Origin of the sequence: Streptomyces sp. NPDC052040 (genome assembly GCF_044548405.1) — a bacterium.
Lineage (GTDB): Bacteria > Actinomycetota > Actinomycetes > Streptomycetales > Streptomycetaceae > Streptomyces.
In genome coordinates this window covers 1-57,671 of the sequence record NZ_JBIUBV010000018.1, presented here as the reverse complement: position 1 = coordinate 57,671, position 57,671 = coordinate 1, and the positions used below count along the sequence as shown (strand labels likewise).

The 57,671-nt window shown below is 65.9% G+C and carries 43 protein-coding genes and 1 pseudogene; 16 read left to right on the top strand and 28 right to left on the bottom strand.

The window, feature by feature from the left end; translation table 11 throughout:
• Nucleotides 1-1,392: 1,392 nt before the first annotated feature.
• The 6 genes from ACIHAA_RS27525 to ACIHAA_RS27500 form a co-directional block, all read right to left on the bottom strand.
• Entirely contained in the window at nucleotides 1,393-1,554 is a 162-nt protein-coding gene (locus ACIHAA_RS27525) for a DUF6760 family protein (RefSeq protein WP_399821739.1), read from the bottom strand.
• Nucleotides 1,551-2,027, bottom strand: coding sequence for a hypothetical protein (locus ACIHAA_RS27520; protein ID WP_399821737.1), 477 nt, complete (start codon nucleotides 2,025-2,027; stop codon nucleotides 1,551-1,553). The genes ACIHAA_RS27525 and ACIHAA_RS27520 overlap by 4 nt, the downstream gene beginning before the upstream one ends.
• A complete protein-coding gene (locus tag ACIHAA_RS27515) occupies nucleotides 2,024-2,464 on the bottom strand; it encodes a phage tail protein (protein WP_399821735.1) in 441 nt (146 codons plus the stop codon). The genes ACIHAA_RS27520 and ACIHAA_RS27515 overlap by 4 nt, the downstream gene beginning before the upstream one ends.
• Before the next feature lie 68 nt (nucleotides 2,465-2,532).
• The gene (locus ACIHAA_RS27510; RefSeq protein WP_399821733.1) at nucleotides 2,533-4,158 is read right to left on the bottom strand and encodes a phage tail sheath family protein; all 1,626 of its coding nucleotides are present in this window, start codon (nucleotides 4,156-4,158) and stop codon (nucleotides 2,533-2,535) included.
• Between the two features lie 712 nt (nucleotides 4,159-4,870).
• The gene (mgtA, locus tag ACIHAA_RS27505) at nucleotides 4,871-7,591 is read right to left on the bottom strand and encodes a magnesium-translocating P-type ATPase (protein ID WP_399821731.1); all 2,721 of its coding nucleotides are present in this window, start codon (nucleotides 7,589-7,591) and stop codon (nucleotides 4,871-4,873) included.
• Nucleotides 7,592-7,959: 368 nt separating this feature from the next.
• On the bottom strand, nucleotides 7,960-8,487 hold the full coding sequence (locus ACIHAA_RS27500) for a universal stress protein (protein ID WP_399821729.1): 528 nt from the start codon (nucleotides 8,485-8,487) through the stop codon (nucleotides 7,960-7,962).
• Nucleotides 8,488-8,918: 431 nt separating this feature from the next.
• Between ACIHAA_RS27500 and ACIHAA_RS27495 the strand changes: the two genes are divergently transcribed.
• From ACIHAA_RS27495 to ACIHAA_RS27485, 3 genes are read left to right on the top strand one after another with little or no spacing between them, the layout of a single operon-like run.
• Nucleotides 8,919-9,677: a LuxR C-terminal-related transcriptional regulator gene (locus ACIHAA_RS27495; protein ID WP_399821727.1), complete on the top strand. Its 759-nt coding sequence runs from the start codon at nucleotides 8,919-8,921 to the stop codon at nucleotides 9,675-9,677.
• Nucleotides 9,677-10,420: a peptidoglycan-binding protein gene (locus ACIHAA_RS27490; protein WP_399821724.1), complete on the top strand. Its 744-nt coding sequence runs from the start codon at nucleotides 9,677-9,679 to the stop codon at nucleotides 10,418-10,420. Before ACIHAA_RS27495 ends, ACIHAA_RS27490 begins: the two co-directional genes overlap by 1 nt.
• A gap of 45 nt (nucleotides 10,421-10,465) precedes the next feature.
• Nucleotides 10,466-12,475 carry an ATP-binding protein gene (locus tag ACIHAA_RS27485; protein ID WP_399821722.1) on the top strand — a complete coding sequence of 670 codons (2,010 nt, stop codon included), beginning with the start codon at nucleotides 10,466-10,468 and terminating at the stop codon, nucleotides 12,473-12,475.
• Between the two features lie 163 nt (nucleotides 12,476-12,638).
• Here the strand turns inward: ACIHAA_RS27485 and aroQ are convergent, their stop codons facing one another.
• Nucleotides 12,639-13,214: a gamma subclass chorismate mutase AroQ gene (gene aroQ, locus ACIHAA_RS27480; protein ID WP_399821720.1), complete on the bottom strand. Its 576-nt coding sequence runs from the start codon at nucleotides 13,212-13,214 to the stop codon at nucleotides 12,639-12,641.
• A 706-nt stretch (nucleotides 13,215-13,920) separates the two neighbouring features.
• Between aroQ and ACIHAA_RS27475 the strand changes: the two genes are divergently transcribed.
• A complete protein-coding gene (locus ACIHAA_RS27475; RefSeq protein ID WP_399821718.1) occupies nucleotides 13,921-19,356 on the top strand; it encodes an enterotoxin A family protein in 5,436 nt (1,811 codons plus the stop codon).
• Nucleotides 19,357-19,721: 365 nt separating this feature from the next.
• On the opposite strand, the gene ACIHAA_RS27470 is transcribed toward ACIHAA_RS27475, so the two are convergent.
• Nucleotides 19,722-20,249, bottom strand: a complete 528-nt coding sequence (locus tag ACIHAA_RS27470) for a hypothetical protein (protein WP_399821716.1) — start codon at nucleotides 20,247-20,249, stop codon at nucleotides 19,722-19,724.
• A gap of 335 nt (nucleotides 20,250-20,584) precedes the next feature.
• Entirely contained in the window at nucleotides 20,585-21,598 is a 1,014-nt protein-coding gene (locus tag ACIHAA_RS27465) for an aldo/keto reductase family protein (RefSeq protein ID WP_399821714.1), read from the bottom strand.
• Nucleotides 21,599-22,302: 704 nt separating this feature from the next.
• Between ACIHAA_RS27465 and ACIHAA_RS27460 the strand changes: the two genes are divergently transcribed.
• From ACIHAA_RS27460 to ACIHAA_RS27450, 3 genes are all read left to right on the top strand, one after another.
• Nucleotides 22,303-22,722 carry a hypothetical protein gene (locus tag ACIHAA_RS27460; RefSeq protein ID WP_399821712.1) on the top strand — a complete coding sequence of 140 codons (420 nt, stop codon included), beginning with the start codon at nucleotides 22,303-22,305 and terminating at the stop codon, nucleotides 22,720-22,722.
• Nucleotides 22,697-23,395, top strand: a complete 699-nt coding sequence (locus tag ACIHAA_RS27455) for a response regulator (protein WP_399821710.1) — start codon at nucleotides 22,697-22,699, stop codon at nucleotides 23,393-23,395. Before ACIHAA_RS27460 ends, ACIHAA_RS27455 begins: the two co-directional genes overlap by 26 nt.
• A gap of 106 nt (nucleotides 23,396-23,501) precedes the next feature.
• On the top strand, nucleotides 23,502-24,197 hold the full coding sequence (locus ACIHAA_RS27450; RefSeq protein WP_399821708.1) for a response regulator: 696 nt from the start codon (nucleotides 23,502-23,504) through the stop codon (nucleotides 24,195-24,197).
• A 205-nt stretch (nucleotides 24,198-24,402) separates the two neighbouring features.
• Here the strand turns inward: ACIHAA_RS27450 and ACIHAA_RS27445 are convergent, their stop codons facing one another.
• From ACIHAA_RS27445 to ACIHAA_RS27425, 5 genes are all read right to left on the bottom strand, one after another.
• Nucleotides 24,403-25,107 (bottom strand): hypothetical protein, encoded by a 705-nt coding sequence (locus ACIHAA_RS27445; RefSeq protein WP_399821706.1) that lies wholly within the window; start codon nucleotides 25,105-25,107, stop codon nucleotides 24,403-24,405.
• A 387-nt stretch (nucleotides 25,108-25,494) separates the two neighbouring features.
• Complete coding sequence (locus ACIHAA_RS27440) at nucleotides 25,495-25,680, bottom strand: hypothetical protein (RefSeq protein ID WP_399821704.1); 186 nt, start codon at nucleotides 25,678-25,680, stop codon at nucleotides 25,495-25,497.
• 260 nt (nucleotides 25,681-25,940) lie between these two features.
• A complete protein-coding gene (locus ACIHAA_RS27435; RefSeq protein ID WP_399821702.1) occupies nucleotides 25,941-26,918 on the bottom strand; it encodes an ABC transporter substrate-binding protein in 978 nt (325 codons plus the stop codon).
• Between the two features lie 96 nt (nucleotides 26,919-27,014).
• Nucleotides 27,015-27,839: an ABC transporter permease gene (locus tag ACIHAA_RS27430; protein WP_399821700.1), complete on the bottom strand. Its 825-nt coding sequence runs from the start codon at nucleotides 27,837-27,839 to the stop codon at nucleotides 27,015-27,017.
• Nucleotides 27,836-28,669: an ABC transporter ATP-binding protein gene (locus ACIHAA_RS27425; RefSeq protein WP_399821697.1), complete on the bottom strand. Its 834-nt coding sequence runs from the start codon at nucleotides 28,667-28,669 to the stop codon at nucleotides 27,836-27,838. The genes ACIHAA_RS27430 and ACIHAA_RS27425 overlap by 4 nt, the downstream gene beginning before the upstream one ends.
• Nucleotides 28,670-28,871: 202 nt before the next feature.
• Between ACIHAA_RS27425 and ACIHAA_RS27420 the strand changes: the two genes are divergently transcribed.
• From ACIHAA_RS27420 to ACIHAA_RS27410, 3 genes and pseudogenes are all read left to right on the top strand, one after another.
• Nucleotides 28,872-30,137, top strand: a complete 1,266-nt coding sequence (locus ACIHAA_RS27420) for an FAD-dependent oxidoreductase (RefSeq protein ID WP_399821695.1) — start codon at nucleotides 28,872-28,874, stop codon at nucleotides 30,135-30,137.
• A 261-nt stretch (nucleotides 30,138-30,398) separates the two neighbouring features.
• Entirely contained in the window at nucleotides 30,399-31,109 is a 711-nt protein-coding gene (locus ACIHAA_RS27415) for a response regulator transcription factor (protein ID WP_399821693.1), read from the top strand.
• Between the two features lie 105 nt (nucleotides 31,110-31,214).
• Nucleotides 31,215-31,370, top strand: a pseudogene (locus ACIHAA_RS27410) (IS5/IS1182 family transposase); the annotation flags it as partial.
• Here the strand turns inward: ACIHAA_RS27410 and ACIHAA_RS27405 are convergent.
• The 4 genes from ACIHAA_RS27405 to ACIHAA_RS27390 all read right to left on the bottom strand — a co-directional run bounded on the left by ACIHAA_RS27405 (nucleotide 31,314) and on the right by ACIHAA_RS27390 (nucleotide 36,945).
• On the bottom strand, nucleotides 31,314-31,985 hold the full coding sequence (locus ACIHAA_RS27405) for a response regulator (RefSeq protein WP_399821691.1): 672 nt from the start codon (nucleotides 31,983-31,985) through the stop codon (nucleotides 31,314-31,316). The pseudogene ACIHAA_RS27410 and the gene ACIHAA_RS27405 sit on opposite strands and share 57 nt — an antisense overlap.
• A 176-nt stretch (nucleotides 31,986-32,161) precedes the next feature.
• A complete protein-coding gene (locus ACIHAA_RS27400) occupies nucleotides 32,162-34,066 on the bottom strand; it encodes a nitrate- and nitrite sensing domain-containing protein (RefSeq protein WP_399821688.1) in 1,905 nt (634 codons plus the stop codon).
• Between the two features lie 680 nt (nucleotides 34,067-34,746).
• The gene (locus tag ACIHAA_RS27395; protein WP_399821686.1) at nucleotides 34,747-35,562 is read right to left on the bottom strand and encodes a hypothetical protein; all 816 of its coding nucleotides are present in this window, start codon (nucleotides 35,560-35,562) and stop codon (nucleotides 34,747-34,749) included.
• 711 nt (nucleotides 35,563-36,273) lie between these two features.
• Complete coding sequence (locus tag ACIHAA_RS27390; protein ID WP_399821684.1) at nucleotides 36,274-36,945, bottom strand: response regulator; 672 nt, start codon at nucleotides 36,943-36,945, stop codon at nucleotides 36,274-36,276.
• Nucleotides 36,946-37,374: 429 nt separating this feature from the next.
• Here ACIHAA_RS27390 and ACIHAA_RS27385 point away from each other — a divergent pair, with 429 nt between their 5' ends.
• Together ACIHAA_RS27385 and ACIHAA_RS27380 are read left to right on the top strand one after the other, a co-directional pair.
• Nucleotides 37,375-38,040 carry a response regulator gene (locus ACIHAA_RS27385; protein ID WP_399821682.1) on the top strand — a complete coding sequence of 222 codons (666 nt, stop codon included), beginning with the start codon at nucleotides 37,375-37,377 and terminating at the stop codon, nucleotides 38,038-38,040.
• 380 nt (nucleotides 38,041-38,420) lie between these two features.
• Nucleotides 38,421-39,641 carry a sensor histidine kinase gene (locus tag ACIHAA_RS27380; protein WP_399821841.1) on the top strand — a complete coding sequence of 407 codons (1,221 nt, stop codon included), beginning with the start codon at nucleotides 38,421-38,423 and terminating at the stop codon, nucleotides 39,639-39,641.
• Nucleotides 39,642-39,692: 51 nt separating this feature from the next.
• Here the strand turns inward: ACIHAA_RS27380 and ACIHAA_RS27375 are convergent, their stop codons facing one another.
• Entirely contained in the window at nucleotides 39,693-40,346 is a 654-nt protein-coding gene (locus ACIHAA_RS27375) for a response regulator (RefSeq protein ID WP_399821680.1), read from the bottom strand.
• 519 nt (nucleotides 40,347-40,865) lie between these two features.
• Nucleotides 40,866-41,969, bottom strand: a complete 1,104-nt coding sequence (locus ACIHAA_RS27370) for a sensor histidine kinase (RefSeq protein ID WP_399821678.1) — start codon at nucleotides 41,967-41,969, stop codon at nucleotides 40,866-40,868.
• Nucleotides 41,970-42,244: 275 nt separating this feature from the next.
• On the opposite strand from ACIHAA_RS27370, the gene ACIHAA_RS27365 reads away from it, so the two are divergent.
• The 3 genes from ACIHAA_RS27365 to ACIHAA_RS27355 all read left to right on the top strand — a co-directional run bounded on the left by ACIHAA_RS27365 (nucleotide 42,245) and on the right by ACIHAA_RS27355 (nucleotide 43,840).
• Nucleotides 42,245-42,700, top strand: a complete 456-nt coding sequence (locus tag ACIHAA_RS27365; protein ID WP_399821676.1) for an ATP-binding protein — start codon at nucleotides 42,245-42,247, stop codon at nucleotides 42,698-42,700.
• A gap of 281 nt (nucleotides 42,701-42,981) precedes the next feature.
• On the top strand, nucleotides 42,982-43,128 hold the full coding sequence (locus ACIHAA_RS27360; RefSeq protein ID WP_399821674.1) for a hypothetical protein: 147 nt from the start codon (nucleotides 42,982-42,984) through the stop codon (nucleotides 43,126-43,128).
• 43 nt (nucleotides 43,129-43,171) lie between these two features.
• A complete protein-coding gene (locus ACIHAA_RS27355) occupies nucleotides 43,172-43,840 on the top strand; it encodes a trimeric intracellular cation channel family protein (RefSeq protein WP_399821672.1) in 669 nt (222 codons plus the stop codon).
• 408 nt (nucleotides 43,841-44,248) lie between these two features.
• On the opposite strand, the gene ACIHAA_RS27350 is transcribed toward ACIHAA_RS27355, so the two are convergent.
• The 7 genes from ACIHAA_RS27350 to ACIHAA_RS27320 all read right to left on the bottom strand — a co-directional run bounded on the left by ACIHAA_RS27350 (nucleotide 44,249) and on the right by ACIHAA_RS27320 (nucleotide 55,747).
• On the bottom strand, nucleotides 44,249-48,148 hold the full coding sequence (locus tag ACIHAA_RS27350; RefSeq protein ID WP_399821671.1) for an alpha/beta hydrolase: 3,900 nt from the start codon (nucleotides 48,146-48,148) through the stop codon (nucleotides 44,249-44,251).
• Nucleotides 48,149-48,613: 465 nt separating this feature from the next.
• Entirely contained in the window at nucleotides 48,614-49,375 is a 762-nt protein-coding gene (locus ACIHAA_RS27345; RefSeq protein ID WP_399821669.1) for a G1 family glutamic endopeptidase, read from the bottom strand.
• 490 nt (nucleotides 49,376-49,865) lie between these two features.
• Complete coding sequence (locus ACIHAA_RS27340) at nucleotides 49,866-50,534, bottom strand: peptidylprolyl isomerase (protein WP_399821667.1); 669 nt, start codon at nucleotides 50,532-50,534, stop codon at nucleotides 49,866-49,868.
• A 460-nt stretch (nucleotides 50,535-50,994) separates the two neighbouring features.
• Complete coding sequence (locus tag ACIHAA_RS27335; RefSeq protein ID WP_399821664.1) at nucleotides 50,995-52,371, bottom strand: FtsW/RodA/SpoVE family cell cycle protein; 1,377 nt, start codon at nucleotides 52,369-52,371, stop codon at nucleotides 50,995-50,997.
• A gap of 605 nt (nucleotides 52,372-52,976) precedes the next feature.
• Nucleotides 52,977-53,387 (bottom strand): lytic transglycosylase domain-containing protein, encoded by a 411-nt coding sequence (locus tag ACIHAA_RS27330; RefSeq protein ID WP_399821662.1) that lies wholly within the window; start codon nucleotides 53,385-53,387, stop codon nucleotides 52,977-52,979.
• Nucleotides 53,388-53,769: 382 nt separating this feature from the next.
• The gene (locus tag ACIHAA_RS27325; RefSeq protein WP_399821660.1) at nucleotides 53,770-55,293 is read right to left on the bottom strand and encodes an LCP family protein; all 1,524 of its coding nucleotides are present in this window, start codon (nucleotides 55,291-55,293) and stop codon (nucleotides 53,770-53,772) included.
• Nucleotides 55,286-55,747, bottom strand: a complete 462-nt coding sequence (locus ACIHAA_RS27320; protein WP_399821658.1) for a DUF6542 domain-containing protein — start codon at nucleotides 55,745-55,747, stop codon at nucleotides 55,286-55,288. Before ACIHAA_RS27320 ends, ACIHAA_RS27325 begins: the two co-directional genes overlap by 8 nt.
• Before the next feature lie 485 nt (nucleotides 55,748-56,232).
• Between ACIHAA_RS27320 and ACIHAA_RS27315 the strand changes: the two genes are divergently transcribed.
• Complete coding sequence (locus tag ACIHAA_RS27315) at nucleotides 56,233-56,844, top strand: phosphatase PAP2 family protein (protein ID WP_399821656.1); 612 nt, start codon at nucleotides 56,233-56,235, stop codon at nucleotides 56,842-56,844.
• 672 nt (nucleotides 56,845-57,516) lie between these two features.
• On the opposite strand, the gene ACIHAA_RS27310 is transcribed toward ACIHAA_RS27315, so the two are convergent.
• A partial coding sequence (locus tag ACIHAA_RS27310; RefSeq protein WP_399821839.1) for a transposase occupies nucleotides 57,517-57,671 on the bottom strand: 155 nt, incomplete at its 5' end.

Sequence of the window (57,671 nt, the reverse complement as noted above, 5' to 3'; positions counted from 1 at the left end):
GAGCCGTCCGAGCGGCCCGGTCCTCGGGCACAGCTGCCGGGGCCGCCGGTGTCCCTGCCTCGGGCGCGACTCCCGTGTCCGTGCCACCAGGCACTGTCGCCTTCCCGGTGTGCCGCGAAAGGGGCGTGTCTGAAGCGCTCGGTGTGGTGCCGGACGGCCGAGCGGGCACGGCTGAGGATCTCGGCCGCTCGCCAACCCGCTTGCTTTCGGGAGACATTGAGTCGGTCGGCAGGGGCGCGGTCTCCCCAAGGAAGGTGGGTGCGGTGTGGCCCTCGCGCCGAGTTGTCGCCGCCGTGCGGGCCGGGGCCGTGGCACAGCCAGCAGCCGCAGCTGCCGTCACGTCGGGGTGGCGGGTGGTCTTCTGCGCCGGGTCCGTTGCGGTGGGGTGGTCAGCGGCTGTGGCTGCTGTGGTGTCGGTGTGGCGGGTGGTCTTCTGCGCCAGGCCCGCTGTCGTGGGGTGGTCAGCGGCCGCAGCTGCCGTCACGTCGGGGTGGCGGGCGGTCTTCTGCGCCGGTACTGCACGCCCGGACCCCGCCGTCGGGCGCAGAGCAGGCTCGCTGTCGGGCTTCCCTGCGTTATTCACCGCGTTCTTGTCCTGGTGCCCAGGGCGCCGCGGCGCGTCCTGGGCCACGCCCTGCGGGGCAGGCCCAGAAGCGCCTTGCGGGTCAACCGGTCGTGAGCCCGGACCGCGTTCCTCGTCCGGAACCGCCTTTTCCCCGGCTGTCCTCACGGGAGTGCGGGAGTTGTGCCGCCGGGAGCGGCGAGGTCGGGAGGGGCCTCCGGCACGGCCCGCGGGGCGGCGACGATGAGAGTTCCCGGCGGCTTCCGGCAGGTCCTCGACGGACGGCGCGGGCGCCCCCGGAACGATCGCCGAGTCCTCTTCGGCCCCGGCAGCTTCGTCGGGCTCCCTCTCCCCGTGAGACCGCCAGTACAGCTCTGCCACCGGGCGTCGGGCGGGCAGACCCGTCGTGTCCCACAGCCCTTCCCGCACCCGGAACACCAGGGGCGCCTCCTGGTCGATCAGAGTGGTGAGTTCACCGCTGAGCCGGTGGTCATGAAATGCGGTCAGCCGCCCCGTCGTCCGCTGCCCGTCGGTGACCGGTGTCAACCCGTCCGCCGACATGGGTCGGAACCTCCATGGCAGCACCATCGGAACCCGTACCGTCATAACGGCTGCCGTCTCCACGACGGCCCCCGCAACGGCGTCGGCATGTGTACCGGCATGGTGCGCCGCAGCACCGGCAACGTCCGCCCGGGACACCGCCGGCACATCGGAAACCACGGCCGTCCGGGGGGCCGCCGGTGCCGTCGCAGCGGTATGCGCGGCTTCTGTACCGGACCGGACCGCCGCGAGGCGGCGGACGGTGCGGCTGATCCGGTCCAGCATGGTTGTCACGTCCCGTCTGCAAGACGCCGGTTGATGGCGGTGATCTGACTGATCCACGCACGCCGCTCGATGTGGTCCATGTCGAGCAACTGGTCGTGCGGCCAGTGGAAGTGGTAGGCGATGTACGCGAGCTCGGAGCGCAGGTCCTCGGCCGCGTACGTTCTCATCCCCCCAGGCGGCTCCCCATGTCCACATCGAACTCGTGGGTGCAGCCGGGGCACACGGTCGTGGCCAGCGAGGAGCCATCCGTGTTGATCTTCTCGTAGAACTTCTGAAGGAACGCCAGGTCGGCAGCGAACAGCTGCTCTACGACTCCTGCGTCAACATCGGTCAGTGTGCCCAAGCGGGTGATCAGGCGGCCGAGCAGCACCACGGACAGGTATGCGGGATTCTCCCGTACCCTCATGTCGCTGAGCGGCAGGAGCTCATCACGCGCCGTGGCAAGGCGCATCACACCATCCCGGTGCACCACTCCCCGGTGGTCCACGAAGCCGCGTGGCAAAGTGAAGGGGAATTCGGTGCGCAGAGGGGCAGGCTCATTGCGCGAGCCTGCACCCTCCGCGGCCGGGGCGGGTGCGTTGCCCGATGACGACGCCCGCGCTGCGGGACGGTCTCCCTCGGTTACGCGCCCGCGCCTCACTTGATCTCGTAGCCGTCGCACTCGATGACGAAGGTCTCGTCCTTGCCGCCGGAGCCGGCGGCGCTGAGCTGGCCGGTGTTGTAGCTGGACACCCAGCAACCGGTGAGGACATGTTCCTTCTTCACCGAGAAGTCGCTGGTGTGCTCGGCGATGGTGACGTTCTTCTTCTCCGCATCTGTCTTGTCCGGGAGGCACTGCCTGTGCCAGTCGGCAATCACCTTGTCGGCCGAGCCCTGGCGGACGATGGTGACGGACGGCAGCTGAACCACGCCGGGAACGGAGATGTGCACCTGCTTCCCGTCGGCGGTGTTGACCACCTCCTTGGTGACCTCCACCCTGCTCTCGAGGCCGGATACCTCCTTGATCATGGTGAGCTGGATTCCGTCGATCTGCACGGTGAAGTCCTTCGCGAGGACGAGGCTTCCGATAGAGGTCATTTCGCCGGCCATGGTGGCTCCTGTCTGTGTGTGAATGAGATGGCTGAGAAGGGCGGAAATCTTGCTGGTCACTGGCCCCCTTCGCCCGATGCGGAATCCTGGGAGATCCGGAAGACGACGAACTCGGCCGGCTTGACCGGCGCCACACCGATCTCGCAGACGACCTGGCCGGAGTCGATGACCTCCGGCGGGTTGGTCTCGGCGTCGCACTTGACGTAGAAGGCCTCCTCCGGCGTGGCGCCGAAGAGGGCACCGTTGCGCCACTCGTTGGTGAGGAAGGCCGACACGTTGCGGCGGATCGTCGACCACAGCCGCTCCTCGTTGGGCTCGAAGACCGCCCACTGCGACCCCAGGTAGATCGACTCCTCCAGGTAGTTGAAGAGGCGTCGGACATTCAGGTAGCGCCACGCCGTGTCACTGGAGAGGGTGCGGGCACCCCAGATCCGGATGCCGCGGCCGGGGAAGCTGCGGATGCAGTTGATGCCTGCGGGGTTCAGCTGCTCCTGCTCTCCCTTGGTGACTTGGATGCCCAGATCGAGGGCGCCGCGCAGGACCTCGTTGGCCGGTGCCTTGTGCACGCCGCGAGCGTCGTCGTTGCGCGCCCACAGGCCGGCGATGTGACCGGAGGGCGGCATCAGGAAGCCCTTGCCGCTGACCGGATCGGCGACCTGGATCCACGGGTAGTACAGAGTCGCGTACTTGGAGTCGAAGCCCGCCTCGTTCTGCCGCCAGTCGTAGACCTCGGAGGGGTTCATGTCCGGCAGGGGGTCGAGGATGGCCATGCGGTTGGCCATGTTCTCGCAGTGGCTGATCATGGCCAGCTGAATCGCCTTGACCTGCTCGCGGCTGACGTTGCCGCTCTGGTAGGCGGCCATCAGGTCAGGGGCGGCGATCATGGTGACGTCGTCGATGGTCTCCAGGCCCGACAGGCCCGAGCGGTCGTTGACCCTGCCGACGTAGCGGCCCACGACATCCTTGACGGCCGTGGCGCCCCCGGCGGCGTCAGCGGTGGGAGCAGCCGTCAGTGCCAGGGTGGAGGACTCCGGCAGCGCGAGCGCGGCGCCGGTTGTGGCCTCCTCCACGAGTACGAGCTTCGAGTGCTTCTTGACCTGCGTGACGACGTACGAGGCGGAGGACTTCTCGGTGGAGACGTCGAAGGTCTCGGTCGGGGTGCCGTTCACCTTCACGGTGAAAGTGAAGTGGTCTTCCGCGCCCGCCTCCGCGGCCCCGTCCTTGCCGGCCCTGGCCTTGTCGGCCGGACCCGTGGCGGGGCGCTTGGCCTTGGGGTCGACCGCCTTGCGCTGCACGTCGACCGCGATTTCGTGACCGGAGGCAGCGGGGAGGGCGGCGATCCTGAAGTCACCGAGCACCTGCGCCGGGGCGGCGGAGCCCACGTCCTGCGTGCCGGTGCCGGTGCCGGCGTCCGCGGACTTACCGCCGACCCGTACGACGTAGCAGGTGCCGCCGCCGTTGGCGAAATAGCCGTACACGGAGTGCGCGAGGTAGGAGCCCTGGACGAAGTCACCGAACGTCTTCGTGAACTGGCTCCAGTTGGTGATGCGGACCGGCTCGTTGAGCGGCCCCTCGTCGGCGAACCCGACGAAGGCGGCGACCGCCGTGGCGACACCCTCCACCGGCCGGGAGCCGCTTGCGGCCTCTTCGACGAACACTCCGGGAGACAAATAGGTGGCCATCCAGCACTCTTTCTCGTGAGTTGTCCCGAGGGGGAATCCAATTTGCAGATCGCACCGTCCGACCGCAGCAGGAAATCAGGCGGCGGAGACAACCATTCGTCGTGGCTGGAGACACTACTTCTCTTGCCGCACGACTGGCTCATTGCCGGTTCCGGCCGTGGATTCTGCTTGGATCATGGTCAATATGACGACGCCGTGTCAAACGAATCGGTGCGCTGCGGCGGTTCACCGGAAATCTGTCAACGGAGGATTCGGCCGGGATCAACGTTTGGTCTACAGAGGGCGTGTCAAGTCGACTGCTCTGTCATACGTTTGAGGGTGACCAAGGGTGAATTGTCGCAGGAGAATGCGGAGTGTGGATGGAAAGAGCGCGCCCCGCCGTGCGTTCCCCCGGCGACCAGCCTGGCTTCTGTGGTGTGCTGCCCAGGTCCGGGCGGAGCTGTAGCGCCCGTTGTGGCTGAGTGGGGCTCGTGCGGCGATCTGGACCGGTCCCACGGGACGGAAAGGAGACACGACTGTGCCCCCCTGCGCAGCCATCTGCACAGGGGGGCGACGCCGCATCGTCCGTCACAGCATCGAATCCTCCACCACACGTGTCCGCGGCCGTCGGGTCGGGGACAGGCGTGGGAGACCCCCGACAGAGCGGGACCGAAGGGGAGGGCGGACCGGCTCCCCGAATCCGGGAGCCGGTCCGCCAAGGAGGGACGACGGGCTACAGCCAGGAGTTGAAGCGGCGGATGTAGCGGGTCTTGATCAGTTGGGTCAGGGCGCAGTAGGCGAGCAGGGTTCCGATGAGCCAGGGGAAGTACGTCATGGGCAGCGGTTGCAGCCCGATGCCGGCAGCGAAGGGGGAGAACGGCAGGTAGATGCCGAACGCCATGATGACGGCGGTCATCACCATCACGGGCAGCGAGGCGCGGGACTGGATGAAGGGGATCCTGCGGGTGCGGATCATGTGGACGATCAGGGTCTGGGAGAGGAGTCCCTCGATGAACCAGCCGGACTGGAACAGGCTCTGCTCTGCGGGGGAGTCGGCGTGGAAGACGTGCCACATCAGCAGGAAGGTGGTGATGTCGAAGATGGAGCTGATGGGTCCGATGCAGATCATGAAGCGCCCGATGCCGCGGGCGTCCCAGTTGCGGGGCTTGCGCAGGTACTCGGGGTCCATGCGGTCCCACGGGGTGGCCAGTTGGGAGATGTCGTAGGCGAGATTCTGTACCAGCAGGTGAATGGCGAGCATCGGCTGGAAGGGGATGAAGGCGCTGGCGACAAGTACGGAGAAGACGTTGCCGAAGTTGGAGCTGGCAGTCATCTTGATGTACTTGATGGTATTGCCGAACGTCTGACGGCCCTGGAGGACACCCTGTTCCAGGACGGTGAGGTCCTTCTCCAGCAGGATGATGTCGGCGGATTCCTTGGCGATGTCGACCGCGGTGTCCACCGAGATGCCGACGTCGGCGTCCCGCAGGGCTGCGGCGTCGTTGATGCCGTCGCCGAGGAAGCCCACGGTGTGGCCCTCCGCCTGTAGCGCGCGCACGATCCTGGCTTTCTGCACGGGGTTGGCCTTGGCGAACACCGTGACGCGGCCGACCAGTTCGCGCAGCTCGGCATCGTCGCAGATGTCGATGTCGGCGCCGGTGATCACGTCACCGACCTCCAGGCCGACATCGGCACAGACCCGGGCGGCGACCAGTTCGTTGTCTCCGGTGACGACCTTGACGGTGACGCCTTTGTCCGCCAGTGCCCGCAAGGCCCTGGCGGCGTCGGCCTTCGGCGGGTCGAGGAAGGCCAGGAACCCGACCAGGGTCAACTCGGCCTCGTCCGCCGTGGTGTAGGTGGTGCGCGGTTCACTGATCGTGCGGGTGGCCACGGCCAGGACGCGCAGCCCCTCACGGTTGCTGCTCTCGGCGATGCGGGTGACGTGCCGGCGCAGCCGGTCGGTGAGTTCGATCCGCTCGCCGCGGTCGGTCAGGTGGGTGCAAAGGTCCAGGACTTCTTCGAATGCGCCCTTGGTGATCAGCACATGTTCGGAGGCGGCCTTGTCCTCTCCCGGGGTGTTGCGGGCCAGGACCACGGACATACGGCGCCGGGCGAAGTCGAAGGGGATCTCGTCGACCATGGTGAAGCGGGCGTCGACGACAACCTCCTCGGCCTCGCCGACCCGGTCGATGACCGCCTGGTCCAGCAGGTTGCGCAGCCCGGTCTGGAAGTGGCTGTTGAGGTAGGCGTACTGCAGGACCTCGTCGTCCTCCTTGCCGTGCACGTCGACATAGCGGTCGAGGACGATGCGGTCCTCGGTCAGGGTGCCGGTCTTGTCGGTGCACAGCACGTCCATCGCACCCAGGTTCTGGATCGCGTTGAGCCGCTTGACCACGACCTTGCGCTTGGCCATCGCCACGGCGCCGCGGGCGAGGTTGGCGGAGACGACCATCGGCAGCATCTCCGGGGTGAGACCCACTGCCACCGCCACAGCGAACAGGAAGGCTTCGTTCCAGTCGCCCTTGGTGAGGCCGTTGACGGCGAACACCACCGGTACCATCACCAGCATGAACCGGATCAGCAGGAAGCTGACCTTGCGCACGCCGTGGTCGAAGTTGGTCTGCGGACGTTCGCCCACCAGCGATCCGGCCATGGACCCGAAGTAGGTCTGCGCGCCGGTCGCCACAACAACCCCGGTGGCCGTGCCCGAGGTGACCGAGGTGCCCATCAGACACAGGTTGTCCGCCTCGACCGGGTCTGCGGTTCCGTCCTGTTCCCGACCGCCCGGACGAAGGTCCCCCTTGGCCACCGGAAGCGACTCACCCGACAGCGCGGCCTGATTGAGCATCAGGTTCTTTGACGTCAGCAGGTACAGATCGGCCGGGACCAGGTCACCGGCGGCCAGCTTCACCACATCACCCGGTACCACCTGGTCCGTCGGCAGCTCGACGGTGGTCGGCAGCGCGCCGTGCCCGACCCGCCGCTGCACCGCCGTGGTCGTGGTCACCAACTGCTTGAGCGCGGCCGCCGCCTTGTTGGAGCGGTACTCCTGCCAGAACCGCAGCAGACCACTGAGCCCCACCATGACCGACAGAATGACGACACCCGGATCCTCCGGGTCCTGCCAGTACATGACACTGGCCAGGCACACCAGAACCAGGATGAACGGATTCCAGTACGCCTTGGCCAACTGCACGGTCCAACGTGGCGCCCGCTCCTGGGCGATCACATTCCGGCCGTGGCGACGCGAGCGATCGGCGGCCTCCACATGGTCCAGCCCGTCAGGCCTGGCGTTCAAGTCCCGCAGCACGGTGGCCGCCGGGCGGCCACTGATCGTGGCGAGCCGCTCGGCGGCGGCGCGGGTCTGCGCCGCCAGTTCGGCGGCTTGGCGCTCCCGGCGCGAACGGAATCCACCGCCGGGCGGAGCGAGCTTCTCGGGGGTGAGCAGGGTCATGGCGAATCCTCCCCCCGCGCACACGGCAGGACGGCAGGTGCGATCAAGCCGGTCGCGGAGTGGTCAGCGACGTGGGCCGGCAGGCCACCGGACACACGTGCGGGGAAAACAGAGACAAGAAAACCTGCGGAAAACACGAGATCGTGAAGCAGGAATCTGTGTGGAATGAGGGGTCAGTAAATCGGCACGCTGCGGCAAGGATTTCCTTCGGGACTCATCCCGATCACCTCCTTGCTCGTGCGGACAGCACAGTCGGGGCACGACCGGCGCCGACCCGATTCCAGCTCATGCTGTCATCTCAGCCAGGCGCGGCAACATGCCGAAAGTCATGTCCGGGCCATGACGAAAGCTGGAACATGAGTAATCTGTCAGCTCCTGGGGGCGGCCATCATGGCTATCCACTTCGACGCGTCGTTCACTCGCATCTTGCGGGTCACGCGCGCCATGAGGCTCAATTCGCGGAGCAGAGCGGGCGGCGGGACGGCAATCACCGGGCACTCTGCGCGTGCCAGACAGTACCGACTGACCGAGGGGAAGATGAGACGGCGCAGGCGACTGCGGTGACCGGTGCCGACGACGAGGAGATCGCTGGGGGAACCGGCGGTTTCAACCAGAGCCGGCCCGGCGGCGCCCAGTATCGACATGGAGTGGATGTCCAGGTCGTCGGGATAGCCTCCGAAGGCCTCCTCGAAGGCCTGGTCCAGCCGCTCGCGAGCAGACTTATGCAGTTCATCCAGCAAGTGGTAGTACATGGTGTCGTCACCTGGAAGCGACCAGGCTAGTACGGGAACGAGGGGCGCATCCGTACGCCGAGCTTCAGCCACGGCCCATCGCAGAGCCGCCAGATTGGCGGGTGAGCCACTCACCCCGACAATGACGCGATGCGCGCTGCCCATGGCCGCCCACCATTTCTGTCCAGTTTCAAAGAACTGCACAATGCCCGCAATCGGGATCCCTCACCGTTGCGAAATAGGCCTATTCTGCACGTCAAGCGGAGTGATCTGCTTGCCCCTGCGCATGGCCTCCCCGACACCAGAAGTGTCGGGTCATCGTGCGATAACAGCCTCCACTGAGCCGGCAGCGCCGGAGACCTGCCGAAAGGCATCGGTGGACAGGTCTTCCGGTAGGGCCGTGGTCCGGCAGGCAGGCATTACCGGGCGCGGCGGGGTCACGCGGACGCGAGGGGTCAAGGATCCGCCGGCTCCAGGTTTCGAGATCGGCACGGGCGTGAAATGCCCTGGTGGCAGCAGCTCAACCAGCGGAAGAGTAGGCTCACTTAAGGAACCGTTAGGCGGCGGCTAAGATCCGGTGGGCAAGACTTGACTGCATGAATCACATGGCGGAACTTGACCGCACCGCCGCAGGTCACACGGGTGGCACAGCTCGCCGCACAGTCCTCGTCGCTGCTGGTGAGACTGTGTTCCGCACCAATCTGTGCGCTGTCCTCAATGCTCTGGGGCGGTACGAGGTTGTCGCCCAGGCTTCCACCGCGTGGGAAGCGACGAGGCGTCTCCAAGCCGTTGAGCCGCATATTGCGGTCATAGACCTTTCGCTGGCACGAATGATCGGCCTCAGGGCCGACCGATTGGGAGGATCCCTGCGGAGGCCTCCCAAGGTTGTCCTTCTCACCGATGAGATACGGCACGAAGTGCTGGACGAAGCGCTGGAAGCAGGTGCACTGGGGTTCGCCACCAAAAACCTGGATGCCGCTCTCCTGGACGCCTTGTTGTCCCACGTGCTGTCGGACGGCTGTGCGATCGCCCCGGAATTTGTGGACGGATTCATGACTGGGCCTCGCAGCACGTCCGAGCGCTTTTCCCACGTGCATCCGCGGGTCAGTCTGCTGAATCAGAGCGAACGAGATGTCCTGCGGTTGCTGGGGTACGGCCTGGCCAATACAGAGATAGCCGCAGAACTTCACCTCTCTCTGGCCAGTGTGAAGACCTACGTCTCTCGTCTGCTCAACAAGCTACAGCTGAGCAACCGGACTCAAGCAGCCCTGGTCGCTCATGAGATGTATGTGACGGAAAGACTCGTCGATCCGCGGTGGCCCACGCGGCACCGGGACACTCTCGATACAAGGTGATGATGCGAATGACTGGGCGGCCGCCACAGGACGGGGCACGGACGGGGCACCCCCGGCACGAGGAGCTCTCGGGCGGAGAGACCATCGTGTTCGGCGTCGGGGAACTGCCTTGTCGGCGTCGCCGGTCGAGGGATCCTCGCCGGTGGGCACCGGCAGGTGCTGCGGGCACCTTGATGTTGGTAGGGGTGAGTCTCTTTGCCCTGGCGTCCCACGAAAACGGACTCGATGCCACCCGACCGGGCGTGGGTGCCCCGGATGCCGTCCCGTCAGAGGCGGCACCTCGGGCCGGCAAGGCACCCGTGGCCGACAGCTCGAGCTCCTCGGTCGCCCCCTCCCGCCATGACACCGCCCGGGCGGGCGGCGAAACGGTGGAGGCGAGCTTCACGGACAACCGCAACGGCAGTGCCACGTGGGCCCTCCCCTCCGACTCATCCAGCCGGCCTCCTTCGCAGTCCACGGCCTCTCCGTCGTGGTCCTCCTCCCCGGCCCGGTCGACGACGTCCCAGCCCGGGGCCCCGGTGCTGCGTCCCGGAGACAGTGGAGCCGAAGTCATGGCCATGCAGAACAGGCTCCACGAGCTTGGCCTGTACGCGGGCTATCGCTACGGCGACTACGACGCCGACACGAGGGACGCCGTCCGCCGCTTCCAGCGGTGGGCCGCTGTGGCGGACCGCGTGCAGTCGGACGCACTCGGGGAATACGGCCCTGCTACACGGCGGGAGCTGGAGCGACTCGAACCGTGAAATGGGGCCGGGCGGTGAACCACCTCTCGGGTGAAGAGTCAACTCATGTCCAAGGAAGAATCGACCAGCGGTGACGCGCGCGAGACGGCGATGTGGCTAGGGTCGCATTCACCTGGTCAAACATGCTGGCAGTCGGTGGCTGAGGAGTTTACGGTGGTCCGGAGCCTGTTGGAGGAGCGGCTTGAGGTGGCCGAGGACCGTCTTCGCCGGCTCTGCATGCAGCGTGAGGAGGACGACGAGGCCGCAGCCTCCCCTCCCGGGCTGATCACCGATACTCATTCCTGGCCCGGTGAACGCCGGCTTGAGCAGATGGCGGCCGACGGGGACCGACTGGCACGAGTGGCTGCGGAGTTCGGCCTCGGAAATGAAGACACGGACCTGCTCGTCACCTGTGTGCTGCCCGAGATCAGCCCTGCCTGTGGAACGGCTTGCCGGTATCTGAGCGGCCTGAGCACGTCTCGTCCCACTGTCGCGGTCGTCCTGGCCGCCAACAACGTGCCGCTACTGAAGGCCTTGGCACGTGGCCTGCTGCGGGAAGGGTCATCCTTGCTGCAATCGGGGCTGGTGACATACGAAAACCCCGAAGCGCCCTTTCCTGACAGAGTGCTGAATGTTCCGGATCAGCTGCTTGACTACCTGGCTGAGAACGACACCGGCCTACTGCCGGCCGGCCACTGGCTACGAGCCCTGCCTGCGCATTCTGATGAGCCCGTTCCGGGGAACGCCGAGGATCTGGGTGTACAACTCGTCGCCGATCCGCACCGGACCCGATACCTCCGTCAAGGGATGCGCGGTGAAGCGTTTCCAGCGGTGCGTACCGCACTCGCAACGGCAGGTCGGCTCCCCCTTCTGGTGGACGCCGACGCCCTCGCCTCGTGCGAAACAGCCCCCGCGCAGTTGGCCGAGCGAGCGGCACTGGAAGCACGCCTGCTGGGCGCGGCCGTCGTCATGCCGGTACCGGTCCCCGGCTCTGTCCCGCCGGAGCAGGTGGACCTGCTGCAACGCTTCATCACACGTCTCGACGAGAAGCCTGTGCCCCTGTTGCTCTACGGCAGTCAGGAGTGGGCGGCGTATCAGTGGGACACCCCGCTGACCATCGAGATCGACCTCCGCATCCCCGAGGCCGACCGACCCGGCGACCGACTCGGCCCCAAGGCGTCGGTGGCCGTGGAACGCATCCACCGAACATCGGCGTTGCTTGCCACAACGGCTCCGATGCACGAGGTCTGGGCCGCGGCCCGGCAGCGTTCCGCCGCCGATCTCGGGGCCCTGGCGCGCCACATCGTTCCCGAAGTCGGCTGGGACGACCTCGTTCTGCCCGGTCCAGTTCGGGAACGGCTCGACATGCTGGTCGGTCGCGTCCGTCATCGCGACGAGGTTTTCCGGACGTGGACACTGCGCCGAGGTGGCGGCCGAGGCCGGGGAACCACTGCACTGTTCGCGGGTGAATCCGGTACCGGCAAGACGATGGCCGCGGAGGCCATGGCGAAAGAGCTGGGCCTGGAACTCTTCGTCGTCAGCCTTCCATCCATCGTGTCGAAGTACATCGGTGAGACCGAGAAGAATCTGGAACGTGTCTTCTCCGCCGCCGAGACGCTGGACGCTGTCGTCCTCTTCGACGAGGCCGATTCGATGTTCGCGAAGCGAGGTGAAGTACGGGGAGCCAATGACCGGCACGCGAACATGCAGAGCGGCTACCTGCTTCAGCGCCTGGAGGCCTTCAACGGCCTCGCCGTCCTCACCACGAACCTGCGCTCCAATATCGACGCCGCCTTCACGCGCCGATTCGACGAAGTGATCCACTTCGAGAGCCCTGGCCCCGAGGTGCGTGCGCTGTTGTGGAATTCGTTCCTGGGGGACTCGGTACCGTTGGACATCTCCGTCGATGTGCTCGCCCAGGCCTATGACTTGGCGGGAGGCAGCATCCGTGCCTGTGTCGAGAGCGCTGTCTTCGCGGCAGCCGCGGGTCGCCGAGCGATAACAGGTGAGGACCTCTTGCTGGGGATCGAGACGGAGTACGCCAAACTGGGACGTCTCTTCGGAAGAGTGAACTGAGCGGTACGTCATTGCGGCCCCGGTACCGCATGATGTCCGCTCATCACTGGAATCCCCGCGTGAGGCCAAGCACGGGCGAAGCCCTGAGAGGGGCTTCGCCCGCTTGTTCGAGGTGCGGATCAGGGGGAGTCAGCCCCAACCGTCACCCGAGGTCAGGAGCGCGTCAATTGGAGACGCACAGGTCTTTGAGGGCGCGCCACAGCCCCTTGATGTGAAGGTCGTCGGGATGCTGGCTTCGGACGACCGCGTCGACCGCCTGAACGCGGATGCGTGAGCACTGAGGCGTCGACAAGAGAGGCTGCGACGCCCCGATGGCCGTCAGGAGTTCTCCATTGATGCGGTTGATCTCATCACGTACGTCGCCGAGGTCCGGCGCGGAGGTGGGGGCCTCTCCTGCATTGCTGCGCCAACGTTCGTGCAACTCGCTCTGAACAAGCTTGTTGGCCTCGATCTGATCCTTGAAGATCCGCTGCACCGAGGGACGGTCAATGCCGAGGCGTACCGCTTCGGCATCCATGCTGTCCAGGACCTGCTGCTCGCGAACCGGGTCCTCTATGGGCTGACCTGAGATCCACTTGGAGGCGGCGACCAGGTCGGCTGTGTTGACACGTTCGAGTGCCAACCCGGCCAAGTGCGCCATGGTCTGCTTGGACACACTGGACGTGTTGATACTGAGAGTTGTCATCTGAGAGTCCGCTTCGGTGGCCGCGTCGGCCGACGCGGCGGCTATCAGAGTCATGGCGGCGAGGGCACATCCTGTCGCGAGGACGGCAGGTCGCTGCCTGGTGCGGGAACGCCGTTCGTGGTGAGAGGGCAAGGTACTTGTCTCTTTTCGCTACGTGCCAGCGATTCCTGGTGATGGACTCATCCGGCTGATCTTCCTAGCTCCTCATCATGACCACGATCGATGAAATGGGGGCAGCATCAAAAGTGAAACGAGATGTCGCCAAACGTCGACAGAACAGCCCGGCGAGCGACTCTCTGGGCACCATCAGACTCGTCCGTCGGAACTCTCTGCCGTGCGTCCGAGGAGTGGCAGAGCGGGCCGCAACCCGCCCGGTGTCGTCAACCTTCTCCGCGGCCAGTCAACCTGAGCCGACGGCACTACGGTCAGCCACTCTCTAGGGTTTGAGAGGAGATACACCGAGCCACGGCGCCCGCGCCCCTGTCGGACATCTGCGTGACCACTCTGGGGCCGTCTCCGCCGTCGAGCGCGCACAACAGGCACACCCCCTGTGTGCGTTCACGCCGCCCGGGCTGCGTCGCGTTCACACTCGGGCGCGCGAGCTGGGTTCGCCGGCACGGCACCTCGCCAGTTGGACCTCGACCTCTGCGTGGCAACGCCTCGGAGATCTTCTCCCATTACGCCGGGCGCCTCGGCACCCATTTCACGTTGTCACCGGCTCTTGGACGCAGCCGCCGGATGCAAGGAGAGGCACACAAGCATGGAGCACGAGCCTGTAATGCCCATCTTGAAGAAGTCCACCTCGAACGGTACGCGGTCGACGAAGGGGGGCAATGGCAACAAACGCGTTCGGTTCGCGCCTTCTGTCGATGTGAGAGAGACCCCGAGCCCGTCGGAGCCCTCCAGGAAAGAAAAGCGGGCCCGGTATCAGGAGGCGTGGGAGGCTTTGGGCCTCGCCGGTGAGCCCCAGGGCCTGGACGGCATGATGAGCCCGAAGCTCCTGGACCAGCTAGTGCGGGCTGAGCAGGAACGGATGGAACGGCAGTGGGAGGAGAACAAGCGCCAGGCCGAAGCGGACGACAGCGCGCCGCCGGTCGGCTCGGCTCCGACGCCGATGGACGCCCGGCACGAAGTGGTGCAGAACATCGACATGGTGTGGCAGTACGCCACCGGTCGAACTGGCGCCTCGCCCAATGTCCCACCGGAGGCGCGGCCACGGAGGCAGTGGGGGGTCCAACACTGGGCTACCTGGCTTCTGCACACCTGGGACAGCTCGCGCATGCTGCCGGCGGTCGCCCACCAGACGGGATTCAAGCCTGCTCTCGGCACGATGACCGACAAAAACCTCCTGGATCTCGAACTGCGCGGGCGCCTGGAGCGGGCAGCGGTCATGTACAACGCATATCGTGCTGAGAAGTTGCGTGCGACTGCTGCGGCCTATCGCGAGATAGCACGCAGCCAGATGGATCGGGTCAACAGTCAGAACAACACCCCATCTCAGCAGAAGCAGCTGGAGAAAAGCGTCACCAAGCACGAGGGTTTGGCGAGGAAGTACGAGAAGGCTGCTGATCTTCTGTACATCACTCCCTCGGCACCGCACACGGGGCCGAGAAGATATGCGGATGCTGCACCGTCCCAGAAGAAGCAGAGAAACAAAGCCGTGCCGAAATCATCGGAGTACCTGGTCAAGGATCCAGTAGTCCCCGGCCAGGAAGCGGCGGACGAATACGCCACGGTCCACACAGTCGTCGCTGCCGGTGACCAGGCAGCGAGCAAAAATTCGGATACACCTGCACCGGCGTCCGAGTTGGCCACGACACCAGTGGTGAGTAGCAGTAACGCCCATACGTGGGCCAGAGACCTCGAGATTTTGCTCACCGGTTTGACGGGAACCATCCCGAGTGAAAACTCTGCTTTTCTCCCGGGATCTCATGCCGCCATTCGGTCTCCGCACGTCCGGAAGGAGCCGCTGGATTCAGAATCGATCGAGGCTCTGACGGTCAGTGACCTCAAGACCAAGTTCGCCTGGGAAACCATAACGCACCCCGATGGATTCAAGTACACGGCTTATTTCGTGCACCCAAACATTGTGGTGGCGGACGTCGCGAACATAAACGACCTGATCAACGTGGAACTGTATTCCGCTGACTTGAAGAATGTGCCCGGGAAAATCGACTTCTGCAAAGAGTCGAAACTCTCGGATGATGCCCTGCTGGGGCACGTGAAGGGCTATCTCCGCCTTTTCGACGGAGTGAAGCAGCACGGCTCAGTCAACCAGAAGAAGCTGCTTTCCTTCATCGAGACAGCCAGAGTTGTCGATGTCGACGACATAAACCCCGACATGGGAAAAACCAAGTTCTACACAGATCTCAGTCCAGCCGTGCCGCATGACGCCGATGGCAGAGAAATCGCGCTGGTCGTTCTCTCGCCGACAAAGAGCGTTAGCGCGAAGGTATCCCAACCTGACGGGGTTTACTCAGAGACGGCCAGAAAATTCGCAAGGGCGCTCGAAAAAGCGAAGAACGGGAAGGTCGGGCAAGCGAGTGTAACGTCTTCAAATCCTACGCTCAATACAGGCGGGTACGGAACGGCGAGCTACGTCCAGGTATCGGCCACTGAATTTGATTTCGGAGAGATAGCCGGAAAGAAATTTGTAGTCACGCCGGACGAGTCAATCCTCCACGAATTCGGTCATGTGCGTCAGAATGCGCAGGCGTACGACAAGAAGGATGGCACCGTGCAGCGGACCGTCGGGAACGGTCAGGAGTCGCATGACATCCGGTCCAACATCAACGAGCTCAGAACTCACGGGAACCCTGAAGTGCTGCGTGCGTTGTACAGCCCCGACAGGTCCGTCGAAGACATACAGAGGACTCTCTTCTCCTTCGAACTGGCAGACAAGTGGCGGGCGATAGAGAAGGAAATAGATGAGGAGACGCACAGGACGGAGGAGCGCATCTCAAAGCTACTGAAGTCCAACAGGAATCAAGCAGAGGTGGATGATCTGAAGGAGAGGCTGGAAGACTTGGAGAGAGCTCGCTCGATCAACACCGAGCGTCTCGCCAACCCGCTCTCGGAAGAGGTCCACGGCATTACTGACTGGAATTCTGTTCGCCATTCCCACATTCGACAGTACTATTCCCCTCCCGTAGGGAGCACCAGTCATCAGATTGTGACGATGCCGCTTCACCCTGAACGTCTCAGTTCAGCCGTGAGAGATCCAGGGCACTTTGCTGACTGGGTGGTATCTGTCCAGAGCAGCAACGGGAAACTCAACGCCGCAGAGATCCGGAAGTGGGCCACCAGTTGCGGTCTGAGCAAGCGCGCGTTGGGCAGTGGATGCTCGCCCCTTCCGTCCAAGACCGCTACGGTGCCCGAGGTGGAGAAGATCGTACGTCAGATCAGAAAGGACATAAATGTCTTCTCGAAGACCAATGACATTCTGAGCGGAAAAGTGCCTGTCCGGTCGGGAGGTAACCCGACCGTCGTATACAGAGTGGACTCCCGAGCACCCAAAGACATCGAGGGTAAGCATGGCTTCAAGGTGCCGAAGGAGGGTACCGACAACGATGTCTTCAACCATATCTGGGACATCAGTACCCGCAAGGGAAGCGGGAACACGAATTTTGTGTCCACGAGCCAGGACATCAATCAGATGGTGGCGCAGTGGACGCAGGTCCTGGGTGGCAACGAGGCATGGGTCTATGTCATCGCACCCGGCGAGAACTTCATTAGCGTTCAAAGTGAGCTTGAACGGCTCATCAATGATCCGAAGGAGTCAACGGAGCGGAAGGCCAGGGCGGCGGATGCGATAGCGCTGGGAGCCTACAAGGCAGAGTGGGATGCGCAGGGCGGAATCGAACTGGACAATATTCACCTGGCGTTCCGTATTGACGTGGACGCGAGTGGCAATGTAGCACCGGTCAAAAGTTCTGTGTGGTTCAACCGGGAAGGCTACGAGAAGAGTAGGAGCTCTCTTCTGTCCGTGTTCACCGCCTGCACATCGTCGCGGCAGCGCCGTGATGCGCTGTGCGCCAGGTTCGACCGGGCCGAGCTGCGCGAGCAGGTGAAGTACTACGGCATCGACGACGAGCCGGCAGTCAGGGAGGTTCTGGGCTCGGATGCCGTCACTCAGAGCAGGGGCCAGGAATTTGAATCCATAAAGTTTGCACAGGGAACCCCTCTTGTGCTCACCGCGTCGAACGTCGAGGTAATTGTTCAGGGTAGCCTGGCCTCCGGCCCGTACACCACGAACCTGAAGAACAATGATGTCATGTGGAGCAAGGTTTTCCGCAAAGGCAGCAAGGGCTTCTCCCGACGTGTGGCCGGAAGGATCGACAATGCGGCAGACCTCAAGGATCTCGCTCTCTACCTCAAGGGGTTCTATGACCTCGTAAAGTCGGGAGACGCCACTCTTGACGACTACCTCATGCACGGAATTCAGATTGTGCCCGGAGTGGGGAACGCGCTCGGTCTGAAGCAATCCGTGGAGAGCGGCGAGTGGGATGGAATCGTCTACCACGGTGCTTCGCTGGCGCTGCTTCCATATGCCCTGACCAATCCTTACGCAGCAGCTTTTCTGATTGCCGCCGAGGAGGCTTGGGGAGAGTATCAGAACCACAAGAACTGGGTGCGGACCGAGGAGGAAATCGGGAAGCGGAAGGAGAGTTTCAAGGCGGCTTTCAGGAAGAACTGGGAGATATATCTAAGGAGTCGCATATCGGCGGTTCTCCAGCTCTCCCCCGCAGAGCGCCAGGCTTTGGCGATGAACCTCGTCCTCGCGCGAACGACCGCGGTCAAGCAAATCGAACTGGACTACTGCCAGTTCAAACACCACCTCACGCCGCAGGAGGAAGTGGTCAAAATCGCAGCACGCAAGGGACCGGACGGCATTTCTGCCTGTATACCGCCGATCGTACTCGGAAAAAGGATTGTGATCGTGAACGGAGTGAGCGGCGACGAGCGGTACCGTAAGGCAGTAGAAGCCAGGCAAAAAATCCAGGAAGTGGACGCCAAAATTGCGAAGCTCAGGTCCTTCTTCGTCATGAATCCAACCTCTCCCGAGGCTGTGGACTTCGAGTCTCTGAAGGACGACATATCCCAAACGCTGAGGACCGACTTCACAACGATGGTACGCCAGGGTGTCCACAATCTCACGGAGGAACTGGCCGGCGCCCAGGACGGGAACTATCCGAATCTCATAAAACTCGCCGTGTGGCTTTCCGTTGACAACAGCCCTTCGCCGCCCGAAAAGCCCTATTCCAACTCTCCGGCATATGTCAACGGCCGCTGGAGGACATGGGGCATGGAGGAAGAAATCCTTCAGGAGATGCAGCGGATCATGTTGGAAACCACCGTGCAGTGCGAGAACTGGATGGCCGCCGAAACGCGCGCAGCGCAGGACGGCCGACTCGCCGACCTGCGGGTCTCGGCGTCCGGAGGTTCCAACAGCACCGCTGCGGCCGGCCGCGCGGAAGTCGACGGGCCCGGGGGTGGCGGACCGTCCTGGAGCGTAGCGGGAGCGCCGGTGAACGCCTTCCCGGACGGCGGGAGGAACATCACCCTGAGTCAGGAGCCGGTACGCCTCGCCGCCGTCCTCGGGGCACCGGTCCGGCACGGACGCCCGGCCGAGATGACCTTGAAGAGCCTGAACAACGGCACAGTAACGATGCACATCAAGAAGACGCGACGGGAGAAGGTCCGGTACACCCTGGACGGGTCATACGGCATGAGGCTCGAGGCCCGCATGTCGGACGGCCGGAACAAGACCCTCTGCTTCACTCATCAGCAAACGCAGCACACGCTCACCACCGCCCCCGGAGTTTCCCTCGACGTCGTGATGGAGGACCTCGCGGACCGTTCGGTCTCTGTCCACCTGCCGAACTCCCAGGTGGGAAACCGTCCCAACGTCTACAGTGGCGCCGGCGATGACGGCACACACAGCTGGAACGGTCCACAGCAGAACGAACTTTCCTACACGTTCCAGGAAGCGGGGGACAGGATGCAACTGCACTTCGCGGACGACGTACGTCTCATCGCCACGTATCTGGGGGGAGGGAAGGTGCGGTACCGGGTCTGGAATGAGCCCTCGGCCCCGAACGTACACATCCGCATCGGCAACGCAGAGCCTGTGCAGGTGGTGTCGGAGATGAACTTTGACGAGCAGACAGTCACCTCGGTGATGCTGATCAGGTGAGACGCGTGCCGGGCACGCGGACGTCGTGAACTCCTCGTGCGTCCTCGCGATGATGGGCGGACCTGTGCCAGGTGGCTCGGGTCCGCCCGCTTTCCGGTGCGCCACGGAGGTCTTGCACGAGGCCGTCGAAGCCCCGGCCTGGGCACCAGGCCTGCTTCCCGCGCCAGATCCTGTCCCGGCGGAGCCCGCCCACAAGGGTGCCGAGGCCTCGGTCCAACCCGCCACTCCGGCCATCGCGACCTGGCCGGGCGCTACCAGAGGTACAACGGAGTCAGGAAAAGCCGAGCGAAGCCCCTGGCACGGCTGGCTACTTCTCTCCAGCCCTGTTCCTCCAGGGGCTTCGCAGTCGTCTTATCGCACAGTCTCTACGACCGCGGGGCGATCACCGTCACGAATTCGGTGGACGATGCCACAAGGTTCTTGTTGTCGGCGGACAGGACCGCGACGTTCACCGGAATCTGCGCGCCGACCAAAGCGGACGGCAGCACCCGGAACTTGACGTCGACAGCAAAGTTGTGCCCGGGCTTGAGGGAGGGCACGTTCCACACGGCGTTGCCGTAAGCGGGCGTGTTGCTGATCAGGCCTTCACGCGGGGCGATCTGGCCCTGCTCGACTTCGGCCTGAGGCATAGCCACGTCGATGCGCAGGTTGGTCAGCGTGTGATCGGACGTGTTGGTCACCAGGCCACTCACGACTATTTCCTCACCAGGCCGAACCTGGGAGTCGGTGGTGTCGGTGGCCATGTTCACCTGGATGCCGGCATCAGCGGCCGGTGCCTGGGTGACGGCTTGAGGGGCAGCCGCAGCCGTGTGGGCGCCCACCCCTACAACGCCGAGTACAGCGACGCTGAGGGCGGCGGCAGCCGCTGTAGCGGTCTTCTTCGTGATGCGCATGGTGATGGCTACTTTCGCTCGAGATCTGGCGGATGCTCACCGACGGCCTTGCCGTCGGGAACGGCTGGAGCACCAGAGGACGTAAAATCGGCCGACGATCCGGGTAGCGGGATGCCAGCCGACATTCACGGTCACGTCCTGCTTGCTGAACCCAGTCTTCCTTTGACCTTCGACGGCTGCTGCACGTCGGAAGTCACAGATGGCCCCCGTCATTCGGCCCTCCGAACGGGCAGGCGGAGAGGGTACGGACGGTGCATGCGGCGCCGGCCCGCGCCTGGACCGGCGCGACCACTGGCCAGTTCGGACAGGCCCCTGCACCTCATTGCGGGGCGACCTCATGTGCCATCAGTTGGAAAGTCCGGCGAGTCGACAGAGTAGGTGCGCCTGGGGTCGTACACGACGATATCGCCCAAGGCGTTGTCGATGGCACACTGGAGATCGGAGTCCAAAATCGTACCCGCCGCCTTGGTATTCTCGACTACCTGCTGGGGTTTGGAGGACCCGATGACGGCGCTGGCCACGTCATCGTGCGACAGGACCCAGGCCAGAGCAAGCTGTGCCATGGTCAAGCCTGCCTGTCCGGCGAGCGGTTTCAGTTTTTGTACGGCCTCCAGGACATTTGGAGCGGTGAGCGGGCCCAAAAAGGGGTTACGTGCTGTTGAGGCCAGACGTGTGGTAGGGGGCGGAGTCCGACCTGGCCGATACTTTCCTGTAAGTACGCCCTGGGCGAGAGGGGACCAGGCCATCTGTCCGATTCCATGGCGTCGGCTGGCCGGGATTACTTCTGCCTCGATGACGCGCCAAAGCATGGAATACTGTGGTTGGTTGGAGATGAAGGGGACGTTCAGCTCACGCGCCAGCCCGGCTCCCCGGGCGATCTCCTCGGCAGTCCACTCTGAAACGCCGATGTACAGGACCTTGCCTTGCCTGACAAGGTCGGCGAACGCCAGCATCGTCTCTTCCAGCGGCACCGTGCGGTCATACCGATGGGCCTGGTAGAGATCCAGGTAGTCGGTCTTGAGCCGGTGCAAGGAAGCCTCACAGGATTCCCTGATGTGCTTGCGACTCAGTCCGCGGTCATTGCGGCCCGGGCCGGTGGGCCAGAACACCTTGGTGCAGATCTCAAGAGACTCACGGCGAACCCCGCTCAAGGCCCGGCCGAGTACGGACTCCGCTCGCGTTTCTGAGTACATGTCCGCGGTGTCAAACGTTGTGATCCCCTCGTCCAAGGCCGTTCGAATACAGGCGTGAGCCTCTTCTTCGTCAAGCTGATGGCCGTGAGTGAACCAATTGCCGAACGAGATCGAGCTGACGTGCAAGCCGCTACGTCCAAGACGTCGGTATTCCATGGGGACTCCATATGCATGACCATGCTGGGGAGGGCGGAGATGGCAATTCGAAAGCTGTGGCCGCCCGCGGCGAGGCCGCCTTGAGTAGTTGACGCGGCTGGGAGACTGCGCGCCGCTGCCGTCCATCTTCGACATGCCTGATCCACGGCAGTTGCGGTTGGTGAGAATACCCCAGTCTCCGGTTCAGTACGCCTGTCGAAAGTCAGGGGTCGGCGTATGACGTTCAGCCGTCCAAGGAAAGTCACCGAAGTGGGATGGTCTATAGGGCCCGGCGTTCGGGCGCCCCATATCGACGTTCAGTTCAGAGGAGCGCGCCTCCATGGACGCAGACCAGCTCCTGCGCCCGGGCAGCCCGGCAGCCGCGAGCGGGCCGCCGCACGGTTCCCCTGCGAGACCGGTGGATCCGAGCCGACAGTCGCTCACGGCAACGACGGGAGGGCCCGATCTGCCGGACGGTCGCCTACCCCACCACCGCGCTTTCCCTGATCGCCGCGGCGACCCTCGCACTGCGCCGTCAGCCCCCAGAGGTCTGCCTGCTCGCGGGGCTGGCCGCAGGTGTTTACTCCGACGGGCGAACACCGTAGTGCGCCGCAGCGTACGTGACGGCGCACTACGGGGACAGCTTCCGTACGGGATGGTCGCTGTGGTCGCCGCGGTGGGCCTGGTGGACGGACAGTCCGACCGCTGCCCGCGGCCGCCGAGCAGTGCTGCACCACCTGCGTCTCGAGAAGTTCACCAACGGGCTCGAGTACGCCCGTGGAGCGACGGTTCAAGCTTGTCTGTCCTTCGAGCCGGATCAGATCATCCTGGAGGTGCGCAGTGGCCCATCTGCTGGCGCGCGGCTGTTGCGCAACTCCCGCGGAATGGGGTTGGCGGGACTGCGGCTGCGGATCAGCGTGAGCGGCGGCCACCTGACAGCCGGTCACCTGAGAGACGGCGGCTTTCGCGTGGAAGCCGTTCTGCCGGCACCGGCTTCCTGCGGACCGAAGGCACCGCATGGGGCCGTGCCCGAGACATCGACGCCGTACCGCCACGACTCCACCAGAACCGTGGAGGTCACCGAGCTCGCCCCGAAGGCAAGGAATACGAAAGCGCCCTATGTCCATTCGCGTACTGGTCGTTGACGATCAAGCCATCATCCGCATGGGTCTGAAGATGCTGGTCGACTCCCAGGAGGACTTCGAGGTCGTAGCCGAGGCGGACGATGGGGCCAAGGCGGTCACGCAGGTGGCGGTGCATCGTCCGGACATCGTGCTGATGGACCTGAACATGCCCCGTGTCGACGGGGTGGCGGCGACCCGTCGACTGATGCGCATGGCCGCGCCACCGAGTGTGCTCGTCCTGAGCGTGTTTGATTCCGACGATCGCGTGCTGGAGGCGCTGCATGCAGGGGCCTGCGGTTTTCTCCTCAAAGACTTGCGGCCGGAGGAGCTGTTTGCGGCACTGCATGCGGTCGCCGCGGGGTGTCGCGTGCTCGCTCCCGCGGTGTTAGGGAGTCTTGTGCGCCGCGCTGCCGGTCACACACCGGTCCGTGTCGGCGGCGCGGGGGAGAAGATCTCTCTGCTGAGCCAGGGCGAGCGTCGCGTGTTGGTTCTGGTGAGCGCGGGCATGACGAACAAGCAGATCGCCGACGAGCTCCAGTTGTCTGGCGCGAGTGTGAAGACATATGTGTCTCGCACCCTCGTCAAGCTCGGGCTCGACAACCGTACCCAGGCGGCAATCATCGCCCATGAGATGGGTATGACGGCGCAGAAATCTTTCGGGGGCGGTCTCCGTCCTGAGGAGGACGAGCCCTGATCCCGTGCGGACCGGTTGCCGGGCTGGGCGTTGGTGGTGGGTGCGGTCAGCTGATGCGCAGGCCATCCGGCACGACTCTGTGGATCAACTCCGCGGTGTGAAGTGAATGGTGAAGCATGAAGACAGTCAGGGAGCAGCGGTGGCCGCGTCCGTTCTGGTCGTAGACGATCAAGCTCTGATCCGGGCGAGCCTGTGCCTGCTGGTGAACTCCACCGGAGAATTCGAAGTGGTGGCCGAGGCACGCGACGGTGCCGAGGCCGTGGCTCAGGCCCGAACCCACCGTCCCGACGTGGTCCTGATGGATGTCCGCATGCCATGCGTCGATGGGGTGGTGGCGACTGAGCAGCTGTTGCGGTTCACACACCCGCCCAAGGTGCTGATGCTCACCGGTGTCGATGTGGACGACCGCGTGCTGGACGCCCTGGAGGTCGGAGCCTCCGGGTTCCTGCTCAAGGACTTGTGTCCCCGGCAGTTGACGGCCGCGTTGCGGGCAGTGCTCGTTGGAGGACGTGTCCTGTCGCCGCAGGTGCTGGACAGCCTCATACACCGTGCGTCGGCCCCTGAACGGGCGCACGGCACATGCCTCCAGGAGCGGCTGGGGAGGCTCAGCAGCAGCGAGCGACGGGTGCTGGAGCTCATCGGTGGCGGCCTGACGAATGCCCAGATCGCCCAGCATCTCTATCTGTCTCCGTCCAGCGTGAAGACCTATGTCTCACGCGTCCTGGACAAGCTCGCCCTGAAGAACCGGACCCAGGCGGCCATCCTGGCCTACGATGCCGGGCTGGCTGACAGCGGCCGGTAGAGCCGTCCCACTTCGTTGCCCGGGGCTGGCCGGAGCCTTTGTTCTGGCCTCCACGCCTACCGCCGCGGCTGAAGTCGGGGTGGCGGCGGGCCGACCACTGCCGCACCCCTTCGACAGCTGCCTCACCGGCACCGGACCCACACTCGCCAGCCGGCCGACGACCACCCCCGAGAGCTCAGTGGTCATCCCGGTGAACCGTGTCGGTTCAGACGTCAGCTGGAGCGCTGATCAGCTGCCGGAGGTGGTGAATGAGGTCCGGGTCGTCGAGACGGGAGTCGGTGACCCGGTCGCGCACATCGATGAGGAGCCATTCCACCAGCTCCGCGGTGGCGTGGTACTCACTGTAGAACCCCAGGCTCAGGTCGGAGATCTCGTACTCGAACAGCACGTCGGCCATCAGGTCCGCCAGGTGCGCGTCGGCGGCCGGGGTGCGGGTGGCGGTCCATCTGTCCAGCCAGGGGCGCAGGCTGTCGGTGGCGACGGTGACGAGGGCAAGGGCGTCCCTGATGGACACCGGGCTGGGATGGGTGTGCAGGGTGGCATGCCACCATGCGGTCCAGACGTTGCGAAGAGCGTCGGCCAGGGGGGCGTCCCAGGTACTCCAGCCCGCCTCGACCAGGCGGCTGGCGATCAGCTCCTCGGAGACGTGGAACTCACCTGCGACGAGGGGGCGGATGATGCGCGGGACGAGACGGCGGTAGAGACGCGGGAAGTCGTCCCAGTGGCTGGGCACCTCTCCGGCGGCCGCGGACACCATGTCGTCGGGTATGAGATGCAGCGGCCCGGAGAGTTCGGCGAGTCCCTCCTCGCCGTAGCAGTACGTGCAACCGCCGACGGGGAACGGCTCTTCGGAGGCGAAGGCGCGGTCCAGTGCATCGAGGGCTGTCATGAGGTGCTGATGGTCTGACATGGTGCCCCACTGGGGACTCCGTCCGGGTGACCGGCGAAGGCCGCAGGCTATCGGGGTGTGCCGGAGCTGAGGCTGCGTACCGAGCAGCCGGGGGCGACAGGTTCGGTTCAGCGGTTTCCGATGACACCTACCAGGCCAAGGGCGCCGCGGCGTACTGCTGGCGGCCGTCTGTCTGGTGGGGTACGCCGTCCACAAGTACACGTCCCGTCAGGGCACGGTCGGTAGGCGCGACGTCCTGGGCGCCGTCGTCGCCGCTCGCCTCGGCGCTGACCGCGGTGGGGCCCCTCGTCATTGGGGCCCGCACACCGCACGGGGAAGCCGGCCCCCTGGAGACTTTGCTGCGCCGGGCCGGTCAAATGGCGAGCCGACAGCCTTGGGGCTCTGCTCTCACGGCGCATCCATTGCTGTCGGATGGCCGCAGGGCAGGGCAGGGTTCGATCTGGCGCACGCCACGGATGTCACGGAGTCAGCTGGCTGATGCTCGGTCATCGCGCTGTGCCAACCATGGCAGCCGAGCCAGACGCAGGTGAGGCCGACAGCCGTCACCAGACTTGTAGCGATCCAGTTGGTCATGACCGCGCCTCCTCTCGATGAGCGTCGAACTGGCCGAAGAATGCAGCAGGGTGGTCAACATGTGCCGGTGCCCGTGAGCGGCGCCGGTTTCGTCGTCACCGGTTGTCGAGCCAACGCCCGTGGTCCGGTGGCCCAAGGCCCCGACGGGCCACGGGCACAGACCCGCGGACCGTCGTCCCGAGCAGAGCGAGAGGCCGTGTGCGAATGCCGGGGCCGTGGCAACGCCGAGTCGATGACTGCCTCCTTGGCCTGTGCCGACGCTAGCCTCTTTCTGCGGCACCGTCCCTGAGCAGGCCGGAGTCGAGGTAGGTCTGCCGTTGCGCGGCCAACTGATTCTCATCCACGGCTAGCCGGGGATCCCATTGGTACGAAGGGGTCCTGCGCAGCACCTCAAGCTTTTGGCCGGTCGCCTTGGCGAGAATCTTGAGGTTCTCCTCCGACGTCGCCCGGGAGCCCTGCAATTCGCCCGCAGCATCACGCAGTGCCGCCAGGAACCTGTCCGCGGCGGGCTTTCCGGCGAACCCGCCGCTGAAGATGACGCCGGTGGCCGAAGTGCCTCGGGGCGGAACCGCCAGTGGCTTGGCAGTGCCGCGCTGTTCCATGGCAGTGGTAAACGGAGCGGGCGCCAGCGCCGCGTCGACACCGCCATCGGCGAGGGCAGTGGCCATGTCGGGGATCGGCACGTTCACGACCTTGACGTCCTTCAGCGTGAGGCCCGCTTCGCGCAGGGTCGCTGCTAGTTGGTATCCGCCGGCCGCGCCGGAACCACCGGCAACCGCGATCTTCCGGCCTCGCAGGTCGCTGGTTGTCCTGACTGCCTTGGACTTGAGGAGCCGCTGAGCGACTTCCAGGGCGGTGGGCGAAGGCTTGGCTCCAGTGGCAGATCCCATGGAGGCGACAACCTTCACGTTGAGTCCCTGAGCCAGCCCGTTGAACAGCCCGGCAGAGAAACCAGCGACGACCGCGTCCACTTTTCCGCTGCCGGCCAGTGGCACCGCTTCCTGCCCAGCCTGCACCTTCCGCAACTCGACATCGAGCCCTCGGTCCTTGAAATATCCCTTGTCCTGAGCCACATACAGCGGTGCGAAGAGCGTCGACGGCACGTGAGCGACCTTCACGGTGGTGGTCTGGGAGGCGTACCTACTGGAGTCCTTCGCGAGGTTCCCTCCCTCACAGGCTCCTGTGAGGATCGCGAGCACTGGCAGCAGCACGACGACGGCGAGCGGACGAAGACGCACGAAAACATTCCCTTCGACAATGTTGGGAGGCAGTTCACACAAGGGTGTTCCTGGTGGCGTCCAGCCCCGCTGGACGCAGACACGCAGGGGAATCCGCTATGTCTTCCACAGCGGTGGCCGGAGAGCCTGCCAGGGGAGCGCCCACCGTTCGCCGAGAGCGATGACCGCGGACAACGCTGCGCCCAGCAGAGCGACGCTCAGGAGACCCACGTACATCCTGTCGGGCTGGAAGAGAGTCCAGGAGTTCCAGATGAGGAAGCCCAGGCCGCTCTCGGACGCGACGAACTCCACAGCAACGTCGACCACGACGCTGAGGCCGATGGCTGTCCGGAGCCCCGTAAGCATGGCCGGGGCGGCGCCGGGCAACAGCACGAACCACAGCAGCTTCGGCCCTGACGCTCCATAGGACCGCGCGGTCTCCAACACACGTGAGTCGATCTGGGCCACGCCGGCGTGGGTGTTGATCTGCATCACGAAGAAGACGGTGACTGCGACGGAGAGAACCTTGGGCGTCTCGGTCAGCCCGAAGACGAGCAGCAGGAGAGGCAATGTCGCGATCTTGGGCACGCAGTACAGCGCGGCAAACAGCGGCCCGAAGGCGGCGCGTACGAGACGCGACGCCCCCATCGCGAAACCGGCCAGCGTTCCGGCCGATGCACCCAGCGCATAGCCAGGTAGCAGTCGTCGCAGCGTTGCCCCGTAGTGTCGAACGAGTTCACCGTCACGAATCATGCCGAACATGCACGTGGCGACGTGCGAGGGCGGGGGAAACAGCAGTGCGTCGACCGCCGCGGTGCGAGACGCTGCCTCCCAACCCGTCAGCAGCACCGCGGGTACGGCGAGCCCGAGTGCCATGGTGCGTGCCATCTCACGCTGCCTCATGGCGACGGCAGCGCGGATGGCCTGTTCCCGGGCGCTCACCACTCTCCTTCAGGGGCTACGTGTGGCACATACGGTTCGGCCGAGGTGGCTTGGGAAACTCTGAGAGCTTCACGCAGGAGGACGCGCATCCGCGCGAAACCAGGAGTGTCCTGGAGGCCTGGCGTGCGCGGGCGAGGAAAAGGTACTGAGAATTCTTCGGTGATTCTGCCGGGGCGACCGGACATGACCAGGACCCGGTCACCGAGCAGGAGTGCTTCGTCGATCGAGTGGGTTACAAGGACCACGGTTTTATATTCCTGCTCCCACAGGTCCAACAGATGTTCATGCATCTCCAGCCGAGTCAGGGGATCCAAGGCTCCCAGGGGTTCGTCCATGAAAAGCAGAGGGCTGCCGATGGCGAACGCGCGGGCGAGCGCCAGCCGCTGCCGCATCCCACCGGAGAGCTGGTGGGGATAGGAATCGGCGAAGTCCGTCAAGCCCACCCGTGCCAGCCAACGGTCAGCTACACCGTTGGACAGGCGTCGTCCCACGCCTGCCATACGCAGGCCGAACGCCGCGTTGGAACGGACGGTGAGCCAGGGTAGAACGCCGAAGTCCTGGAATACGAATGCCGCCGGTGGAAACACCGAGAGATCCCGCCGCAGATGCATGTTGCCTGCCGATGGCACATCGAGGCCCCCGAGGATACGCAGAAGTGTGGACTTTCCGCATCCGGAAGGACCGATGATGCAAACAAATTCCCCCTCATCCACTGTGAGCGACACTTTGTCCAGTGCCTGTAGAACCGCCCCTTTCGAGGAGATGAAAAATCTGTCCACGCCCTGGGCCGACAGCAAGGGGCCGGGGGCTTCGGTGACCTGCTTGTTCACGTAGGGAAGCTACTGGGGCACTGCCTTCCGGGGCAGTCTCCAATGGAAGTCAGAGCATGGCCGATCGGCTACATCAAGGTGTCTCTTTAGGCCTGTGGGTCGCCTGTCTGAAGCTGGTTACGATGCTTGATCGGAGCAGTGAGAAACCCGGGAGAGGGCAGCATGCCCACGTCGACCGCAGACCGAAGGGGACGCCAGGCAAATGGTCCGTTGCAGCGAGAAGGCCCTCGAGGAGTGTGACGTCGTCGTGGTCGGTGGTGGCTCGGCAGGGGTGGCCGCAGCCGTGGGGGCGGCGCAGGCCGGGGCCCGGACACGCCTGATCGAGAAGTACCCGTTTCTCGGCGGCGCAGCAACCGCCGCCTCCGTTTCCATCTACTGCGGATTTTTCGACCAGAATCGGCAGCGCGTGGTGGACGGCGTCGGGGGGCAAGTACTGCGGCGACTACGCGATCGACGGGTTTACCGAGAGGGCTCGTTCTCCTGGAGTGGCAATACATTCGTCCTGCTGGACGTGGAGACGACCAAGTCGGTACTTGACGACGAGATCGCCGCAGCAGGAGTGGACGTGCGCCTCCACAGCGTCGTCGTCGACTCTCGACAGAAGGACGGCCGGATAGGCGATATCGAGGTGAGCGACTCCGCCGGACGCCATCGCATCGCCGCTCGTGCCTTCGTGGACGCCAGCGGCGACGGGGTGCTGTGCGCTCTGTCCGGAGCCGCCGTCCGGGTGGCGCCCCTCGCGCAGCGCCAGACCAGCACACTGGTGTCCCGGTTCGGCGGGGTCGCTCCCGACGCCGATCTCTCCCCTGGCGGCATGTGCGCAGCGGTCGCCGCCTACAACGCGACAGCCGACCAGCCCCTGAAGCGTGACCGAGGGGTCCTGGCCCGGCTCCCGGTGACCGCGGAGGTGATCGCCCTGGTCGTCGACGAACACGTCGATGCTCTCGACCCGGTCAAGCTGACAGGCGCGGAAATCAGCGGCCGTCGCCAGGCTCGGGCATATCTGGACGCCTTTCGTGCCACGCTGCCGGGGTGGCGGCATGCCTTTCTGCTCGGTACCGGGCCTCAACTGGGCATACGCGACAGCCGACGGCTGATCGGCCGCGAAGAGGTACGAGGCACGGATGTGCTCGGCGCCCGCAAGCGCCCCGACGATTCCATCGCCCGATGCGGCTGGCCCATGGAGATCCACGACGGGCCAGGCGTCACGCGCTACGAGCCCATTGAAGGCAAGGGGTGGTACGACATCCCTTATGGTGCGATCTGTTCAGCGGGTCTGGACAACCTGTGGGCCGCGGGCCGACTCGTCGGTTCCGACAACGACGCTTTTGCTTCCTTGCGGGTCATGGGCACGTCGTTCGCCACCGGCCATGCGGCAGGGGTGGCCGCGGCTCTCTACACGCGCGGTGTGGAGCACGACACTCGCGCGGTAAGAGCGGAGTTGCTACGCCAGGGAGCCATGGTGTGACGCAGGATCATTCGCTGATCCGCCGCCGCCCTGTGTCTGTGTCCGCTGCGCGGGGGCCGGCGGCCGGACCGCCTCTCGCGGCACGCCCGGAACAATCAACCGAAGAACTACGAGGGAGCGCGATTCAAAGGCTTTTGGAGGGCTGAACGTCAAGCGCAAGGGCACAACGCTTCCTCAAAGTGGCCGCGCTGGCCGATGAAATGTTTCCTGTGGGCGTTGTCGGCGGTTTGGACTTGTGTGTCGTGGCATACAATTCCGACTATGGCAAGTGTACTTGTAGTCGAAGACGAGCCGTCTGTGCGCTCGGCTATTATTCGGCATTTGGCAGAGGCGAATCACGTGGTGCGCACTGTCGGCACAGCGCTTGAGGCGCTGAGGGAAGTGTCCTCTCAATACTTGGACGTCATCATTCTCGACCTCGGCCTGCCTGATCTGGACGGAGCGCAAGCGCTGAAGTTGATGCGGGGAATAACGGACATACCTGTGATCATTGCTACGGCTCGGGATGACGAATGCGAGATCGTCCGCCTGCTCAATGCTGGGGCCGACGACTATCTGATCAAGCCCTTCTCTGTGCAGCAACTCCTTGCCCGTATGACCGCGGTCCTCCGCAGGACTCGTTCGGGCCCACCGGAAGGGAGTGCCGATGCCATGGCTCTCATCCGGGTGGGCGAGTTGTGCATCTATCCCTCGCGCAGAAGGGCGGAACTGGGCGGGCGCCTCCTCGAACTCAGTCGACGGGAGTTCGATCTGCTGGCCTTCCTGGCTCAGCGGCCGGGCGTTGTGGTGCCCCGACGCGTACTGCTGTCCGAAGTCTGGCAGCAGTCCTATGGCGACGACCAGACCCTCCACGTCCACATGTCCTGGTTGCGACGCAAGTTGGGGGAGACGGCGGCCTGTCCGCGCTACCTGCACACCGTCCGTGGAGTGGGTGTCAAGCTGGAGGATCCGGGCGCGTCGCAACATTCCTAGAGGTTGTCCTGCACCCCATGCGCGGTTGGTGCGTTCGCTGGGGACGGGTGGGGTGATCTCAGCAGATGATCCGAAGTGGTCGCACCGTTGTGCGGACTGTCGAAGGCGCAGTTCGCCATGGTGGTGGCGATCGGCCTGCCGTTGCCCGGCAGTCGCAACGACTGCCGGGCGTTCACGGAGTCCGGCGCCGACCGGACCTGCACGCTAGAGCGCGGTGTCCGTGCTGGTGGTAAGACTCAGACTGTAGGCGGCCACCGCGGCCTGTGTTCGGTTGTCCAACCCGAGTTTGGTGAGAATCCGAGAGACATAGGTCTTGACGCTCGTTCTGGCCAGGTGCAGTTCCTTGGCAATCTGATCGTTGGTCATTCCCGTCCCGATGAGCCGAAGCACATTGCGTTCACCTTCGCTGAGTGCTGCGATTCTGGTGCCGATCCTGGTGATAGGAATGGGTGCGCGACGCGTAGAATGGCGGACCAGGCTTCGCAGGACCTCCGATGTGAAGATTCTGGCTCCGGAGGCGACGACGGGCAACGCGGTACACAGCTCCCCGCACTGGACATCCTTGAGGAGGAAACCGCTGGCCCCAGCTTCGAGAGCCTCGCACACGTCGCTGGTTTCGGTCGAGTCGCTGAGAAGGATCACACCAGGAGGACGGGGCAGTCCAACCAGCCTTCGCGTCGTGCAGATGCCGTTGAGATTGGGCAATTCGAGATCCACCAGAGCGACGTCTGGCTCGTGCAGCTTCGCCCGGGCGATGGCCTCCGCACCGTCCGCAGCCTCGCCGACCACCACGAGGTCCTTCTGTGACTCGATCATCATCCGCAAGCCGGCACGGAATATTGCCTGGCCGCCTGCGATCAGCACTCGAATGGTCATACAGCAGACTCCATTTCGCCGGTGTTGCGGAAGGGCGAGAGCCACGTCGGCCGAGGGGCCACCAGTCGGGAGAGGGGCCACGGGCCGTGGCCGTGGTGGGAGGTCGGGCACGACAATTCTCCGGGTTCCGACTGGTGAGGAACCCGAAGAGCCGGCTGGCGCCGGCAGCCCGTTCTTCATCCATGACGACTCTCACAAGTACCCGCATGCGGCTCTCTCAGAAGGTGCGCTGCGGACGCGGCCACGATGACATCCGCAGAGAGGACAACGAGGGCCGTTGTTCCCTGGTCGGTCGAGTCGAGGTACACGCGTGCGCCGTGCGAGGAAGCCAGATAATTGACCACGTCCAATCCGGAGCGCTCGGACTGCACCCAGTCGGCGGGCAGTTCGCTTTGCAGGCGGATGTTGAGCGAGTCGAGTTGCCCTTGCGGAATCCCGATTCCGGAGTCGCTCACGCGGACGAGGACGTCACCGGTAGCCGTCTCCTCTGCGGAGAGCCGCACGGGTTGGTTCGGGTGTGAATATTTGACGGCATTCTCCACCAGCTCTGCCATCATATGGGTCATACCGTGAACCGCCGACGCCTCGATGCACACGCTGGGTATGTCCTCTTGCACAACGGCTCTGGCATAGTCCTCGACCTCTGCCGCAGCGGCACGCAGCACATCGACCAGCGGGGCGTCTCTCTCGTATCGGCGCCCCGCGTCCTCACCCGCCAGCACGAGCATGGTCTCGCCGTGCCGTCGCATGAGCGTGGCCAGATGGTCAAGCCGGAAGAGGTTCTTGAGCGCGGTGGGGTGCTGTTCCGTCATGTGCATGGAGGAGAGCAGATCGAGTTGCCGATGGACGAGGACCAGGACGCGCCTGGACATGGAGGCGAGCTTGGCACGGACCGCTGCACGCAGGACGGCCTGCTGGGCGATCTGGGCGATGGCCTCCTTCACGACCGCGTCGAAAGCTTGTGCCAAGTCGCCCACCTCGTCACATGCGCGGCCGTCGACGAGCTCCACGCTGAATTGCAGCCGTGATGGGTCGGATGACCGGGAGACCTTCTGGACAAAGGCGGCCAGCTCGTTCTGGGCCTTGAGTGCGGTTCGCCGCAGTCTGTGCATGCGGCGGATGAGCTGTCGGGTGGTCAGCACGGCAACGACTACCGAGGCAAGCAGAGCGATCGTGCCCAGGACAGTGTGTCGAACCAGATCCTGTTGCGCTTCTGCCCCCTTTGCAGAGGCGGATTCCAACGCCCGCTCGAGGACGTTGGCTTCTACCGCGTGCATGTGGTCCAGAACGCGCGAGCTGCACGCGAACCACCCTGCCGGTACAGGGCGTTGGGCCACGACGTCCTTGCCTCCGGGACCGACGAGACACGAGCCGTCCACCTCAAGTTCGGAAGCTGCCAGACCGAGAGAGGCAGAGGCCGTATGGAACTCCCGGCTCACGAGGCGGCGTACGCCCTCCTTCTCTGACAGGAAGGTTGTTTCATCGTCCGTGAAGTCGGATTCGACAGTGGGCGAGTTGATCAACGCACGCTGGGATGAGAGCGCGGAGGCACCTACGGCGAGAGCGTATGCAGCCCTCAAGGAGTCCGTATCACCTGCATCCTGTCCGGCAGAGATGATCACACTGCTGAGTGCGTCGATGATCTCGGTGTACGCGGAACTTGCGGGGAGTACGGAAGACCGCGTTGCGAAATCGCCCGCACGCGCCTTGGGAATACCCTTGAGAGCCTTCTCGGCCTGTCCCAGCCCACTGGTGGGGGCGGGGACCCCCGTGGTGCTGGCGACGGCTTTACGGAAGTCTCCTAGGGTGGCGTCCGTGATGCGGCGCCGTTCGGCGACATCGTCCGTGATCTGTCCCGACGCGACTGAGAAGGCGTCGCGTTCATTTTCCAGGTCGCGGGCCAGTGCTGTTGCCCTCATGTACAGAGCTGCGCGCTTTTCCTCGGCGAGCTTCGCGGAATGGAGCGCGAACGAGTTCTTCACCTGGGGGATGGCGAGGGCGAAGACAAGTGACACGGGCAAAGCCATGATCATTGCCACTTGGGTGCCCAGTCGCCGATGGCGCAGCGAGTAGGTGTTCATGGTTCCAAATATCGTGAAGAAATGGCCTCTTGGTGAGGATCACGTAGGTGGTGCGGCAAGGCGGCCAGCGAGATGTGAGGCCGGAGCCCGTGTGGAGCCCTCTTCAGAGGTGATGGACCTCTACGGGTGGCGAATGGTTTGACTTTCCGCGTGCATCCGGGCGGAGTGGTCATCGGGTGACGCCCGATGCGCGCACCCGGATGCACGGTCACGGCGTACTCGCCGGCCAGAGCCCCGCCGCAGAGCGAACTGGGATCCGGTTTCCGGGTGACATACTGCGTCTCCGGCTCGTAAAACCTTCAAGTAACTGGAATCCGTCTCCCGGGGGTGAACAAGGTTCTCCTAGTGTACGTACGCCAAGCAGAAGGGTTTCTTGGCCAAAGGAGGATGTGCACCGGCCGAAAGTTGATTTTCCGCACGGGGTTGGGTTGCAGCCGCGGTGGCTACCGGCGAGGCGGCCCTGTGTGATGCATTCGCCGATCACCTGAGGAGAGCCCATGGCTTGGGGCGTGCCCGTCCATGGGCAGGAGGCCGTGCTTCCAGCGGCCACCCGCCTGCTCGCCGCTGCGGCATCGCTCAGCACGATCCGCCCCGCCGCCGGATCATGCTGAGCCGTTGCCGGTCACCTCAAGAGTCACCCGGCGATCTACGCGGCCGGCCGAGCCGGCGAACCCATGTGGTCAGGGCACGAGCCCGGCAGATGCGTTGGTGCCGGTCTGCATGAGGCGGGGGTCAAGCAGTGCGGTGGGCACGGCGTAGGTGAGCGGGACCTTCGCGAAGACATCCTCGAAGTCCGGTAGTTCTGCGGTGATGCCGTCGGAGCTGGACCAGCCCAGTCCGTCCATCACAAGCTCTTTGTGGCGCTGGCCCTGGGCCCACGCGGCAAGGGTTCGCGGCTTTTTGTCCCAGTCAATTCTCACCCGCAGTTGTGCCCGGGTGTCGATGACTGTCGCACCGTCAGGGAACGTGAAGTTGTCGGAGCGCTCATGGCCCAGGCTCTGACCGAAGCCTTTGGTGGTCTCCCGCTTGTATGTGACCGTGGCGGATCCGGTCGCACCGGGGTGCGTGAGCCCCATCTGGGTACCGGTTGTGGCGCCTGCCGTGGCCGAAGGACCTGTGGTGAGGCTGCTGTTCTGGGTCACTGCACTGTTGGACCGCCGTGAGTACCCCATGCCTGCCGCCACCGGGATGATCCGGGATGGCTGCTCGGCCAGGGACAGCGAGACTCGTACCCGGCACCGGTAGTCCCACGTCATGGTGCTGCCCTCCAGCTGCGGCAGTACATGTTCTCCGGAACCGATGAAGCTTGCGCCGTGCTCCGAGAGTCGCTCGCCTCCCAATTCCTGTGAAAGGAGAGCATAGTTGCGCCTGGACTGCAGTGCTGTCGGCAGAGCGGCGTAGACCATCTCGTAAAGCGTCGGGACGATGCCGAGCCGCAGTACCTGACTGCCCGTCGGCAGCGGCTGATCCATGTTCTCCACGGCCTGCGCGGCCATGCGGCGCAGGGCAGCGTCCCGGGCTGTGTGACGGCTTCGGCGTAGTTCTTGCTGGTACGCGGTAAATAATGCCCCGCGGCCCTGAACGGCAGGTGCGGTCGCGTGGGGGAGTGCTGCGGGTCGGCGAACCGGCGCCCGGGAGCGTAGGGGCTGACGACCGGGCTGGTTTCTCCGTAGGGCGAGTGGTTGGCTTTCGGGCACCGCGTACCTCCTGGGGGCTGCCGACTGGTGCCGTCAGTCTGGTGGGTCCACCTCCGAAGGGGGGTAGGCCGAAAGTCCCGTCCTCGAGCCGAATTCGTACTGCCGCAGTGGCATCTCGCTGCCGTGCGTCTCGGGATCACAGAGTGCTACGGCCTCCACGAGTCTCGCCCTCAACCCACGGCACGTATGCCCGGAAAGCGATCGCGGACTACGAGCAGCGTCTCTTTCGCCAGGGGGAGCGTAGACCCTGGTGAACAGAGATCGGCAGACTTCACGTTGTCCGAGCTTACGACGACCCCTGGGTACCAGGACGACGAGAGGGCAGTGAGGAGATTGCGTCCCGGACTTCTGCGTGGCGTGGCCGTGGCCCGGCAGCGCTTCATGTCTGTTTAGGCTTTGTCCATCTTCTCAACACCTGAGGCTCCCGACAATGTCTTTTATGTGGGTATGCTCCTGACTAAAGTCGGAGAGAGCAGTCCAAGCGGTGTGGTATGCCGTGGTTTTCACCGATCAGGGGGTGGTCCAGTCGGCGTCTGCGTCCAGGTGGGCACGGTAGGCCAGGCGCGCTGCTTGGACACGGCTTGCAGCGCCGAGTTTGGTGAGGACATTGCTGACGTGCCCTTTGACCGTGCCTTCGGTCGTCCCGATTTCGCTTGCGATCGCACCGTTGGACAGGCCACGAGCGAGCAGGCGCAAGATATGGCGTTCGCGCTTGCTCAGCGTCTCAAGGCGCTCGTGTTCGCTGTCGGTGAGCCGGGATGCGGGCTGCGCCAATGTGTCGAGGAGGCGCTTGGTGACGGCGGGGCCGAGCACCGCCTTCCCGCCATGGACGGTACGGATGGCATGCAGCAGATCGGCGGGATCGGTGTCCTTGAGGAGAAAGCCCACGGCGCCTGCGGTCAGCGCGTCGTGGACCTGGACGTCCTCGTGGAAGGCGGTCAGGATGATGACACGAGGCGGGTTCGGCAAGGTCAGCAAGCAGCGAGTGGCTGTGAGGCCGTCCATCTCCGGCATGACCAGATCGATGAGAGCGATGTCCGGACTCTCGCGCGCCGCGTGATCGACGGCGGCACGGCCGTTTGGGGCTTCGGCTGACACGTGAATGTCGTCGCTCGATTCGATGATCGCGGCAAGGCCGCGGCGGGTGATCTCGTTGTCGTCGGCGAGCAGGACGTTGATCATCGTGGAGTCCCCTTCAGGTAAGTGTGAGGTATCTAGTCTAGATTGTCCCTGCTGCCCGACAGATGGTGGACCGCGGCTCAGGGAACCCGATCGGCCGGGCTGCTCGGGAGCCTCGGCGGCCACTTCCGTTATGAGGGGATGCACGCACGGCAGAGTTCGGCGTATGGATGAGTGAGTTGCCCGATGACAGCGACCAGCAGCAATCAATACCTGGTTGTTTCAGCAAGCAACTGCGAGGCATCGGTGATATGGCCTGGGCGGCAGTGCACTGTGCAGTTCATGCCGGGGCGGCCTTCCTCGGGTCACTCGTGTCACCACCTTGTTCACACAGTCCCTATAGTGAGAACTCGACCTGCGGGAATTGGCAGGCTTCTCAGTCACGATGGCTGGCAGAGCGTAATCCAGCGGCACCGTGCCCAAGGAGGAGTAGTGATCAGCGTCCTTCTCGTCGACGACGATGCCGCAGTGCGACAACACCTGCGGACCATCATCGAGTCCAGCGGCGACATGACGGTTGTCGCAGAGGCTTGGGACGGTCGGGCCGCTGTCGACCAGACTCGTCGCCTGATACCCGATCTCGTCGTCATGGACGTCCGGATGCCGGGGATGAACGGCATTGCTGCCACCGTCGCGCTCCAGCAACTGGCCACCCCCGTGCCAGTCGTGATCCTCACTACCTTCAGTCATGACGTCTACGTGCAACAAGCCCTGAACGCGGGAGCGGTGGGCTTCCTCCTCAAGGACGCTCCGGCAGACGACTTCCTGCGCGCCCTGCGCGATGTCCATCGCGGCCACGCGGCCCTCGATCCCGCAGTCACAGGTCACTTCATCCGGGCGGCCACGCGGCGGCAACCCTGTTCGCAGCCCGATGTGGAAGAGGCGGAGCTGGTCACATCCTTGACGGCCCGCCAGCGCGACGTTCTGCACTTGGTCGCCCGTGGACTGTCCAACGCGTCCATCGGTGTCGAACTGCACATGGCCGAAGGGACCGTCAAGGGACATGTCGCCCAGATCCTCGCCAAACTCGGTGCGGCCAACCGTGTCGAAGCGGCCCGTTTCGCGTATCGCACCGGCCTGGACCCTCTTGATCCTTGACCTTCAGGGGCCTTGGGCTGCTGGCCGGGCCGCCTGAAGTGACACGGTCGACGGATCCTTGGCGGTGGTGCCACCCGGGAGCACTACCGGACGAACCTCACATGCACAGTTCGCTCCGCCGTCCGGCTGAGCACTCGCGACGCGTGCCGGATCATCCAGCGTCTGCGGCCGCTTCTGCCGCCGGTCGCCCCAGCCCTGGCCGTCCGCCCACACAGCCGCGACACGAGCCGGTCCGACACGCGAGCACTTACTGCCGCGAACCCTGACCAAGCCTTCGGACCTGCTTCTCCGGGTCTCTCCGCGAGGCCGGGCGGGCGCAGCCAGCAGTGATGCCTCTGGCTGCGTCTCACCTTGTGGATGATCATACTTACGTGGCACGTATGGCTTATTTTGGTAGCGTGTTGACGGAAATGCGTCCTGCGTGGTCGCCTCGACGTATTGATGCCGTAGTTACGGTTGGCGTTGTCGCGCTGGAGGGTGCCTACTGCTGGATCAATCCTTCGAACGGGCTGCTCACAGGGCTGCCGCTTTCTGAGGACATGGCGGCTTCGGTGGCCGTAGGGGCGCTGGTGCGGTGGCGTCGACGTCACCCCCGAGGGATCGCGGTGGCGATCATGATCGGGCACCTGGTCGCGTTCACACCCGTGGCGCTCGCCGTTGCCATGCACGCTGTGGGTACGGCGAACCGCCGCCGAGGTGATCTGTTCACCTTCGGGGTCGCAGGGTGCATCACGGTCTGGCCCGCGCTCTACCTGGGGCTTTCACAGGTGGAGATCCGGGAAGTGACATATTCGCTGGCATTCGTCATCGGGCCACTGGCTGCCGGCTACGCCATCGCTGTTCGTCGTGACCTGGCGGCGTCGGTGGCCGCCCGGCTGACTCAACTTGAGCGTGAGCGACTGCTGTTGGCCGATCGGGCCAGGGCCGAGGAGCGTGCGGCGATCGCCAGGGAAATGCACGACGTGGTGGGCCACCGGGTGAGCAACATCGTGCTGTCCGCAGGCGCACTGGAAGTGGGTGAGGCAGCCGGAATTCCGGCGGTAGCGCGGGCAGCCGAGTGCATCCGCACCGAGGGCCGGCTCGCCTTGGAGGAACTTCGCGAAGTGCTGGGCGTGCTGACCTCGCGACATGCCGGCGCTTCCGCCCCGCTGGCACCGCAATCCGACGCCTCCCGCCTCTCCGACCTGGTTGAGCGGGCCCGTTGGGTCGGTCGCCAAGCCGAGCTGCACGTCGACGGCTTTCCCGAGATGCTGCCTGCGCCACTACAGCGGGCTCTGTATCGCATCGTCCAGGAGTCGCTGACCAACGCGGCCAAGCATGCGCCCGAAGCGCCGGTGCATATCGACGTGGACTGCCGCGCGGATGGCGTGCATGTGCGAGTCTGCAACCCCCTACCGATCGAGCCTCTTGCGACGTCCCTGCCCAGCGGCGGAAACGGCCTGGTCGGCCTCGCCGAGCGGGTCGCTCTGCTGGGCGGCACCTTCCAGGTCGACACCGACGACGGAGTCTTCACCGTAACCGCTGTCCTTCCTCATCACACCCTTGGTCAGAGGCAGCCGGACGGCGCGCCGCACCCTTGCCGGAAGCCTGCCGAGAGGTGATCTGTTGTCGACCCGCGACCGTCGGGGCCTGCCCTTGCGGCCCGTCCCGTTTCAGCGTTCCAGACCGGCGCGATAGGCGAGCCGGGCCGCCTGCACGCGGTTGTCGACGCCGAGTTTGGCGAGCAGGCGGCTGACCTGGCCTTTCACGGTGCCTTCGGTGATGTGCAGCGCCTTGCCGATGTCAACGTTGGACAGGCCGCGTCCCACCAGGCGCAGGACTTCGAGCTCGCGTTCGGTCAGTGTGGCGAGGGCGGCCTGTTCGCGGACGTCGAGCTGGGGGGCCTGCTGGGCGAGGGTGTCCAGAACACGGCCGGTGACGGCAGGGTCGAGGGTCGCCTTGCCGGTGGCGACGTCGCGTACCGCGCGCACCAGTTCCTCGGGCGGGGTGTCCTTGAGGAGGAAGCCGCTGGCGCCGGCGCGCACAGCCTCGTCCACATACTCGTCCTCCCCGAAGGTAGTCAGGATGACCACGCGCGGCGGGTGTGGCAGTGCCCGCAGCTCCCGGGTGGCCTTGAGCCCGTCCATCCCCGGCATACGGATGTCCACCAGCGCGACATCGGGAGTGAAACGGCGCGCGGCCGCCAGCGCACTGTGTCCGTCCCAGGCTTGGGCGACCACATGCAGCTCAGGGCTGGACTCGAGCACATCGCTCAGTCCGCGGCGTACGATCTCGCTGTCGTCCACCACCAGGACCTGGACCACCATCAGGCACCGCCGCCCTCGTGCTCGGGGCGTCGGGACATCCGCACCGGACACGGTCCCAATGTCATGATCTGATCGCGCCGTGTGCCGTGGGCCAAGCTGGTGCGCTGCATCGCCCCTCCTCCGCTCCGGTCGCCGGAAGGCTTGCCCAGCCGCTACTGGCAGTGAGTGCGGCCCTAACGACGCTACGCGGCGTGGACGCGGTGCGCCCCTCGGTGCTGGCCCGCTCGAGGCACGCGGAGCTCCGGAGCAGGTGTTGGTGCTCGACCGACCCGGTCAACACCTGCCTCCGCCTGACCTCGGGGCCGGGCCGCGATACCGGGATCGATCGCACCATCACCTCGCCCCACACCGCGTCCTGCCGGGGTGCCAGGTGCCAGGTGCCCGATGGCCCGGCCCCGACACCTGCGCGCGCCCTCGGCGGGACAGACGGGCGCTGCTGCCCCCACCGGCCGCCCGCGCCGCTGGTGGGGGGTGGGGGGGGCTCGGCGGCCCGGCGCACCCCACCGGCGAGTGAGCCTCTCACGACGGCAGGGGGAGGAAGGCTGACACCCGGAAGCTGTCTCCGTGCGGCCCCGCAGTGAGTGTGCCGCCCAGCAACTCGACGCGTTCTGTCAATCCGGCGAGGCCGTAGCCGCCGCTGGGTGGCAGTTCGAGTCCGGCCTCCCGGTCTGAAGGCCCGTTGGTGGCGCTCACATGGACACCCTCCAGGCGACAGTCCACGTTCAGATCCACAGCCGCGCCGGGCGCGTGTTTGGCGGCGTTGGTCAGAGCTTCCTGCACGATGCGGTAGATCGCCCGCTGCACGGCCGGGGGCAGGGCCTCCGGGTGCCCGTTCACCTCCAGACGCGCACTCTGACCGCGCCCCCGGGCCTGCTCGACGAGCGAGGCCAGCTGGGACGCGTCCGGCTGCGGGAAGTACGGAGCTCGCACGGCCGCGCGCCCAGGGGTCAGTACGCCCAGGATCTCCCGCAGCTCCTCCAGCGCATGGTGGCCGTCCTCGCGGATCTGTTCCGCTGCCTTGGCGACCTGCGGCGCCTCGCGTGCCACAGGGCTGACCTTCAGTGCTCCGGCACTGAGCACGATGTTGCCCACCCGATGGGCCACCACGTCGTGCATCTCCCGGGCGATGCGAGCGCGCTCCTCGGCCTGAGCGTGCTGCGTCAGCAGGTGCTGTTCGCGCTCCAGGCCCTCGGCCTTGGCCTTGGCCTCGGTGGCCAGGTCGTGCCTGACGCCTACGCCGTAGCCGACCACCAGCATTCCCATGATCAAAGCCAGGACGTAGAAACTGTCCCGCAGACCGGATGCGGGTGAGGAACCCGCCACCAGACCGGCCAGGTCGGCAACGAAGGCGCCCGCCGCGAACACCACCAGCGTGCGGACCCGTCGGTAAGCGGTTCCCACGGTGTACATGGCCACGGACAGGGACAGGGGAGTGAAGGCGACCACGTAGCCGACCATGATCGCCACGGCCACCGCGCCGGGCCAGCGCCGACGCCACCACAGCAAGGCGGCCACCCCTGCCGAGACGGTCGCGAGGATGGGGGTGGGGGCGGTCTCGAGCAGTCCATTGGGGCCCTTGACCCAGCTGACCGCCGCGGACAGCGCCATCGCAGCCCCGGCCACTGCCGCATCGGTTGCCCGGGGCGACCAGCGGGGACGCCCTTCGCCTACCACGGCACCACCGTAAGCCGATTCCACGCCCCGGGCCTGCGGCGCCATTCGCTGCCCCCAAACCCGGCGCCGTACAGCGAAGGCCATGCGCCCCACCTGTCTTTCGATACCCCGTACTCCTGCCCACCGACACCCAAACGGCACTTCCGGCGCGCCCACGCTGGAACACAGGGCACGCCACACCCCACACAAGCCCAGTCCCCGCCGCCGTCAACCTGGAGCTCCCTGTGACTGCCACCCTCGCTCCCACTGCCAGCGTCACCATGAACCTGCCGCGCCATGCCCGCGCGGCTGCCCAGGCCCGACGCGTCCTGGAAACGGTCGCCCCGGTGGACAGCGAGATGGGCGACACCGCAGTGCTCCTGCTGTCCGAGGTGATCTCCAACGCCGTCCGCTACGCGCAGGGCGCCAGGATCGGGGTCGCCGTGGCGTACGACGAAGACGACGGCACCCTCACCGCCGCCGTGTTCGACGAGGCTGCCCGCATGGGCAGCGGTGCGCGCCGCGGCGACGCCCCGCTGGACAAGGGCGACGCCCCGCTGGACAAGCTGGAGACCGGCCGTGGCCTGGACCTGCTGGACGCGCTGGCCACCAAGTGGGGCGTTGCCATGGTCGGTGACCGAGGCAAATGGGTCTGGTTCCGTGTCGCCCACCACCCGGGCGAGTCCGGCGCCCACCACTGACCCTCGGCTCTGGCCGTCTGCGCCTGACGGAGGGATCACTGAGACCACTCCCAGGCCCATGGATGGTCCCGGCCGCGCCCTGACCTCCTCGACTGCTCCGTGCCCGCGGACGAGCTCCGCATCCTGAACGGCTCCATCCCGCTTCACACCGGCCGCACCGACCTGACCACCATGTGCCCCGCCGCCGAGCCCGCCTCCCGGCAGTGAGTGCGGGCACACCCGGAACGCCCAGGCACTGCCGCCCCTCGCCCTCGCCGCCCACATCCACACGTACGTCTGCCATGACTCAGTCCCAGCTGCTGATCGGCTGGGTGCCGACGCCTCCTCGCCCCGCCACCGCCGACCGGTGGCACCCTCCGGGCGCCGGCTTCCCCCTCCTCGCCAAGGGACCACTCCCGTCGGCCACCCCCTATGTCTGCACCCCCTGACCGGCCGTTCCTGGCCGTCAGCGGATAGTTTCCGGAGACCATCATGGCCCTGCGCCTACTCTTCCTGATCGGTATCGCCGCCTTCGCCGCCGGTGGCGTCCTCGCCGCCCACCGTGCCCGCCTCGACCCGTTCGGTGCCCTGGTCCTGGCCCTGGTCAGCGGCCTGTCCGGCGGAACACTGCGCGAGCTGATCCTCGGCCACGGCCCGCTGTACTGGACCCGTGACTGGATTCTGCTCACCGTCATCATCACCACCGCGGGTGCGGTCATGCTGCTGCTGCACTACCGCGACCTGCCGCCGCGCACCCTGCAATTCCTGGATGCGCTGGGCTTGGCGGCGGTGACCGTCATCGGTGCTCGCGCCGCCATCCATGCAGACGCCACAGCCCCCGCAGTCCTGATCCTCGCGGTTCTCTCCGGCACGGCCGGAGAAATCGTGCGCGACCTACTGTGCGGGCGCCACCTGCCCCAACTCCTCCACGAAGAGGTCTACGCTCTCACAGCCCTGGTCGGCGCCGCCGCCCTCCTGCTGGCCGACCGCGCGAACTGGACCGGCACCGCCCCCACCGCGCTCAGTGCCGCGCTGGTCTTCGTCCTGCGCCTGGCCGCGGCGCATCTGGATCTCCACTTGCCTCGGCTGGGCCGCCGTCAGCCTGCTCAGCCGAAGGGCCCCCACCGCCCCGACCCCTCGCAACAGGGAAGCCAGTCATGACCCTTGTGCGCCTTCTGGCCGGCTCTCGACCGGTGCCGGGAGGACGAGCGAGCGGGAGGCGCGTACGGCATCCGGGGCGGCGAAGGCGCCGGAAGTCCGCGTCCGTCTGAGCCGCGCCACTGTCGCCCGCCCGCGCCTGTGACCGTGGCCCACGGGTCAAGTGCCTGCCTGAGGCAGTGGAGGCGGCGTGGCCGCGGACCACCGGGCGGGCCTGCGTCGTGCGTCTGCTGCGGAACTCTTTCCGCTCCGCCGCCCGGCCGGACGGGGACAAGGCCGCCCAGTGACGACCGCGCACCCCCGCTGGATTCCTCGCCGCCAGACCGTTGACCAGGGTAAATCTGGAAGTCGGGCTGGCGTACGGGGGCAGTCGCTGATACGCCCCCGGCGGCGGCCGCCCCGTCGCCGCGCTCAGCCCCGTGCCGGTAGCCGAAGAATCTGTCCGGCCTCGATGCGGTCGGGGTTGTCGCCGATCACCTTCCGGTTGGCCTCGTAGATCTCCGGCCACCTCTCGCCGTTGCCGAGCTTGCGAGCGGCGATGGACCACAGGGCGTCGCCGGGTTGCACGGTGTAGGAGTGGGGGTCCGGGTAGACCACGGTGACCCTCAGGGGTGTCCCGGCGCGGAACGTGAGGGCCCGGCTGTCCTTGACCGTCTCACTGCGCCCGTCGCCCTCGACCCGGGCCTCCACCCCCGCCAGCGAGCCGTCGTCCTTGCAGGGAAGGAGGAAGACATAGCTGATGTCGTTTCCCTGCTTCATGGGAGCGATGCCGAAGGGCTGGTACTGGGTGAGAGGGTTGTACAGCCGGACCATCCCGCTTTGGAAGCCTTCCTTCGGCAGCGTGCCCGTGAAGACGACGGTGTCACCGGACTTCATGCCGCGCTTGTACCGGCCCGGGTTGGTCTCCTGGTGCTGGAACCGGCTGGCTGCCCTGCCGTCGACGGACCAGGTGATCTCCTCCTCGGAGTCCTCCGCGTTCGACACGAGTGCCTGGGTTTCCTCGCCCGCGATGGCGGACAGTTCGATCGTGACCCTGCTCCCTTGTCCCGCTGCGTCCTTCTCCGCGAGATACCGCTCGGTGTGCACGGCGTACAACTGGGCGAACTCGGCGATCCCGTGGTCCACACATTCCTCCGCGACGATGGCGGGTGTGATGGTCTTCAGGATCTCGTCCACGTCCGCGAGGTCACTGGGGGAGACCTCCGCCCCGTCCTCGGATTCTCGGATCTTTCGCGAGAAGTACTGTTTGATCTGCTCCAAGTTCTCGTCCGCCCAGACACGGGCAGTGGAGTAGCGCAGTGCCTCCTTGAGGTTCTTGACGTCGCCCTCGCTGATCTCCGCTTCCACTCGGATGGAGAGGAGGTGGCCGTAGAGCTTGGTGTTCCGCGTCACCTTCCAGAGAGACTCCTTCCACTCCGGGCGTTCCTCGGCGTAGCGGCGGTTGGGGATGGCGTCGTAGACGTCACGGGCAGCGCGGGCGCGGCCGAGTGCGGGCATGAGCGTGTCCTGGACGCTGCGCTGGGCTCCGGACCACTTCTCGTCGATCCAGGAGTTGAGGGGCGCGAACACCTGCCGCAGCTCCGGGAAGATCTCGAAGAGCTTCTCGGCGATGAGGATGCCACCACTCGCCGCCTTGACCCCAGTGCGCACCGACTTCGACACGGGACGCCGGTTGGCGGCGACGCTGCGCTGCCACACGGCGTACCTGTGCTTGATCCGGCTGCCCAGACTCTTCGCCTGCGACTGCATCCGTGCCGGCTCGACGTCGACGATCGCCTCGGGCGGGATGTAGTACATGGCGGCGACCTCGGCGTTCTGCTGCACGGCGCCGTCCATGGGGCGCCCGGTCAGTCCGCTCGACCCGTAGACGTTGAAGACCACCCCGAGCTTGTTCTTGTCGATCTTGTAGACCCAGCCGTGGGAGCCTGCGTACCGGCGGGCCGTCTCCTTGTCCCAGCTGGTCGAGATATAAGCCGAGTCGGCCATGTCGCCGTCCAGGTGCGGGCGTTCGGCCACGTCGAATCCGTTGGAGTAGAAGCCGTTGACCAGGATGCCGCTCTTGGGGGCGCGGGTGTCGCCCCGGTAGAGGAAGCGCTGCCCCTTCGGTCCGACAAGGTCCGCTCCAGGGATGTAACGCACGACGCCGCCTACGGCAGCCTTGGTGCCCGGGGCGGGCCTGCCATACGGGTGGGCGTTCGCCCGCGGGGTGGCGTCCGGGTCGAAGCCCTCCCGGGCTGTTCCCGGGACCTTCACATTCGGCTGCGCGGAGCCGATCACGGGTTTGCCGCGCCCGGTTTCCGGCCGTGAGATCGAGGTTGCGCTCTTGATGTGGTCCGCGGGGATCCTGCCCGTGGCCACCCATTCCCCTTGGGCCTGCGCGTGGTCCACCAGGCTGGGGTCGACACCGCCCTTCGCCTGGAGGCTGCTGGGCAGGTTGTAGAGGCTGCGGTTGGGCAGGATCTCGTACAGGTAAACGGTCTGCTGCTCCGTCAGCAACTGCTCACTGAACCTGATCGCGAAGGCCCGGTTGGAGGTTGTCGCGATGAAGCCGCTGGACTTCGCCTGCCTGGCGTTGCCGATGGTAGTGGCACCGCGGGCGTGCTTCTCCAGGTCCATGTCCTTGCCGTAGGCGGAGAAACCGTCCCGGAAGACGTCCACCGGCAGCCGGGTGTCCACCCGGTACAGCACCGTCGGCGGCTTCTGTCCCGCGGGCGCGTCGGAGCGGGGGATGGCTGGATCCCGCTGGATGGGCCGCTTCACCGCGTCCGGGCGGGGTTTCTGCTTGGAGCCCGAGTGCTGGTCCACTACGGGGTCCGGTACGCGCAGGTTCTGATCCTGCTCGTCCGTGTCACGCTTCTTCCTCCTCCTGCCGGCTTTCTCGCCCATCCTGAATTGCTCGTACTGCGCGTCCCCCGCGGGCTTCCCGCTCCTTTCCTTCGGCGGGTTGGTGAAGGCGCGGCCGATGGTGTTCCGATAGCCGCCCAGGACCGGCCGGGTGCGCCGCTCCTCCCGGGTGATCTCCTCCGTGCGTCCGACGACGACCCGGGCGACGTTGGCCAGGGATTCGGTGCCGCGGTCGTAGTAACTGGTGTGTGCCTTCTTGAGGTTGTCCACCAGGCCGGACTGCGCCGTCCACGTGTAGTCGGCCTTCATGCGGGTGACGTTCTTGCCGTAGTTCTGGTGCGACGGGTCGATGCTGAACCAGTCGAGCATGCTGATGAAGTCGATGTCGGTGGCGGCGACGAAGAGGTTCGCGTCGAGGTGTTTGGCACGCAGCCCGCTGCCCGGGCTGCCGAGCAGGACGAGGTTGTCGATGACCGGCTTTCCCGCGGTGTCGGTTCCGGCGCCGGTGGCCGTGTGCCCGGCGACCACGCTGCCGTAGCTCAGACCGCTGATGGTCAACGAGGGATAGGCGGGCATGTCCAGAGCCTTCCGCGCGGCGCTTTTGCGCCAGTGAGTGCGCCAGGTGTCCAGATCGGCCCGCAGGACTTCGGCGCCCGCGGCGGCGGGCTGCTCCCAGGCGGCCTCCGTGAACCCCTGCGGAGCCTTGTAGCCGGTCCAGGCCACGACGGCGACCTTGGCGCCGAGGCGGGTTCGCAGGCACTGCCGGTACAGGTCACGGGCGTGACCTGTCAGTTCACCGAGCGATTCCAGGGAACTGCCCATGCCGGGGACGAGGAGCGCGACGTACTCTGCCGTCTCCAGCGATCCCACGGCCACGGCTGCGCGTCCGCGGCCGTTCTCGAACTCCGGGTCGTAGACCAGGAGCGAGCAGTCCTTCCGGCCGGCCAGAGCGGCCTCCGTCACCAGGGCGGCGTTGTGCCGGGGCGTGCCCGTCGCCGATTCCAGGTCCTTCATGCAGCGCAGGTAGTTCCGGTCGGAGTCGTTCTTGAAACGGTCTTCGAGGGAGACGGACTTCGGCACCGTCGGATCAAGAGCCAGCTTCTCCCGCTCGCGGCTCACGACGTCTTCATCGATCTCCGCGATGAGCCGGTTCGCCGAATGCTCCAGCACCGGGACCAAGGGGAGGCGTCTCTTTCCCCGCTCCGTCCATTTGTCGATCGCGCGGCGGGTCGCGGCGTCGGCACGCTCGGCGTATCCCCGGTTGCGCCTCAACTCCTTCGGATCGACCGTGAGTTTCACCTTCTCGTTCCAGCGGTCGATCTCTGCCAGGTACTTGTCCTTGCCGTCACCCGGCTGCCGTGGGCCACGGCCCGGGATCTGCTTCCTGGCCGCGCCGGCGCGGTTCCCGGTTCTGCTGGTGGGCTGATCCCGCGGCTGCGGCGCAGGCACATACTCGCCGTTGGGCATGTCGTTGTTCCCGTCATTCGGCTCGAACGGCAGATGACATGAGGTGGCCCCACCTCATGTTTTCCGGGCAACGGTAGCCACGGACGCACGGGCGGTTCGTATACCGATCGAATACAACGAGCTTCGAAAGGATGACAGCGTGCGGAGGATGCCCATATGTCCTTCGTCAAGGCCGGGAATGAGCGGTACAGGCCCTGACGGCCCTCGTGCGGGGCATGTCACATGCCCAGCCGAATGCCGCCTGTGCGTACGGCAGTTACCGGCCGAAGTGATCAAGTGCGAGAAGTTGTCCGGCCGTCGAGGTCTGGTGCTCCATGAGCCCCTGCTTTCCTGACGGGAGATCTTGGCAGGCCCCCGCACAGCGAGCCGCCGCCTTGGCCGGGCGCGGTGTCGGCTGACCTGAATACGGGGCGGTCCCGGAACGCCGAGGCGTTCCGGGACCGCCCCGCCGCAGCGCGTCGCGGATCAGCTGTGGTTGTAGGTGACCGAGAAGTTTTCCCCGCCGCTGAGCGAAGAGGTGGTGGCCTTGGTGGTGCTGCCCGACGCCATGTCGATCTTGTCGGGTGAGTAGGTGCCGATCGGCTGGCCGTTGGCGGTGGCGTTGGTGAAGCTCGCGGTGCCGAAGTTCGACAGCGGGAGCACGCCGGAGGAGCTGGACGGTGCCTCGGCTATGACCTCGGCGGACGCGTTGGACAGGCCGCTCTGCGTCTTGGTCGTGGTCTTCGTCCACCCCTTGGTGCTGTCCGTGAGGGTGAGCGTGTACTTGGTGCCGCTGCGGCTGATCGTCGAGGTGAAGCGGTCACCGGCGCTGACCGGGTTGCTGTAGTTGACGGGGTAGGCCGGGTACATCTCGTACCAGGACGAGTAGACCGCCCTCCCGCTGGAGCAGTCCGCCTCAGTGCCCGTCTGCTCCACGGAGTTGCTGCCGTCGCCGTCGATGCCGATCCAGAACGACGAGTACGTGGTTGATCTGGTGCAGCTGACCGCGGGCTGCACCCAGCTGGCGGAGACGCTGGTGAACGTCGTACCGGTCGCGGCGTAGCCGGCCCAGTTGGAGCTGGTGCTGTTCCTGATGCCACCGGCCAGCTGGTGGCTGCTGATGTGGCCGCTGACCGGGGTCATGCGCAGTGCCGTCGCAGCAGCGGCGGCCGTGGGGGAGGCCGCCAGCGTGGACAGGACGGCGGCGGCTACGGCTGTGGCTGCGGTGAGGCGGATTGTGGCAGACATGCTGCTCCTTCTCGCGGGACTCGAGGTGCAGACGTATCTGGCGGCCACCAGTGGGGGAGACGTGCGCCCGTTGTTGTCAGTGTGCAGTCAATGTGCGCCCCGTTGTCACCCGGCTTCCGGGTATTCACAGCAAAGGTCCTGCCAAGTGCGCTCTACAAAAGGCGCGTTGATGGTCAAACCGCCGAGCCTGTGGGGCGGGTTCCCTCGCGCGCCGTCGTTGCCGACCGCGGGGGTTGCGCGGTCCAGGACAGTTGCCGGCGGCTGCGGACCGCCACCCCACGGCAGCACATCCGACGGCCGCCCCGGTCCTGTGGTCCCCTGCCGCGGGCCGAGAGGAGTGTTCGTGGCGGCCGCTGGGTGGTGGGCGCGGGATCCTGGCTGTGGGCGGGGGCCCGTCCTGTGCTGCGGGCAGGGGACGGGCTCCCGGCTGTCGCGGCGAGGGCGGAACTGCCTGGAGCGCCCGTCGCGACCGGTGGCGGGAGTGCGGTCGTCAGCGCTTGGTGATCGCGACGTGGCGGATGTTCACGGGCAGGTTAGGAAAGCCGTCGCCGGGGTTGTTCTGGTCGTCCTCGCCGCCTGCCGCGATCTTCTCCAGAACGTCGAGCCCGGTCGTGACCTGTCCGAACGGTGTGTAGTTGGGTGAGAGCTTCGTGTCCTTCCAGACGAAGAAGAACTGGCTGCCGTTGGTGTTCGGGCCGGCGTTGGCCATGGCGACGGTTCCGGCGGGATAGGTGGCGCCCTGGAGGTTCTCGTCGGGGAAGGAGTACCCGGGGCCGCCGCTGCCGGTCCCGGTCGGGTCGCCGCACTGCAGCACGAAGATCCGCTGGGTGGTGAGCCGGTGGCAGTGGCTGCGGTCGAAGTAGTCGTGCTCGGCCAGGAACCTGAAGGAGAAGGTGGTGCAGGGCGCCTTGTCGGTCAGCGCCGTGAAGGTGATGGCGCCTTGGCTGGTGCGCAGGGTCGCTCTGTAGGGTTTCGCGGCCTTCTTCGCGTCGAAGACGGGAATGCCCTTGAAATGGTCGGCCGGGACCGCCGATGTGTAGGTGCAGGTGGCGGTCGGTGTGGCGTCGGCGACGGCTGGCCGGGCGGCAGCGACACTGCTCGACAGCGCTGGCAGCAAGGTGGTCAGGGCCGTCAGAAGAACCCAGGACGTGCGCTTCACGTGGCAGCCTTCCGGTTGGGGTTGGCGCGGACCTGTCATCTCTGCCCCACCGGTACGGGGCCATGCGTCGTGTGAGGGATGAGGGTGGGCTCGTTCAGCGTGACGCGGTGCAGTCGGGCCCATGCTCGGGCCGCCGAGCGTGACTCCCTTGTGCGAAGGGCCGGTAGACCATGGGTCACGCAGGCGCGAAGACCGACGGCAGCTGCCCCGATGAGCACCCTGACGTGGCTACGAGCGCGATCGCCACCAGGCACTCACGGTCCCCGGCCCCGTCGGCGGGCACCACTGCGGGCGCATGGCCACCGGCTCCGGCACCACCCGCCGGAACATCTCCCACAGCCCATCAGGGCACCAAGCACTCGGCAGGCTCCGTCATGTCAACGCAACAACCCCCGCTGTCAAATGAGCTCGACCACCCCGACCTCGGGCATCCGGCAACGGTGGGCCGCCGACCCGTATGTCATTCGCTCGCCTCGAAGGCCGGGGCGGGTCGGCGTGCGACGTCGCTCACCTTGATCAGCAATGCCGCGAGCAGCCAGTTGGCGACCATGGCCGAGCCTCCCTGGGCAAGGAACGGCAGGGCCTTGCCGGTGAGCGGGATGAGTCCGGTGACACCGCCGACCACGACGAAGACTTGAAGCACGAGGGAGACCGCCAGACCCGCGGACAGAAGTTTGCCGAACGAGTCGGTCGCGGTGATCGCCGTCCGCAGGCCGCGCTCGGCCAGGAGGGTGTAGAGGAGGATGACTGCGGTCACACCTGCCAGTCCCAGCTCTTCACCGACCGTGGTGAGGATGAAGTCGCTGCGACCGGCGAACCCGATGAGCTCCGGATGCCCCTGGCCGATGCCACTGCCGAGAATGCCGCCGGAGCCCATGCTGAACAGGGCCTGGGCGGACTGATCGGAGACGAGGCCCGCGGGACGCTGGTCGGGCGGCAGGAAGATGTCCATGGGGTGCAGCCAGGCGGCCACCCGGCCATGGACGTGCGGTTCGAAGGATCCCACCACGAAGGCGCCGACGACGAAGAGGACAACCCCGAAGACCACCCAACTGGTGCGTTCGGTGGCCACGTACAGCATGATCACGAAGAGGCCGAAGAAGATCAGTGACGTTCCCAGATCCCGTTCGAAGACCAGGACCAGCAGGCTGAGGATCCACACCGCGGCGATGGGCCCCAGCTGGCGCCCGCGCGGGAGGTACAAACCCATGAAGCGCCGCCCCGCGAGAGCGAGGGCGTCCTTGCGCAGACTCAGGTAGCCGGCGAAAAAGAGCACGAGAATGACCTTGACGAACTCGCCGGGCTGAAAGGACAGGGGCCCGAGGAAGATCCACCGTTTGGCGCCGTAGACGTCACCCGGGTAGAAGGCCGGCGCCATCAACAGGACCAGCCCGACCGCGATGGTCAGATACAGGTAGCGCTGGAGCCTGCGGTGATCCTTGAGCAGCGCCATCGCCGCGGCGAAGGCGGCCGCTGCGATGGCGCACCACATCAGCTGGCCGGGCGCGGCGGGCGGAGCACCGTAGCGGGCGTGGTAGGCGATGTCGAGGCGGTGGATGAGGACGAGGCCCAGACCGCTGAGCAGCGTGGTCATGGGCAGAATCAGCGGGTCGGCGTGCGGAGCGAAACGGCGCACCGCCAGATGACATACCAGCGGAAGCGCCGCCAGAGCCGCGATCTGGCCCAGCACGGCTCTGGGCACCTCGCCCTGCACGGCGAGAGACGTCTCGGCATAGCCGTAGCCGCATATCATCACGGCGCCCAGCACCAGCATCAGTTCCACACCGCGGCTGCCCAGCTGTATCCGCCCGAGCCGCAGGTCAAGTCGACCGCGCATTTTCCTCTCCCTGTGAGAAAGCAGGGTCTCGGCCCCCGTCGCGGCCTTGAGACACCATACTTGCATGGATGTGCAAGTATTACTCGCGGGCCCGACGTGGCCGCCCTGTTCATTTGCTGTATTGCGCAACTATGTGATTTGCCTGGTAGGAGGCTGTCTTCCGGCCCGCCCGGGGTCCTGTGATCACCCCTTCATCACCGTGCTGGCGTGGCGATACCACTAGGAATCGGACAGTCGTCCATGTCGGCGCCCGCTGCCGGGCGCGGGCCCGGCAGCGGCCGCGGAGGCGTTCACGAAGAGCCCTGGGCACGTCGACCCCGCGAGCTGCGGAGCGGCTGCCGAAGGCTGCGGCTGACGAGCCCGCCGTCGGAATCGAGGACCTGGGCAGGCCGATCACCAGATCCCGTCCAAGAGGGCGGTCGCCGGCCTCCGGGGCGCGGTGCAGCCTGCGTACCCTGCGGCACCGAGGCCCGGCTGCACGCGGTCGCGCAGCGGCCACCGAGCAGGCCGAGGGAAGTGCGCCCTGGTGATTCGTACCTGAGCCGCTGCCCGAAAGGGCTCTCCTCCTGTCCGTACGGTCCTGGTCCACCACCCGGATGTCCGGCCTACGGGGCCAGCGCTTCTTTCGACTTGGCCCAGTTCTCGTGGAGCTGGTCCACATAGGAGCGGGCCTGGCCGCCGACATGCTCGCCGCGAGCGATGGAGAGCATGTTGCCCGGGCCGGCGTTGTACCCGAGGGCCAGCAGGTCGGTCTTGGTGTACGGGGCGTCCCAGTGTGCGGGGAGCCGGACGGCCAGGTCGTGCAGGTACCAGGTCATGGCTTCGATGGCTAGGTCGCGATCGTCCGGCAGATCCTGCCAACGGCGTTGTGCGAAGTCCCGCCCCTGCTTGACCTCCTCAAAGGCGGCGCGATGCATGTTGGCGATACCCAGCGCTGCGCCGGGCTTCAGTTTCAGCCATGCTCGCTCGAAGGCCGGGTCGTGCGGTTTGTAAGCCTCGTTGTAGAGGATGGCCATGCTCAACTGGGCGCTGACTCCGGCCTGCTGGGCTCGATGGCGGACGCTCGAGGCATAGTCGGCGGGGTCATAGGCCGCCTGAGAGGGAGCCACGGCGGCTGGAGCAGATTTCCCGGCCTCGTGCGGCGCCTCGTCCTGCGGAGCACCTGTGACGCGTATGACGACGTACAAGGGCAGTGCGAGGGCCGCCACCAGGAGGACGGAGCCCCAGCGTCCCCACGTCCCCGAAATCGGCATGGATCGCCCCCTCTTGGTACCGCGGCTTCGGTTGCCGGAGCTGCGCATGAAGCCTCCCGCCTGCGATGAGAACTCGTGTGATCCCTGGTTCCGCTCCTTCGTGCAGGAGGGAAAAGGGGCGGCCGGGAAGGCGATGCGAACGGACTCAGTTGACACAGGGAATCCCTCCGGACTTCACCGCGGGGCCTGACGAGTCAGCCGATTCGGACGCCGACTCATCAGAGGCTGCGGGCGCTTCCGGCCGCGGCGTGTAGTCGTGTCCGAGGGTGACGCGAACGTGTCCGGATGGAACATCTGAACTCTGCTGCGCCGTCGCGGCCTTGAGCCGGGCCGCGATCTGGGTGGCGGCTTCCCTGGCTCCGCTTCCGTAGGTCACCGTGGTGTGCTGCTGCGGGACGGCGTTTCCCGTGGTGCCGGCCGCATGTCCCAGCTTGACCAGGTCTTTGAGCTCACTGTCGGCCAGGCCCGGGGCACCGTTGCCGTTGAAGACGTCAACGGTGCCGGGTGCAGCCTTGGCGGTGTCGCTTCGGGTCTTCTCCTTCGCTGTGAACGCCTGCTGGACGATTGCCTTGATCTTCGCGGGGTCGACGAGGTTCACCGATTCGCCGTTCTGCGTGGCGAACTGGGCGATGGGCAGCGTGTGGAACTCTGTGTTTCCCCCGGTGAGCTGGGGAGCCTGCTGGGCGAAGTCGAGCAGGTTCCAGGAGCTGTCGAGAACGACGTCCTTCTTCACCACGTCGAGCAGGCCCGTCAGCTTTCCGACGTCGCCCCACACTCCCTGCGTCTTCAGTTGATGGGTCACCGACGAGATGAAGGCCTGCTGGCGGCGGGTTCGGTCCAGGTCGCCCGCGGTCAGGCCGTGGCGCTGCCGGACGAAGGCCAGCGCCTGTCTGGCGTTGAGCTTCTGCACACCGGCCGGGAAGTCGGCCCCGGAGTAGCGGTCCTTGACCGGGTTCTTGAGACACACCGTGATGGGTTGGAGCACCTTGGCAATGTCGTAGAACCCGAGGAGATTGACCTCGGCGAAGTGGTCGATCGGTACCCCGGTGAAGTCCTGCACCGTGGCCAGCGTCGCCCGGCGGCCGGCCTCACGGCTCTTGCGCTCCAGCTCCGTACCCGTGACTCCCGTTGCCGACAGCCTGTCGTGGGCTGCGGTGTAGGCGTAGGCGTACGCCTCCTTGATCTTGTGTTTCCCTTGGGGTGAGCCGTCCCCGTTGAGCGTGTCGACATAGTCGTCGCGCGGGATGGAGAAGGCGCTGGCCTTCCCGCCGTCCGCCGGGATGTGCATGAGGATCAGCGTGTTGGTGTTGTAGTAGCCGATCTGGCTCGAACCGGCGTGGAGTTCACTTTCGACGAACTCTTTCGGCAGGTCGTTGCCGTCCATGTCCTTGCGTGAATCCAGCCCTACCAGCAACAGGTTGACCGAGTTGTCCAGGTGCCGGGAGGAGCCCTTCCTGATCGCATCCAGTGCGTCGGACGTGCTCAAACCGTCGGTCAACGAGCGATAGGCGAAATGAGTCACCCCGCACGCAAGGAGTATGAGGGCCGACATCACCCAGGCAGCTGCGCGCAGCGCAGTCAGCCACCGGGCGGCCCGACCGCGTCCCGCCCGCGGGACACCCGCGGGACGGGTGCCGCCTTGCCTGGTCGGCTCTTCCTTGTCACGCATGGAAGCGCCTCCTGCGACTGCGGGACCGCACCGCTCTCATGACGGCCACCACCAGCACGGCGCACTCGGCCGCCACCATGGCCGGGAAGGCGGCCAGTGCCCACTGCACCCACTGCGCGGCATGGACCTCACCGCTCGGATTCGCGAGCATCCCGAGCGTGACCGCGGCAACGGCCACCGCCGGCGTCGGCAGGGGCGCCACCCACCGCAGCAGGTCCCGACGGGCTGACAGCAGCGCCGCCCACACGGCCCCGGCGACTGCTCCGGCCATGAGCCCCCAGTTTGCTCCGCTTCCCGAGAGCACATCCACGGAAGCCCCCAGCACGGGTGCCGCCACCAGGGCCGCGGCGACCGCGAGAATCAGGGACCGCCCGCGGGAGGGGGCGGCACGGTGCCCGCCCTGCCCGTTCGACCGTCCCGCCTCGTCCCTCGCGGCCGCATGAGGCGGGGACATGGGCGGATCCCACTTCCGGGAGGAGGAGGGGTCCACGTTCCGGCTCTGCCGATGGGCTTGGCTGGGGCCCGCGGGTTCTGACTGTCCTGCGTGCATGCCTCTGCTCTCGTCTGTGCTGATGGATGCCGGGCCTTGAGGTGCCGGGACGGTGGCGCCGCCCCGGCAGCTGGTTAGACGGGGGACAGAACGAGTAAGTTGCAGACTTACGCAACTAAGCAAGCGATTTGTGACGGGCATCACAAGGGGCGACCACGGACCACACGCAGCAGGTCACTCCAGGTCACCCCCCGGCTCGGCGGCAGCATCAGCCGGCCTCGGACTCACCGGCAAGAGTATGGAACTCCAAGCAGACACAGGTGCGAAGGCAAAGCGGTGGAACGGGTCGGCGGGGATCGGAATCTTCAGATGCACAGCCGGCCGGGTCATGCCGGTCGCGTTGACCCATGGGATCGTCCACGACCCCACCCGACAGGAAAGACATGAGAATGGACTTCGCGTTCGAAGGGGCGTCGATCGACAGCTCCGCCTACCTGAGCGTGACTGGCCTGGCCCAGCGCGCCCCCGGCTGGCTGAACGCCGCAGTGACGGCATGGTCGGTGTACGGGCTGATCGTGTTCGCTGTGTTCACGAGTACGGCCTGGTGGCAGGCCCGGCGCGCAGGGCGGCCCGTGACAGCGATGACGGCACTGGCCGTTCCGGTGATCACGGTCCTGGCGTACGGGGTGAACGTGGCGGCCAAGCTCACAGTGCACGAGAACAGGCCGTGCCAGAGCCTGTGGGTCAGGACTCTGGAGGCATGTCCGACGGCTGGAGACTGGTCGTTTCCCAGCACTCATGCAGCCGTCGCGGGAGCCGTCGCCGTGGGGCTGCTGTTCGTCTCCCGGCGCCTGGGCGCGATCGCCTGCGCAGCGGCGGCCGCCATGGCGGCGTCCCGGGTCTGGATCGGTGTGCACTACCCGCATGATGTTCTGGCAGGGCTCGTCGCCGGCGGAGCCGTCGCGTTCGCGTGCATGGTCGTGGTCCGACGGTGTTCCTCGGCGATGGCTCGGCGGATGACGGAATCGGCTTCGCTGCGTCCGTTGCTGACAGCATCCTGAATCCCGGCGCCGACACCGGGCTCTGCGTGGCGCGGCTGTGGGCGTACCGACGGTGCCCGAGGCCACGGCCCGGATGCCGCCTCCTGGCGAACCGACGTCGTCCGGCCCATGAGGCCGGAGATGACTACCCGGCGGGGGTGCGGCGGACCTCGTGCTTACGGACCGGCCGCGTTCCTGCCACTGGCCGTCGGTGTCTCGGCTGCCACCACCCACGACAGGGAAGCGCTGAAGCCCATGGCCGAGGGTCACCGACGGGGCAAGGGCCCCTCGACGGCAGCCACTTCAAACGCAGCCCTGCACGCCGGCACGGCTGGGCCACCGTGTCTCCGGATCCCTCTTTCGGCTGGCTTCACTGTGGCCGTTCGGCCAGCTACACCGACGCGTAGCAGTGCCTACCGTGAATACGTCGGAAGACGGGACTCAGTCCCGGAAAGCCGACTCATCAACCAGCGACCGAGCTGAGAAGAGAGAACCACCGTGCTTTCATTCTGTCGTCGAGCGGTCACAATCGCACTCGCCGCTTCCATTGGTGTTCCGCTGGCTGTTCCCGCCACCGCATCGGCCGCTGCCGCAGATACGCTCACCTGTGACGGAATCAAGAACGTTCTGGACGCCAACGCCTTCAACCCTCGGACCGGCTCCGGCACCACAGCCACATCCTTAGACCGTGTCCTATGGGGTGAGGCGGACGTATCGCTTGTAGCAGCAGAGTGCGGCTGCGAGTCCCAGAAGGCCCAGGTAGTTGCGGGGATTTCGTTCGTAACGGGGGCTGAGGCGGCGGTAGCCGGACAGCCACGACATGGTGCGCTCGATCACCCAACGGTGAC

What these genes read in the sequence shown, in the direction of transcription:
- ACIHAA_RS27525 (WP_399821739.1), bottom strand. Translation starts at nt 1,554, where the DNA reads ATGAGAACGTACGCGGCCGAGGACCTGCGCTCCGAGCTCGCGTACATC.
- ACIHAA_RS27515 (WP_399821735.1), bottom strand. Translation starts at nt 2,464, where the DNA reads ATGACCTCTATCGGAAGCCTCGTCCTCGCGAAGGACTTCACCGTGCAG.
- ACIHAA_RS27510 (WP_399821733.1), bottom strand. Translation starts at nt 4,158, where the DNA reads ATGGCCACCTATTTGTCTCCCGGAGTGTTCGTCGAAGAGGCCGCAAGC.
- mgtA (WP_399821731.1), bottom strand. Translation starts at nt 7,591, where the DNA reads ATGACCCTGCTCACCCCCGAGAAGCTCGCTCCGCCCGGCGGTGGATTC.
- ACIHAA_RS27500 (WP_399821729.1), bottom strand. Translation starts at nt 8,487, where the DNA reads ATGGGCAGCGCGCATCGCGTCATTGTCGGGGTGAGTGGCTCACCCGCC.
- ACIHAA_RS27495 (WP_399821727.1), top strand. Translation starts at nt 8,919, where the DNA reads ATGAATCACATGGCGGAACTTGACCGCACCGCCGCAGGTCACACGGGT.
- ACIHAA_RS27490 (WP_399821724.1), top strand. Translation starts at nt 9,677, where the DNA reads ATGATGCGAATGACTGGGCGGCCGCCACAGGACGGGGCACGGACGGGG.
- ACIHAA_RS27485 (WP_399821722.1), top strand. Translation starts at nt 10,466, where the DNA reads ATGTCCAAGGAAGAATCGACCAGCGGTGACGCGCGCGAGACGGCGATG.
- aroQ (WP_399821720.1), bottom strand. Translation starts at nt 13,214, where the DNA reads ATGACTCTGATAGCCGCCGCGTCGGCCGACGCGGCCACCGAAGCGGAC.
- ACIHAA_RS27475 (WP_399821718.1), top strand. Translation starts at nt 13,921, where the DNA reads ATGGAGCACGAGCCTGTAATGCCCATCTTGAAGAAGTCCACCTCGAAC.
- ACIHAA_RS27470 (WP_399821716.1), bottom strand. Translation starts at nt 20,249, where the DNA reads ATGCGCATCACGAAGAAGACCGCTACAGCGGCTGCCGCCGCCCTCAGC.
- ACIHAA_RS27465 (WP_399821714.1), bottom strand. Translation starts at nt 21,598, where the DNA reads ATGGAATACCGACGTCTTGGACGTAGCGGCTTGCACGTCAGCTCGATC.
- ACIHAA_RS27455 (WP_399821710.1), top strand. Translation starts at nt 22,697, where the DNA reads ATGTCCATTCGCGTACTGGTCGTTGACGATCAAGCCATCATCCGCATG.
- ACIHAA_RS27450 (WP_399821708.1), top strand. Translation starts at nt 23,502, where the DNA reads ATGGTGAAGCATGAAGACAGTCAGGGAGCAGCGGTGGCCGCGTCCGTT.
- ACIHAA_RS27445 (WP_399821706.1), bottom strand. Translation starts at nt 25,107, where the DNA reads ATGTCAGACCATCAGCACCTCATGACAGCCCTCGATGCACTGGACCGC.
- ACIHAA_RS27440 (WP_399821704.1), bottom strand. Translation starts at nt 25,680, where the DNA reads ATGACCAACTGGATCGCTACAAGTCTGGTGACGGCTGTCGGCCTCACC.
- ACIHAA_RS27420 (WP_399821695.1), top strand. Translation starts at nt 28,872, where the DNA reads ATGGTCCGTTGCAGCGAGAAGGCCCTCGAGGAGTGTGACGTCGTCGTG.
- ACIHAA_RS27415 (WP_399821693.1), top strand. Translation starts at nt 30,399, where the DNA reads ATGGCAAGTGTACTTGTAGTCGAAGACGAGCCGTCTGTGCGCTCGGCT.
- ACIHAA_RS27405 (WP_399821691.1), bottom strand. Translation starts at nt 31,985, where the DNA reads ATGACCATTCGAGTGCTGATCGCAGGCGGCCAGGCAATATTCCGTGCC.
- ACIHAA_RS27400 (WP_399821688.1), bottom strand. Translation starts at nt 34,066, where the DNA reads ATGAACACCTACTCGCTGCGCCATCGGCGACTGGGCACCCAAGTGGCA.
- ACIHAA_RS27395 (WP_399821686.1), bottom strand. Translation starts at nt 35,562, where the DNA reads ATGGCCGCGCAGGCCGTGGAGAACATGGATCAGCCGCTGCCGACGGGC.
- ACIHAA_RS27390 (WP_399821684.1), bottom strand. Translation starts at nt 36,945, where the DNA reads ATGATCAACGTCCTGCTCGCCGACGACAACGAGATCACCCGCCGCGGC.
- ACIHAA_RS27380 (WP_399821841.1), top strand. Translation starts at nt 38,421, where the DNA reads ATGGCTTATTTTGGTAGCGTGTTGACGGAAATGCGTCCTGCGTGGTCG.
- ACIHAA_RS27375 (WP_399821680.1), bottom strand. Translation starts at nt 40,346, where the DNA reads ATGGTGGTCCAGGTCCTGGTGGTGGACGACAGCGAGATCGTACGCCGC.
- ACIHAA_RS27360 (WP_399821674.1), top strand. Translation starts at nt 42,982, where the DNA reads ATGACTCAGTCCCAGCTGCTGATCGGCTGGGTGCCGACGCCTCCTCGC.
- ACIHAA_RS27355 (WP_399821672.1), top strand. Translation starts at nt 43,172, where the DNA reads ATGGCCCTGCGCCTACTCTTCCTGATCGGTATCGCCGCCTTCGCCGCC.
- ACIHAA_RS27350 (WP_399821671.1), bottom strand. Translation starts at nt 48,148, where the DNA reads ATGCCCAACGGCGAGTATGTGCCTGCGCCGCAGCCGCGGGATCAGCCC.
- ACIHAA_RS27345 (WP_399821669.1), bottom strand. Translation starts at nt 49,375, where the DNA reads ATGTCTGCCACAATCCGCCTCACCGCAGCCACAGCCGTAGCCGCCGCC.
- ACIHAA_RS27335 (WP_399821664.1), bottom strand. Translation starts at nt 52,371, where the DNA reads ATGCGCGGTCGACTTGACCTGCGGCTCGGGCGGATACAGCTGGGCAGC.
- ACIHAA_RS27330 (WP_399821662.1), bottom strand. Translation starts at nt 53,387, where the DNA reads ATGGCCATCCTCTACAACGAGGCTTACAAACCGCACGACCCGGCCTTC.
- ACIHAA_RS27325 (WP_399821660.1), bottom strand. Translation starts at nt 55,293, where the DNA reads ATGCGTGACAAGGAAGAGCCGACCAGGCAAGGCGGCACCCGTCCCGCG.
- ACIHAA_RS27320 (WP_399821658.1), bottom strand. Translation starts at nt 55,747, where the DNA reads ATGTCCCCGCCTCATGCGGCCGCGAGGGACGAGGCGGGACGGTCGAAC.
- ACIHAA_RS27315 (WP_399821656.1), top strand. Translation starts at nt 56,233, where the DNA reads ATGGACTTCGCGTTCGAAGGGGCGTCGATCGACAGCTCCGCCTACCTG.